Below are 56797 nucleotides of genomic sequence, written 5' to 3' on the forward strand. Positions count from 1 at the left end.
CTAGACGTGGTGCTCGGCCCCGGCCTGGTCACCCTCGACCAAATCCGCGTGTGGGGCGGACACCCGGTCCGGGTGTCCGCCCCACAGGCGTATGACGGGGGATCAGCCGCCGAGCGGGAGACCGTTGGTCGACAGGCCGCTGGTCTTCAGGCCGCCTGCGGGCAGACCGCCGAGCAGGCCCTTGGCCGGGGCGGTGGCCTCACCGACGAGCTTCTGCTGGCCGGTGCCGAGGAGCTTGGTGGCCGTCTCCTGGACCGGCAGGCTCTGGGTCGCCGTCTCCAGGCCCGCACCCGCGACCGGCAGGGCGGTGGTCGCGGCACCGCCCGGCAGCACGGCGGCGGAGGCGGTACCCGCGGCGGCAGCGGCGAAAGCGGCACCGAGAGCGGCGACGCCGAGAGTCCTGACAGCAGACTGCTTCATGTGAAATTCATCCTTGGGGAAGAGAGATGTGGGGGGGTTCGAAAATTAGCCATCCCGCCACCCTTCCCGCAAACATGCCGACACGCGGGGAACGGCCGGGAACTCGACGTCCCGGCCGTTCTCCGCACAGGCGCCGATCAGCCCGCTGAAGCGGAAGAAGCGCTGGTCGCAGCGGTCTGCTCAAAGAGCCACTCGGACTTCAGCTCGGCGTATCCGGGCTTGATCACATCGTTGATCATCGCCAGACGTTCATCAAAAGGAATGAATGCCGACTTCATCGCATTGACGGTGAACCACTGCATGTCATCGAGCGTGTATCCGAAGGTCTCGGTCAGCTTCTCGAATTCGCGGCTCATGCTCGTACCGCTCATCAGCCGGTTGTCCGTGTTCACGGTGGCCCGGAAATGCAGCTTCCGCAGCAGCCCGATGGGGTGCTCGGCGTACGAGGCGGCGGCGCCGGTCTGGAGGTTGGAGGTCGGGCACAGCTCCAGCGGGATGCGCTTGTCCCGTACGTAGGAGGCGAGGCGGCCGAGCTTCACACCGCCGTCGTCGGCGACCTCGATGTCGTCGATGATGCGGACCCCGTGACCGAGCCGGTCCGCACCGCACCACTGGAGCGCCTGCCAGATCGACGGCAGACCGAATGCCTCACCCGCGTGGATGGTGAAGTGGTTGTTCTCGCGCTTGAGGTACTCGAAGGCGTCGAGGTGCCGGGTGGGCGGGAAGCCCGCCTCCGCGCCCGCGATGTCGAAGCCGGCGACGCCCTGGTCGCGGTAGCGGTTGGCGAGTTCGGCGATCTCCAGGGAGCGCGCGGCGTGCCGCATCGCGGTGAGGAGGGCGCCCACGCGGATACGGTTGCCGTCCTGGCGGGCCCGCCGCTCGCCCTCGCGGAAGCCCTCGTTGACCGCCTCGACGACCTCTTCGAGGGTCAGTCCGGCTTCCAGGTGCTGCTCGGGGGCGTACCGAACCTCGGCGTACACGACACCGTCCGCGGCCAGGTCCTCGGCGCACTCGGCGGCCACCCGGACCAGCGCCTCGCGGGTCTGCATGACGGCGCAGGTGTGGGCGAACGTCTCCAGGTAGCGTTCCAGCGATCCGGAGTCGGCCGCTTCGCGGAACCAGATGCCGAGCTTGTCGGGCTCGGTCTCGGGAAGTCCTTCGTATCCGCTCGCGAGAGCGAGGTCGACGATCGTCCCCGGGCGCAGGCCGCCGTCGAGATGGTCGTGGAGAAGCACCTTGGGGGCACGCCGGATCTGATCCTGGCCGGGCACATGGAGGGTCGGGCTCATCATTTGCGCACTCTAGCGCCTACGCGCGTAGATTGTCGCTTGCCGATGCGTAACAGTGACCGCGAATACGGGTGGAGTACACCTGACCTTCTGACACTGTTCTGTCATGGCACAGCGCGCACTCCCCCTGCCTGTCGCAAGGCTGGGACGGGCCGTCAGGACGGCCGGAGCTCCAACCGCGGTCAGCGGCGTGGTTCTGCTGCTCCCGGACGGCAAGGCCGACTCGCACCGCCGTCCTTCCCCTCTCTCGTACGCATCCCAGCTGCCGCTGGCCCGCGCCCTGGCCCGCGCCGGGCAGGAGGACGGGCTCGCCGCGCATGTCGTGCGCTATCGCTGCCGGGGCTGGAACGCGACCGACGCCCAGCTCGCGGCGGACGCCGAGTGGGCGGTGGACGAGGTCGTACGACGTTACGGCGATGTCCCCGTCTGCCTGGCCGGCCACGGCATGGGCGGCCGCGCCGCACTCCGGGCGGGCGGCCACGCCGCGGTCGGCTCCGTTCTGGCGATGGCCCCCTGGCTGCCCGAGGGCGGGACGGATGATCAGGAACCGGTGAAGCACCTGCTGGGCCGCCAGGTGCTGCTCGTCCACGGCACCAACGATGCCCGCACCGACCCCGAACTGTCCTTCCGGCTGGCCGAGCGGGCCAAGAAGACCAACCGCGACACCTGCCGCTTCGAGGTCCACTCGGACGGCCACGGACTGCGCCAGCACCGAGCCGAAGTGACGGCCCTGGCCGCGGACTTCGTATGCGGCTCGCTGTTCGGCCGAGCGTACGCACGCCCGGTCGCCGACGCACTGGCGGCGCCGCCACCACTGGGGCTGCGGATGCCGCTGGCGGCGGGGTTCGGGAAGTCGCTGCGGGGGTGAGGGGTTGACGGGGGCGGTTGGACTCGAAAGCTCGGATGGTGCGGAGGGGCCACCCCGTCGCGCTCCCCCCGAATCCCGGGCGGCACTGCGCCGTCCTGACCTGACACACAGCAACTTTCAGGACCGTACCGGCCATGTCACAAGGCACCGCTCCTGCCGAAAACACCGCCCTGCGCACTTTCCACGGCGCGCAGGGAACCCGCGCCGATGACACTCCCCCCTCCGGTGGCCGCCGGTACGCCGACGCGCTGCTTTCCCGCGTATGACGAAACCCAAGAACCCGTCTTCCGAAGCAAGTTCGACTGCGGGAGGCGCGGGGAGGAAGACGCTTTGGGACAATGGCTTCACGCAGACACCAGCCCACCATTTGGGAGAAATGCCCGCTATACCGGATTCCGTGAAAGTGAAGAAAAACCGCACCCCACCGCAATAAAGCCCCAGGTCACGAACTGTGGTCCCCGCGCACGCGGGGGTGGTCCCCCCGATGCCACCTCTGTCGTCAAGTACCACGGGTGGTCCCCGCGCACGCGGGGGTGGTCCCGTGCGCCGCACCCGGGCCGTGAGCCGCTAGGGGTGGTCCCCGGGCACGCGGGGGTGGTCCCACCGGCACCATGGCGGCCGTCGTCGCCGTCGGGTGGTCCCCGCGCACGCGGGGGTGGCCCCCAGGCGGCCCACGCCAGTGGAGCCGGGCTCGCGTGGTCCCCGCGCACGCGGAGGTGGTCCCCGCGGCCGTCGACTTGGCGAGTTCGGCGCGGAGTGGTCCCCGCGCACGCGGGGGTGGTCCCTATCAGGAATTCTGCGCGAAGAACCTGGGCGAGTGGTCCCCGCGCACGCGGGGTGGTCCCGATCCGGGGGTGAAGGCATGGAATCCTCCTGGGTGGTCCCCGCGCCCGCAGGGATAGCGGCAGCCGGCTCACCGCCCCTGGTGGCCCCCGTGGGCCCCGCTCAGTCCGGCAGCAGGTGGCCGCGGCGTGACAGTAGGAAGCGTTTGAAGGCGGCTACCGGTGGGGTGTCCGGGTGGCCGTCCAGCCAGGCGACGCCGATCTCGCGGGCTGCCCGGGGGGCCGTGACGGTGAGTTCGACGACGCCGGGGCGGGGCACGGCGGGGGGTGGCAGGAGGGCCACGCCCAGGCCGGCCGCGACCAGGCCGCGCAGGGTTTCCGCCTCCTCGCCCTCGAAGGCGACGCGGGGCGTGAAGCCCGCCTCGGCGCACAGGTCGTCGGTGATCCGCCGCAGACCGTAACCCGGCTCCAGGGTGACGAACTTTTCGTCGGCGGCCTCCGCGAGGCGGATGCGGCGGCGGGTGGCGAGGCGGTGGTCCTCGGGGACGACCAGGCGCAGGCGCTGTTCGTCCAGGCGGCGGGCGACCAGGTCGGGGGCGTCCGGGACGGGGGAGGTGAGGCAGAGGTCGAGGCCGCCGGACCTCAGGCGTTCGATCATCGCCTCGCCGTAGTTCTGCACCAGCTGGAAGCGGACCCGGGGGTGGTCGGCGCGGAAGGCGCGGAGCAGGGCGGGGACGGTCTCCGAGCCCATGGTGTGCAGGAAGCCGAAGGCGACCTTGCCGGTGGCCGGGTCGGCGTCGGCCCGTACCGAATCGGCGGCCTTCTCGACCTCGGCGAGGGCCCGCTCGGCGGAGCCCAGGAAGGTGCGGCCCGCCGGGGTGAGGGAGACGGTGCGGCCCTTGCGGGCGAACAGGGCGACTCCCAGGTCCTGTTCGAGCCTGACCATCGCCCGCGACAGCGTCGACTGCGGGACGCCGAGCTCCTGTGCGGCGCGCGTGACGTGCTCGTGGCGGGCCACCGCCTCGAAGTGGGCCAGTCGCGGCGCGAGCACGGCGCGAATGTCTTCTTCGTAACTACTGGGTGACAGCCGGGGCTGTGAGCTGCGTTCATGCACCATGGGATTGATTATCGCCACTTCGTGCATTGGACGCATGAAACCGGACAGCCTACTTTCGAAGCATGCCTCCTGCCAGTACCGGGGCGTCCACCCTCACCGTGGCCGCCTCGCCCCAGCCGTCCCCCGTCGCCGCCCCCGTCGCCACCGCCGGCTCCACCGCGCCGGACCGTCTCGAACCGGGCCGCCCCGGCTACCGCCGGATGAGCTTCGCGCTCTTCGCCGCGGGTGTCGCGACGTTCGCACTCCTCTACTCCACGCAGGCCCTGCTGCCCGCCGTCTCCGCCTCCTTCGGCGCCACGGCCGGACAGGCCAGCTGGACGGTCTCCGCGGCGACGGGCGCGCTGGCGCTGTGCGTGCTGCCGCTGAGCGCGCTCTCCGAGCGGTTCGGACGGCGGCAGATGATGACCGCCTCGCTGACGGTCGCCGTGCTGGTCGGGCTGCTCGTCCCCTTCGCCCCCTCGCTGGGCTGGCTGATCGCGCTGCGCGCCGTCCAGGGCGCGGCACTCGCCGGGCTGCCCGCCTCCGCGATGGCGTACCTGGCCGAGGAGGTACGGCCGAAGGCACTGGTCGCCGCGATCGGGCTGTTCGTGGCCGGCAACAGCATCGGCGGCATGAGCGGCCGTATCCTCACCGGCTGGATCGCCCAGCTGTGGGGCTGGCGCGCGGCGCTCGGCGCGGTCGGTCTGCTGGCCGTGGCCTGCGCGGTCGTCTTCCACTTCATGATCCCCAGGGCGCGGAACTTCACCCCGGGAACGCTGAACCCGAAGGCCCTCGCGAAGACGGTGGGCGGGCACCTCGCCGATCCGCTGCTGCGCCGGCTGTACGCGATCGGCGCGCTGTTCATGACAGTGTTCGGCGCGGTGTACACGGTGATCGGCTACCGCCTGGTGGAGGCGCCGTTCAACCTCCCGCAGGGTGTCGTCGGCTCGATCTTCCTGGTCTACCTCGTCGGTACGGTCTCCTCCGCCGCGGCCGGCAGGCTCGTCGCCAGGCTCGGCCGCCGGGGCGCGCTGTATCTGGCCGTCTCGACCACGGCCGCCGGTCTGCTGCTCTCGCTCGCCGACCAGCTGGCCGCCGTGCTCCTGGGCCTGGTCCTGATCACCGCGGGCTTCTTCGCCGGGCACGCGGTCGCCTCCTCGTCCGTGAGCCGTACCGCGACGAAGGGCCGCGCCCAGGCGTCGGCGCTCTACCAGTCCGCGTACTACCTGGGCTCCAGCGCGGGCGGCACGCTGGGCGCGGTCGCCTTCCACGCCGGAGGCTGGGCCGGGACCGTGTCGCTGGGACTGCTCGCGGTCCTCGGCGTCGTCTCGATCACGCTGTACGGGACGCGGGCCGCCCGCGCCGAGCGGCGCCGGCTGGTTCCGGTGACGTCCGTACAGCACCGAGGCATGGCGTCCGTACAGAACTGAGACATACGACGCACAACCATCCACTCCCCGACGCGCGTCTAGCAGGCGGAATCACCTCACGGCGCGCGAAGGGGAGTTGGCGTACATGGGAGTCGCGGGGAACATACGGGGAGTACGGCTGCGGCGCGGGCTCGCGCTGTCGGTCGCGGGCCTGACCGCGGTACCGGCCCTGGTGCTGGCCACCGGCGGATCGGCGCAGGCGGCGTCCTGCACGACGTCCACCGGGCCGTACCAGAAGCAGGTCGAGAAGTATCTGCACCGGCCGGTCGACGGCAAGCAGTCGGCCGCCGACTGCAAGGCGATCAGGTCGTTCCAGAGCACTTACGGGGTCACCCCCACCATCGGGTACGCGGGTCCGGTCACCTGGCGCACGATGAAGACGCTCACGGCCCAGAAGGCGGCCGGCAAGAACCCGAACAAGGACAAGAAGTGCCCCACCAACAAGGGGCGCATCGCGTGCGTGGACCTGACCCGGCAGCTGAGCTGGATCCAGGACGGCAGCAAGCTGAAGTTCGGACCCGTGCCGGTACGGACCGGGCGGGACAAGTACGAGACCCGCACCGGGCCGAAGAAGATCTACTGGCGGCACATCAACCACGTCTCTTCGATCTACCACGTGTCGATGCCGTACTCCCAGTTCTTCGACGGCGGTCAGGCGTTCCACGCGGTGGGCGTGAAGATGTGGAACCCGCCGGGGTCGCACGGCTGCGTCAACATGCGTACCGCCGACGCCAAGTCGTACTGGAATCTGCTCAGGAACGGCGACGACGTGTACGTGTACGGGCGCAAGCCCGGAACGTGACCGGAATCCGGGCGGCTCGGGCACTTCGCGCCCCCGTTGTCAGTGGCCTGCGGTAGCTTCCGGAGTGCCGAAGTGAGCGGCGTCACAGCACAACAGGGGTGGAGCGATGGGTGATCTGACAGCGACGACGGACATCGACAGCCGTCTGGAGGGACACCGGGTCGAGCTGACCGGTTACTGCTACCGGATGCTCGGCTCGGCCTTCGAGGCGGAGGACGCGGTGCAGGACACGCTGGTGCGTGCCTGGCGCAACTTCGACAAGTTCGAGGGGCGTTCCTCGCTGCGGTCCTGGCTGTACCGCATCGCCACCAACGTCTGCCTGGACATGCTGAACGCCGGGAACAAGCGGGCCCGTCCGGTCGATCTGACGGGCCCGACCCCGCTCGCCCAGGCGGCGCTCAACCCGCTGCCGGAGAACACCTGGCTGGAGCCGATGCCGGACGGGCGCATCCTGCCGACGGTGGCCGACCCGGCGGAGGCCGCGGTGGCGCGGGAGTCGGTGCGCCTCGCGTTCGTCGCCGCGCTCCAGCATCTGCCGCCCAAACAGCGCGCCGTGCTGATCCTGCGCGAGGTGCTGGCCTGGAAGGCGAGCGAGGTCGCCGAGCTGCTCGACACCTCGGTCGCCTCGGTCAACAGCGCCCTCCAGCGGGCGCGGGCCACCCTCACCGAACACGAGGGTGAGCCCGCCGACGCCGCGAATCCGCTCGACGAGGAGCAGCGCAAGCTCCTTGAGCGGTACGTGGCGGCCTTCGAGGGCTACGACATGGTGGCGCTGACCGCGCTGCTCCGTGAGGACGCCGTGATGACCATGCCGCCGTTCGACCTCTGGCTCCAGGGTCACGACGACATCACCGGCTTCATGCTCTCCATCGGTGCGGGCTGTGCGGGCTCCCGTCTGGTGGCGACGTCGGCGAACGGCACCCCGGCGTTCGCGCACTACAAGCCGAATCCGGACGGGCCCGGGTTCGTGCCGTGGGCGGTGCAGGTCATCGACATCTCGGACGGGGCCATCACCGGGATGCACTGCTTCCTGGACACCCCGCGCTGGTTCCCGCTCTTCGGGCTGCCGGACCATCTCGACGCCGACGCTGCGTGAGACGCGGCATGCGACGCGGTGTGCGGAACGGGCTGGTGGCCGGCTGGGTGGTGCTTGCGGCCGGTGGCTGGGGGCTGACCGAGTGGATGGGCGAGCCGTCCGCCACCGGCGGCCCCGCGCCCGGGTCGGCCCGGACCCCCGGGCCCGGCGGTGAGCCGGGCCCGCAGCCCGAGTCCGACTGCGACCACATCAGTGCCCCGTCGCCGCCTCCCACCGCCGTCCCGGCCCCGCTCCTCGCGGCGTCGGCGAACCCGGCGGTCCGCGACGGGACGGCCCGTTTCAGACAGGTGATCTGCGTACGGGCCGAGTTCACGGGCCGGGCGGACGGGGACTGAACGGGACGGCGACTGAGCAGGGTGGCGACTGAGCGGGCCGGGGGCCAGGAGGGGCAGCCGCTGGGAGAGTGGCTCGTCCACTCAGCCTCCGCCCTCCCCTGTCCCCGTCCCGCATCCCACGTCCACCACATCGGCCAGCCCGACCAGGTCCAGCAGGCTCTGCAGCTCGGGCGGCACATTGCGCAGCCGCAGTCTCCTGCCACCCGCCCGGCGCGCGACGAGCCCCAGCCGCGCTATCGCCTCGACCAGGGCCAGATCCACGTGCACGACCCCGCCCACGTCGCAGTCCACCTCCGTCTCCGGGTCGCGGACGGCGCCGTCGGGGTCGTACAGCAGCGTCTCCAGCTCGGCACAGAGTCCCGGCACCGCGGCCCTGGTGACGCGGCCGGTGACGACGAGAACGTTCGGGGTCATGGGTTCCACATCAGGGAGACCGGTCCGGCGGCCGAAACTCATCGCTGCCCGGCCCGCTGTCCTTCCGCACCCGCCCGGCCCGGCGAACGACCCCGAGGACCCCCGTGAACCCCGTACCCGCCCGGCGGCTGCCCCTCACTTGTCCGGCAACTCACCCCGCACCCGCTCCCCGCGCACCACCCCGGACCGATGAAGTTCCGTCAACTCCGGTGACCTGCACGCCTTCTGTGAACCTCCCGGGTCGATTCCCCCTCTAGGTACGTGAACCGGCCGGCACCGGCGTCCCATCGGTGCCGGCTGACCAGTGGCCCCTCGGGGGCCACCTGATTCTCCAGGGGGAGAGTTGCGCAAACACGTGAGAAACGCGTGTGTTTCGACCGTCGCCGCGGCCGCCGCCGTGGCGCTCGCGGCCGGGATGACCAGCCCGGCCGTGGCCCAGCCCGACGCCGCCCGCTCCGGCGCCGCCCACCCGGCCGACGCCGGGTCCGCCGACCGGCACGAGCTGACGCTCATCACCGGCGACCGCGTCACCGTGGACGCCAAGGGCAGGGTCGTGTCCTTCCGGGCCGCCGCGGGGCGCGAGCACATACCCGTGCAACGGCAGATACGCGACGGGCACACCCTGCTCGTCCCGGCCGACGCACACCGGCTGATCAGCTCCGGCAAGCTGGACCGCCGGCTGTTCGACATCACCGAGCTGAACCGGGCGGAGAACCGCAGGGCCCAGAAGTCGGGCCTGAAGCTGATCGTCTCCTACCGGGGCGCCCGGGCCCAGGCCGCGAAGGCCGAGGTCCGGGACGCCGGCTCCACCCGGGTCGGCCGGAACCTGAACTCGCTGAACGCACAGTCGGTGACCACGCCGCAGCGTGACGCCCAGGACATCTGGCAGACGCTCACCGCCAAGTCGTCGCACGGTGCGCAGCGCACCACGGCCGCGGGGATCGACCGGGTCTGGCTGGACGGTGTACGCAGGGCGAGCCTCGACAAGAGCGTCCCGCAGATCGGCACCCCGGCCGCCTGGAAGGCGGGTTACACCGGCAAGGGCGTCAAGATCGCCGTCCTGGACACCGGTGTGGACGACACCCACCCGGATCTCAAGGGCCAGGTCCTGGAGGCGAAGAACTTCTCCGCCTCGTCCGACACCAAGGACCGTTACGGCCACGGCACGCATGTGGCGTCGATCGCCTCCGGCACGGGCGCCAAGTCCGGCGGGAAGTTCAAGGGCGTGGCCCCGGACGCCAAGCTGCTCGCGGGCAAGGTGCTCGACGACAGCGGCTTCGGCGACGACTCCGGCATCCTGGCGGGCATGGAGTGGGCGGTCGCACAGGGCGCCGACGTCATCAACCTGAGCCTCGGCGGCGGCGACACCCCCGAGGTCGACCCGCTCGAAGCGGCCGTCAACAAGCTGTCGGCCGACAAGGGCGTGCTGTTCGCCATCGCGGCGGGCAACGAGGGCGACGGCGCCGGCACGGTCGGCTCCCCGGGCAGCGCGGATGCCGCGCTGACCGTCGGCGCGGTCGACGACAACGACAAGCTGGCCGACTTCTCCAGCCGCGGCCCGCGCGTCGGCGACGGAGCGATCAAGCCCGATGTCACCGCCCCCGGAGTGGACATCACGGCGGCTGCCGCCCCCGGTTCTGTCATCGACCAGGAGGAGGGCCAGAACCCGCCCGGCTATCTGACGATCTCCGGTACGTCGATGGCGACCCCGCACGTGGCGGGCGCCGCGGCGCTCCTCAAGCAGCAGCACCCGAAGTGGAAGTACGCCGAGCTCAAGGGCGCGCTCACGGCCTCGACGAAGCCGGGCACGTACACGCCGTTCGAGCAGGGCTCCGGCCGGATCGCCGTCGACAAGGCGATCGCCCAGACCGTCGTCGCCGACCCGGTGTCGCTGAGCTTCGGCGTGCAGCAGTGGCCGCACACCGACGACACTCCGGTCACCAAGAAGGTGACGTACCGCAACCTCGGCACGAGCGATGTCACCCTCGACCTCGCCGTCACCGGCACCGGGCCGAAGGGCAAGCCCGCCCCGGCCGGCTTCTTCGCCCTCGGCGCCGACAAGGTGACCGTCCCGGCGGGCGGCACCGCCGAAGTGCCGCTGACCGTGAACACCAAGCTCGGCGGCACGGCCGACGGCTCCTACTCCGCGTACGTCGTCGGGACGGGCGGCGGCCAGAGCGTCCGCACCGCGGCCGCGGTCGAGCGCGAGATCGAGTCGTACGACCTCACCCTCAAGGTCATCGGACGCGACGGCAAGCCCGCCACGTTCTACGAGAACGACCTGGTCGGCCTCTCCGGTCCGGCGCTCGGCACCTGGCTCCACCCGACGGGCGAAGACGGCACGGTGAAGCTCCGCGTGCCCCAGGGCGGTTACGTGCTCAACACGGCCATCCACACCGATCCCGAGGACAGCACCAAGGGCACCGACTGGCTGACCCAGCCGAAGCTGGACATCACCAAGAACACCAGCGTGACCCTCGACGCGCGCACGACGAAGCCGGTGGAGATCACCCTGCCCACCACCGGCACGAAGGACCTCCTGGCCTCGCCCGAGATCCAGTTCGAGACCAAGGACACCGGCTTCGGCTACGGCTGGTACCTGAAGTCGTACCGGGGGCTGCGCACCGCGCACCTGGGCCCGAAGGTGACGGACGGCTCGGTCTTCCAGCAGTGGACCGGCACCTGGGCCAAGGGGGCCACGACCCGGTACGACATCGCTGTCGGCGGGCGGGTGACCCAGGCCGCGACCGGGTACAAGCGGAAGTTCACCGCCGGCCAGATGGCCAAGGTGAACGTCGGTCTCGGCGCGTCCGTCAAGGGCAAGACCGGTGAGCTCGGGGGGTTCGGCCTGATTCCCGGCTCGACCGGCTCCTGGGGTGCCGGGTCCACGCACAAGCTGCCGGGCACCGTCACAGCGTACGTGTCCACCGCCGACAAGGTGAAGTGGTCCTTCGACTTCATGCAGGAAGGCGGGGTGGACGCGGACGGCGTCCCGGACATCGACGGGGTGTACACCCTCGGCGACCTGCAGGGCCTCAAGGGCGGCAAGACCTACGCCAAGAAGGCCAACACCGCGGTGTTCGGCCCCGCGCTCGGCTCCGAGCGGGGGATCTTCCGCGAAGGCAACAACCTCGTCGCGGACCTGCCGCTCTCGGCCGACGGCAACGGCAACTTCGGTGCCATGAAGTACAGTTCGATCAAGACCGTGCTGTACCGCAACGGTGCCAAGCTCGTCCAGAACACGAACCCGCTGGAGGGTAGGCCCATCACCGTGCCGTCCGGCGCGGCCGACTACCGGCTGACGACCTCCGTACGGCTCTCCCCCAAGGTGTCGGCCGTCTCCAGCCGGATCGACGCCAGTTGGACCTTCCGGTCGAAGAAGACCGGCGTCCTGGCAACGCTGCCGGCCTCCACGGTCCGCTTCACCCCCAACGTGACGCTGGACGGCAAGGTCACTGCGGGCAGGACCGCGTCCGTGCCGGTGAAGGTGCAGGGCGCCGCCGCCGGCAGGAACCTCAAGTCACTGACGGTGTACGTCAGTTACGACGCCGGCAAGACCTGGAAGAAGTCCGCGGTCAAGGCGGGCAAGATCTCCGTGAAGAACCCGGCCAAGGGGAAGTCCATCTCCTATCGTGCCGATGTCACGGACAAGAAGGGCAACAAGTCGTCGGTGTCGATCTACAACGCGTACTTCGGCAAGTGAGCGCATAGCCGACCCGACCGCATGACAGCGGCCCGCCGGAACGGATTCCTCCGCCCCGGCGGGCCGCTCGCGTTTCCGGACCGCACCGGGAAGACCGGCGCCGCGACGTCGCTCAGCTGACCGGGAACATCCCGGTGTCCAGCACCAGCCCGAACGGCTCGGGCAGCGTCAGCTTCTCCCCGTACTCGACCGTGTCCAGCACCCGGTAGGTGCCGCCATCGGGTTCCCCGTAGAGCGTGGCGGTGGGGCGGCCCGAGTGCCACGGGTCGAGCAGCAGGAACAGCTCGACACCGGCCTTCGCGTATCCGTGCACCTTGCCGATGCGGTCGTGGTTGGCATTGGCCTGCGAGGTGATCTCGACGACGAGCCGGGCCTCTTCCGCCGGTACGCGGTTGCCCGGGCCGGTCGCCACGGCACGCGGCACGACGACCGGATCGGGGCTGTAGAGCCCGGCCCGGCCCGGCACGACGACACCGAGGGTCTGGTAGATCCCCCAGTCCTCCGGAATCACCGAGTAGAGCCTGCGCTGGAGCAGTTCCGCGGTGGTGTTGTGGTCCTTGGACGGCGGTGGCGACACGGTGACGATCCCCTCGATGATCTCCACCTTGCAGCCCTCGGGTGCGTCCGTCTCCTCCCAGATCCGGACGAGGTCGTCCCAGTCCTGGCCGTGGCCGGGGGCGGGATCGACGGTGAGTGCGCTCATGGCGTCTTCTCTTATCGGTGCGTCACCGAGTCCGGCATGCCGAACGGGACCGGCGGCGGTCCACCGGCCCCGTTCACCCGAATGGGAAAACCGCAGGTCAGGCGATACGTTCCCGCACCACCGGGGTGGCGGTGAACGCCGTGCCGGCCGGGGCGATGTCGTACGAGCCGGGCAGGGCCTTCAGCGCGTAGTCGAACTTCTCCGGGGTGTCGGTGTGCAGCGTCAGCAGCGGCTGTCCGGCCGTGACCGTGTCGCCCGGCTTGGCGTGCAGTTCGACGCCCGCCCCCGCCTGCACCGGGTCCTCCTTGCGGGCCCGGCCCGCGCCGAGGCGCCAGGCGGCGACGCCGATGTCGTACGCGTCCAGGCGGGTCAGTACGCCGGTGGACGGGGCCGTGACCACGTGCTGCTCGCGGGCGACCGGGAGCGTGGCGTCCGGGTCGCCGCCCTGGGCGGAGATCATCCGGCGCCAGACGTCCATCGCGGAGCCGTCGGCGAGGGCCTTCTCCGGGTCGGCGTCCTTGAGCCCGGCCGCGTCCAGCATTTCGCGGGCCAGCGCCAGGGTGAGGTCGACGACGTCCTTCGGGCCGCCGCCTGCCAGCACATGGACGGACTCGCGCACCTCCAGGGCGTTGCCCGCGGTCAGGCCGAGCGGGGTGGCCATGTCGGTGAGCAACGCGACCGTGCGCACTCCGCTGTCGGTACCCAGCGCGACCATGGTGGAGGCCAGTTCGCGGGCGTCCTCGATGGTCTTCATGAAGGCGCCGGAGCCGACCTTGACGTCCAGGACGAGCGCGCCGGTACCCTCGGCGATCTTCTTGGACATGATGGAGCTGGCGATGAGCGGGATGGCCTCGACGGTGCCGGTGACATCGCGGAGCGCGTACAGCTTCTTGTCGGCGGGGGCGAGCCCGTCACCGGCGGCGCAGATCACCGCGCCGGTGCTGTCCAGGACGCTGAGCATCTCCTCGTTGGAGAGGTGGGCGCGCCAGCCGGGGATGGACTCCAGCTTGTCCAGCGTGCCGCCGGTGTGGCCGAGGCCCCGCCCGCTGAGCTGGGGCACGGCGGCGCCGCAGGCGGCGACCAGCGGGGCGAGCGGCAGGGTGATCTTGTCGCCGACGCCGCCGGTGGAGTGCTTGTCGGTGGTGGGCCGGGAGAGCGACGCGAAGTCCATCCGCTCGCCGGAGGCGATCATCGCGGCGGTCCAGCGGGCGATCTCGGTGCGGTTCATGCCGTTCAGCAGGATCGCCATGGCCAGCGCGGACATCTGCTCGTCGGCGACCTCACCGCGGGTGTACGCGTCGATGACCCAGTCGATCTGCTCGGGGGTCAGCTCGCCTCGGTCCCGCTTGGTGCGGATGACGGAGATGGCGTCCATGTCCTGGGAGTCCTTCCGGCCGGTACGTACGGTACGCAAGAGTCCCGAATGACTCTACGCGCATAGAGGGTGGAGATGGGGGTGGCCCTCCCGGCGGACGGGAGGGCCACGGTGAACACGCTGCGGTCGCCCGCTACTTCAGATGGTCCGGGCCGAACGCCTGCGGCAGCATCTCGTCGAGCGTGCGCAGCCCGTCCGGCGTCTCCAGGACCAGTTCGGGGCCGCCGAACTCGTACAACAGCTGCCTGCACCTGCCGCACGGCACCAGGATCTCGCCCGCCCCGTCCACGCAGGTGAAGTGGGTCAGCCGGCCGCCGCCGGTGGCGTGCAGCTGGGAGACCAGGCCGCACTCGGCGCACAGCCCGATGCCGTACGAGGCGTTCTCGACGTTGCAGCCGGAGACCGTACGGCCGTCGTCGACGAGCGCCGCGGCGCCGACCGGGTAGTGCGAGTACGGAACGTACGCGCGGGCCATCACGGACCGTGCGGCGCTCCGCAGCGCCGCCCAGTCGACCTCCGCGGCGGCCGTCACTTGCCCTGGCCCTTGCGGTAGACGAGACCGTCCGCCTTCGGCATGCGCAGGCGTTGAGCCGAGAGCGAGAGGACCAACAGCGTCGTGACGTACGGGGCGGCGTCGACGAACTGGCTCGGCACCTGGTCCGTCAGCGCGTACCAGGTGAACAGCAGCGCGGAGACCGCTGCCGAGGCCGCCGCGGCCACGTACTTCTTCCGGTACAGCTGCCAGAACAGTACGACCACCAGCAGAAGCGCGAGCAGCAGAAGCATCGCGTGCACGTTCTCGGCACCGCCGCGCAGCTTGAGGCTGTCGGTGAAGCCGAACAGGCCCGCACCGAGCGCCATCCCGCCCGGCATCCAGTTGCCGAAGATCATCGCGGCGAGACCGATGTAACCGCGGCCACCGGTCTGGCTCTCCTGGTAGATGCCGGTGGAGACGATCGCCAGGAAGGCACCGGCGAGTCCGGCCAGACCGCCGGAGACGACGACGGCGATGTACTTGTACTTGTAGACGTTGACACCGAGCGACTCGGCGGCGACCGGGCTCTCGCCGCAGGAGCGCAGCCGCAGGCCGAACGAGGTGCGCCACAGCACCCACCAGGTACCGGGGACCAGCAGCAGCGCTACGACGGTCAGCCAGGACAGGTTGGTGACCAGGCCACCGACGACCCCGGCGACGTCGGAGACGAAGAACCAGTGCTTCTCCTGCAGATCGAGAAGCCAGTCCGACAGCCCCGGAATGGTGATCCGGTCGATCGCCTCGATCCGCGGGGACTGCTTGGACGAGCCGCCCTCCACGCCGGCGAAGGCGAAGTTGGAGAGGTAGCGGGTCACTCCTACCGCGAGGATGTTGATGGCCACACCGGAGACGATGTGGTTCACCCCGAAGGTGACGGTGATGACCGCGTGCAGCAGGCCACCGAGGGCGCCGCCGATGATGCCGAACAGGACACCCACCCACGGGCCCCACTGGAACCCGGCCCAGGCACCGAACCAGGTGCCCAGGATCATCATGCCTTCGAGACCGATGTTGACGACACCCGCGCGCTCGGCCCACAGACCGCCGAGTCCGGCGAGGCCGATCGGGACCGCCAGTTCGAGGGCGCCCGAGACCTGCCCCACGGAGGTCACGTCGTTGGCACCGCTGATCAGGCGGACGAGCGAGACCAGCGCGAGCCCGCCCGCGATGATCAGCAGGATGACGGGCAGGGTGAGCTTGCGGCGGCCGCCGCCCTTCTTGGGGGCGACGCTCGCGGCGGAAACCTGGGTTGCGCTCACAGTGCGGCCTCCTTCTCGGTCTTGAGGGCATGGCCGGCGGCGAGTTCCTCGCCGACCTTCTGCTGCTGGCGGCGGGTTCCGTAACGGCGCACGAGTTCGTAGCTGACGACGACCGAGATCACGATCAGGCCCTGCATGATCGTGGCGATCTCCTTCTCGTACCCGAACTGGTCGAGCGAGGCGGACGCCTTGTCCAGGAAGGCGATCAGCAGGGCGCTGAAGGCGATGCCGATCGGGTTGTTGCGGCCGAGCAGGGCGATGGTGATGCCGGTGAAGCCGATCCCGGTCGGGAAGTCGAGGCTGTAGGTGTGCGTGTCACCGAGGAGTGTCGGCATGCCGGCCAGGCCGGCGACGGCTCCGGAGATCAGCATCGAGGTGAGGACCATCTTCTTGGCGTCCACACCGGAGGCCTGGGCGGCGCTCTCGCTCTCGCCCGTGGCCCGCAGGTCGAAGCCGAAGCGGGTGCGGTTCAGGACGAACCAGTAGATGACACCGCAGGCCGCCGCGACGAAGGTGAATCCGTAGATCTCCCCCGCCTCCGCTCCCATGGACAGGCCGGGGAACCAGGCGGACTCCGGGATGTCGCCGGTGGTCAGGTTGTTGGAGCCGGCGGGCTGCACACCGAAGTTCTTCGGCAGGATCAGCCAGGCGACCAGCGCGGTCGCGATGGAGTTGAGCATGATCGTCGAGACGACCTCGCTCACTCCCCGAGTGGTCTTGAGGAAGCCGGCGATGCCTGCCCAGAAGGCGCCGACCAGCATCGCGACGATCACGATCAGCGCGATCTGCAGCGGTCCCGGAAGGTCGACGCTCGCGCCGACCAGCGCGGCCATCATCGCGGCGAGCCGGTACTGGCCGTCGACGCCGATGTTGAAGAGGTTCATCCGGAAGCCGATGGCGACCGCGAGGGCGGCGAGGTAGTACGTACCCGCCTGGTTGATGATCAGCACCTGCACGTCGACGTACGCCGCCGAGTCGAACATCAACCGGTACGGCTCGAAGGGGTTCTTGCCCGAGGCGAGCAGCACCACGGTGGTGAGCGCGAAGGCGACGACCAGGGCGAGAACGGGGCCGGCGAAGCCCAGGATCAGCCGGTCCTTGTCGAATTTCTTCATCGGTCCTCGTCCTCCGGTGCTGCCTCGAGATGACCGGTGGCGGCGCCGGTCATGGCCGAGCCCAGTTCCTCCGGGGTGATGGTGCCGGGGTCGGCATCGGCGACCAGCCGACCGCGGTACATGACGCGCAGGGTGTCGGAGAGCCCGATCAGCTCGTCCAGGTCCGCCGAGATGAGCAGAACGGCGAGGCCCTCGCGGCGCGCCTCGCGGATCTGGTCCCAGATCTGCGCCTGCGCGCCGACGTCCACACCGCGGGTGGGGTGCGCGGCGATCAAGAGCTTCGGGTTGTGGCTCATCTCCCGGCCGACGATCAGCTTCTGCTGGTTGCCGCCGGAGAGGGAGGCCGCGGTGACCTCGATGCCGGGGGTGCGGACGTCGTACTCGCGCACGATCCGCTCAGTGTCGGCGCGGGCCGCCTTGATGTCCAGCAGCCCGCCCCGGCTGTTGGGCCGTTCCGTGACATGGCCGAGTATCCGGTTCTCCCAGAGGGACGCCTCCAGCAGTACGCCGTGCCGGTGGCGGTCCTCCGGGATGTAGCCGATGCCGCTCTCGCGTCGCTTGCGCGTGGGAACGTGCGAGATGTCGTCGCCATCGAGGGTGATCACTCCGCCGTCGGGGTCCCTCATGCCGATCAGGGCCTCGATCAGCTCGGTCTGGCCGTTGCCCTCCACACCGGCGATGCCCAGTACCTCGCCCTTGTGGATGGTGAGGTCGATGCCGGCCAGCACGTCACGCACCGCACCGTCCGGATCGGTCACGGTGAGCGCAAGGTTCTCGACGCGCAGCATCGGGGTGTCCGTCACCGTGGACTCACGGGTCTCGGGAGAGGGCAGCTCGCTGCCGACCATCAGCTCGGCGAGCTGCTTGGTGGTGGTGTTGGCCGGGTCCGCGGTGCCGACCGTCGTGCCGCGGCGGATCACCGTGATGTCGTCGGCGACCGACAGGACCTCGCCCAGCTTGTGCGAGATGAAGATGACCGTCAGGCCCTCGGCCTTGAGCTCGCGCAGGTTGTCGAAGAGCGCGTCGACCTCCTGCGGCACGAGCACGGCGGTCGGTTCGTCCAGGATCAGGATGCGCGCGCCCCGGTAGAGGACCTTGAGGATCTCCACACGCTGACGGTCGGCGACACCGAGGTCCTCGACGAGGGCGTCGGGCCGGACCCCCAGACCGTACGCGTCCGAGATCTCCATGATCTTCTTGCATGCGGCGGAGCCGATGCCGTGCAGCTTCTCACCGCCGAGAACCACGTTCTCCAGGACGGTGAAGTTGTCGGCGAGCATGAAGTGCTGGTGCACCATGCCGATGCCGCGGTCGATGGCATCGGCCGGGCTGCCGAACGCCACCTCGGCCCCGTCGATCGTGATGGTGCCCTCGTCCGGCTTCTGCATGCCGTAGAGGATCTTCATCAGTGTGGACTTGCCGGCACCGTTCTCACCGACGAGGGCGTGAACCGTGCCCTTGCGGATGGTGATGTCGATGTCCCGGTTGGCGACGACACCGGGGAAACGCTTGGTGATGCCGTGCAGTTCTACGGCGGGGGGGCTGGACGCGTTGATGACGCACTCTCCTTGGCCGGACAGGAGCGGGGGCGGAGGGGCAGGGGCGGGGTGAAGTTATCGCGCCGGAGGGCTGTCTACACGCGTAGTGCTACCGAATCGTGAGGCGCATATGCACAGCACATGGCGGGAGACCGGGGTCGGCCCCGTGCTGGAGAGACGCTGTGACGGGCGGAACTTCTCGGACGGACACCCCATGAGCCCGGAGCAGCAACAAGGTGCGCTCCGGGCCCTGGGGAACCAGTCGTACGGCAGTTGCGGTGACGCAGGTGCCGTTACGGGGTGGTCTTGACGGTGACCTTGCCGTCGATGATGGCCTGCTTCGCCTTGTCGACAGCGGCGACGACGTCGGTCATCTTGGTGAAGGCCGGGTTGGAGTCGGCCAGGCCGACGCCGTCCTTGTCCAGGCCGTAGCGGACCTCACCGGACTGCGGCTTGCCGTCCTTGACCGACTTGATCAGGTCGAAGACGGAGTCCGCGACGTCCTTGGTGACCGAGGTCAGGATCTGGCCCTTGTAGGCAGCCAGGCCCTTCTGGTTGTACTGGTCGGAGTCCACGCCGATGGCCCACTTGCCCGCCTTCGCGGTGGCCTCGATGGACCCGGAGCCGGCCAGGCCGGCCGCCGCGTAGATGACGTCGGCCTTCTTGTCGAGCTGCCCCTGGGCGGCGGCCTTGCCGAGGTCGGGCTTGGAGAAGCCGTCGTAGTTCGGCGGCTGGGTCAGATACTGCGGCAGGACCTTCACAGACGGGTCGGTGTCCTTCACGCCCTGCTCGAAGCCCGCCTGGAACTTCTTGATCAGCGGGGTCTCCACGCCGCCGATGAAGCCGACCGTCTTGGACTTGGTCACCTTGGCCGCCGCGACACCGGCGAGGTACGAGCCCTGCTCTTCGTTGAAGACCATGTTGGCGATGTTCTTGCCGGTCTTCGAGGCGTCATCGATGATGCCGAAGGTGGTCTTCGGGAACTTCGCCGCGACCTTCTCGATGGCGGGCGCGTACGCAAAGCCGACGCCGATCACCGGGTTGTTGCCGGCGCGGGCCAGCGTGGTGAGACGCTGCACCTTGTCGGCGTCCGCCTCGCCGTCCGACGGCTCGGCCTCGGTGCCCTTGAAGCCGAGTTCCTTCTCGGCCTTGGCCAGGCCGGCGTAGGCGGCATCGTTGAACGACTGGTCGCCGCGTCCACCGACGTCGTACGCGATGGCCGTCTTGGCTTCCTTGGAGTCGGAACCAGCATCCGACGATGTCTTACCGCCACAGGCCGTGGCGCTGAGTGCGAGCGCCGCGGACGCAAGGCCCACGGTGGTGATCCGGGTGATCCGGCGCAAGGGAAGGCTCCTTCAAACCTGACCGAAGCGCCTCTTCCGGCGCTGGTTTCGCGGCGATCGTAACGCGCGTAGATGTCAGATAAAGCCCTGTACGGAAGCCGTTATCGGATCGTCGCGTACGAGGGGCGGCCTGCCCGGCTACAGGTGGTTGCCATCGAGTTACACGGAGGCGATGAACGGCTCGACGACAAGGTACCCCGTTGCGCGGAAGACACCGATCAGCAGACCGGGACAGGGGTACGGCACTCAAGGTCCGCCCGGCCACCACATGTCACCGCGGGGCGCACTCCCGGCCGACCGAGGACATCACGGGCGAACCGCCGAACCCAGAGCGTTTCGAAACCCGAGTGGGCAGGGAAATCGGAATTCTAAATTCCGCAGATGCCACAAGCGTGCGAAGGTAAAATTTCTTGCGATGGACGACAAAGTGTTGATATAAATCGATCACCAGTTGATCAAGTCGGGGTGTCGCAGCGCCAATCATCCTGAATGCGCAGAGCAGAAGAAATCGAATTTCCGAGAATCCTGCCTGCGCGACCGGACCGACCGAACGGGAACTCCGGATGATTCCTGCAGTCGCGCTGCACCCCATTTCACAAAGGGGAACTGTGAAAAGAGCGCTCACCGCATCCTGCCTCGCTCTCACTTTCGCGACCGCGTCATTCGGTTTCGCGCCAGCCGCCTCCGCCGGCGGCAGTGTCGGGAACTGCGACACGTGGATCACGTACAGCTCACCCAACTACGGAAACGCCCGCTGCACCGACATTGCAATGTTCGACAAGTTCCGAGCGAAGATCACGTGTATTGACCCCCACGGGAAGCAGTGGCTCGCCTACGGCCCATGGAAGAAGAACGGTCAGACTTCCAAGGGGAAGTGCTCAACCGACACGAATGTTGGCGTATTGAAGGTCGGCGTCAGCTACAGCGGCTAAGGGCTGTCCCGTAATCCCTGGTGGATCGGCGTGCGGCGTCAGATGCGGTGCATCGCAGGGCGGAGGGACGCCCGAATACTGGATGTATTCGGGCGTTCCGACAATGCGGCGGGGTGCCGTAGCTGTCGTCGCACGCCCGCCAGGGATTACGGGACAGGTTTCTCGCCCTGGATACCGCGACCTCTCCGGCAGGGCGAACCACTCATTGGGGCACCCAATGAAAGAAAGCGGACCGCATTCGACCCCGGTGATCACGGGGGCTGTAGTGCTCAGCGCCCGCAACCATTACCAGCCAGGCCCACCAGGCCTTCGAAAAACATGGAAGGGCAACCTTGAAGAAGGCACTCGTCTCAGCATTTGGCGCTGCGATCGCAGTAGCATCCTTGATTATCGCACCCAGCGCCTCGGCAGCTGAAGTCGGTACTCAGGATATCGATTGCGACACGTGGTACAAAAAAACCTCTCCCAACGTGGGATATGCAAAGTGCACCGGAATGCTCCCCTGGCCCCTTGAAGGTGCCCAGGTGAAGCTCACCTGCATCGACCCTCACGGAAAGCAATGGCTCGTCTATGGCCCGAGGAAGGGCAATGGGAAGACGTCCAGTGCGAAGTGCTCGACCGACACCAACGTCGGCATCTTCAAGGTCGGCGTCAACAGGACTCGTATCTGAGGCCCGTTGAGAGCGGTTGAAGAATGGGAGGCGCCCGCGAACTTGCGGGCGCCTTCCCGCCCATCCCGGCTCAGGCAGAGTTGCCGTCCAGCTGTGCGGCCGCGGTGAACAGCTCGACGGCGACCGTGATGGCCTCCTCGTCGGCGTCGAAATCGCCGCGATGCAGGTCGAGACGGGCACTGTCGCCGGGCGTACGGACCCCGAGCCGGGCCATGGCGCCGGGGACGTGTTCCAGGTACCAGGAGAAGTCCTCACCGCCCAGGCTCTGTTCGGTGTCCTCGATCGCATGCGATCCGCGGCGCGCGGTCATCGCCGTGGCGAGCAGATCGATCACGGCGGCGTCGTTCACGACGGGCGGGACGCCCCGGACGTAGTCGATCACCGTCTTGGCGCCGTGCATCCCGGCCACCTCGTCGATCGCGGCGTGCACCAGGTCGGGGGCCTCCCGCCAGGCGGCCAGCTCCAGGCAGCGGACGGTGCCGGACAGTTCGGCGTGCTGCGGGATCACATTGCAGGCATGCCCGGCCTCCAGCCGTCCCCAGGTGACGGCGAGCCCGGCGCGCGCGTCGACCCGGCGGGCCAGCAGCGCGGGCACCTCGGTGGCGACCTTGGCGGCGGCGGTGACCAGGTCGGTGGTCAGGTGCGGCCGGGCGGTGTGGCCGCCCGGCCCGTCGAGCGACACCTCCAGCCGGTCGCAGGCCGAGGTGATCGCCCCGACCCGCAGCCCGATCCGCCCCACGTCCACCTTCGGGTCGCAGTGCACCCCGATGATCCGCCCGACGCCCTCCAGCGCCCCGGACAGGATCGTGTCGGGCGCCCCGCCGGGCAGCACCTCCTCGGCCGGCTGGAAGATCAGCCGCACCGGGTTCGGGAGCAGCCCCCGCCGGTCCAGTTCGGCGAGCACGAGGCCGGCGCCGAGGACCGAGGTGGTGTGGATGTCGTGTCCGCACGCGTGCGCCCGGTCGGGGACGGTGGAGCGGTACGGGACGCCGGTCTTGGTGTCCGGGATGGGCAGTGCGTCGATGTCCGCGCGCAGGGCGAGCATCGACGCGGTGGAGTCGTCCCGCGTGCCCACGTCGCAGATGAGCCCCGTCCCCGTGTCGAGCACCCGGGGTTCCAGTCCCGCCTTCTCCAGCCGGGCCTTGATGGCCGCGGTGGTACGGAACTCCTGGTTGCCCAGCTCGGGGTGCATGTGGAGGTCGCGCCGGAAGGCGATCAGCTCGGCACGCAGGCCCTCGGGCAGGGTGCCGGGGAGGGCTTCTTCGCCGGGCAGCTGGGCATCGGAATCACGGGACATCAACTGGTTCACCTGGTGAAGGGTAAGGCCGTTCCCCCTTCAACTGGCCATGAAACAAGAAAAGTTCAGCCACATAGACGAATAAATGACTGCGCTGCGGCGTGTGAGGGGACGGCGGGGCGGGTAAACTCGCCCCCTTTTGCGCCATGACCGACCGCTCCGCCCGCCGGGTCGGCCATCGGGCTCCGTCAGCCGGACAGCCCCCGTCGCACCGGCAGCAGGGCCACCCCGAGGCACAGGGCTCCGACCGGCAGCAGATCCAGGCTCACGGCCATCACCACCGTCCCCGCCAGCACCAGCACCGGGGCCCACGCCCGGACCAGGTCACGGCGGAGGAATGCGAGCAGGGTGACGAGGGCCAGCAGCCCGAGCCAGAACAGCATCGGCACCACGGTGTAGACCAACGGCATCACACCGGGCACGCCCTGCACCCGGTCGAACATCTCGCTCATGGCTTCTTTGTCCGCCGAGACGAACGCGACCCCCAGGTCGATCACCGCCTGCACCACCACCGCCACCGCACCGAACAGCCCGGTCCAGGCGGCCACTTCGCCTGCGACCCGCCTGCCCCCGCGCTCCCCGGCGAGCCTCCGCAGCCCCAGGAAGACCGGCACGAAGGCGAGCACCCCGGCCAGGAACAGCAGATGCGCGACCGTCCACCACACCCCGGGCCCGTAATCGCCGACGGCCCGCCCGACCAGCCGCACCGCCCCGTACCCGGCCATCAGGGCCGGACCCGCGAGGAGCGCCGTCTTGAATCCGTGGGCCTGTCGCTCCGTCAACTCGCTTGTCTTCATGCCCCGATGCTCGCGTCGACCCGCCCTCGCCCGCCATCGGGGCTCGCCCCCAACGAACCCTGAGGCCAGGCCGCTTCGGGGTCAGGGACGGGGCGGGTCATTCGGCCCGCGCCTCATCCGGACGCGGGGCCGCCCGCCCCTCGCAGCCGGTCCCCTCGGCTCACCGCCACCCGCAAGGCGTCCCGCAACGCCTCGGTCAGCCGGGCGGCCAGATAGCGGATCTGGGCCGGCTCCGCCCCCGGGTCCGCGAGCAGTTCCTCCGCGTGCCCGATCAGCTCGACGCCCATGCCGAGTTGCACGGTCTCGACCTGGTCGGCGACCCGGGAGACGTGGCCGTGCGTGTCGTGATCGGTGACCAACAGGCAGGTCCGGCCGTCGGCGCCGGTCCAGGGCAGAAGGCGGGTTACGGGGCTCGACATGAGGGGACCTGCTTTCGTCGGTACGTCCTCGTTGACGGTGCCGCCAAAATTAGGCCGGGGTGAGAAGCACCGACAGTGACGCCCGGTGCGACTCTCCCGCCCAGGTGGGACGAGCCGTCCTACCTACCCGTCCAGGCCCAGCCGATCGGCGAGTTCCGTCACTGCGGAAGTGCGACGCCTCCCCCTGCCACGGAGTTCGACGACCAGTCGGCGGCTCGTCGAGTGATATCGCATCCACTCCGGCGCGATGCCTTCCGCGGTGAGCAGTGCGTGCACGGCGCCGTCCTCCTTGTTCAACTCCGCGTAGGCCAGTGCCCGGTCCACGTGGAAGCGGGCGAGCCAGGTCGGCGGGAGCGACCGCAGGTCGGGGACGGTACGAGCGGTACGCAGGGCTTCGGCCCCGTCCCCCATCTCCACCAGGAAGTTGACCTTGGCCACGCCCACGTTCGTCGGACCGAAGGGGGTCGCGTAGTCGAGCCGGTCCGTGCCGATCCGAGCGGCGGCGGCGCTCGTCAAGGTGAGCAGGTCCCGTACGGTGTCGTGCCGTCCCGTGCGCACGGCCGCCGTGGCGGCGCGGAGCAGGAGAATGCCCCACAGCGACAGTTCGACCGGGCGCGAGCGGAAGGTGGGCTCGATGCGTTCGGCGGTGGCGGTGGCGATCCGTTCGGCGTCCGCCAGCCTTCCCTGCCGGGTGAAGACCCAGGCCAGACTGGAGATGCCCACCGTTTCCAGGTGCGGATCGTCCCCCTCCCTGGCCGCCTCCGCCGCCCGCTCCAGGGCGGTGAACGCCGCATCCTCCTTGCCGAGTGCGGTCAGTGTGGTTGCGGCAACCTGGTACGACTCGGCGAGGATCGACTGGGCCGCGGCGGCGTCGGCGCCGCTGTGCGCACGTACAGCCGCTCTCGCGTCCTTGATCAGCTGCGGAAGCAGTGCACCGATGTCACTGATGCGGCCTTCCCGCCGGATGCGCTCGGTGGACCGGAGCGCCGCCCGCAACTGCGCGAGTGTGGGCGGGTCCTCGGGGTCCGGCTCCTCGCCCAGCAGGTCCGCGACGGGTGAGACCGCCTGCCGCAGCGCCAGCACGGACGGCTGGTCCTGTTCGGTGCGCACCTCGAAGGTGGTCGGCTGCCCGACGAGTACGGACGGCTCGACATCCAGGGCACGTGCGAGGGCGTTGAGGGTCGTGAGCCGCGCAGTGCTGCGTACGCCCTGCTCAAGCTTGCGTACGACATCGACCGAGACGCCCGCCCGCTCGGCCAGTCTCTCCTGCGTCAGCTTCCGGCGCAGGCGCAGCCGGGCAATGCGGTCGCCGATGCCGGGTTCCTCTTCGAAATGCATGGCCAGTCACCCCCAGAACAGGTCCGACTGATTACGCTACTCCCAGCCTTGGGAAGCTATGCAACCCTCATCGGTGGCATCCCCGCCGGGAAGGTGACGGTGATCGCTCGGCGGCGAACCCACGGGTAAATCCCGCTCCGCAGGACCTTGCCGAGTCGACGCCGCGCACCGGTCTCCACGAGAGCGCGCGGACCCGCGACACATTGATCGGCCATTGAAAGTTGGCGGGCTGACCAACCGGCCAACGAGAGCTACTGATGGCTGGTTTGTCGTTACCGTGGTTGTTGTAGTCGTCCACTGAACAACAGAGTGGTGGCTCTGGCCCACATTCCGTATGACAGTAATGTTTGTGACGTGCCTTCAGAATAGGTCTGTGTCAGTGGGCAGTTTTAGCATGCTGTGTCATGGAACTGAGCACGAAGCTGCCTCGGCAGCGTGGTGACCGGCTGGCCCTGTATGCCGTCACGGCTGAGGAGCAACAGGCTGGCTCTGAGTCGAATCTCAAGCTCGCGGACTCCGGCTATGCGCGTCGAGGCGTTAGCGGCTGGTGGGATGACCGGCTGCCCTTCGGAGCTGATCTCCCGGACTTGACCGAGCCCGCGTTCGTCAGCGGGCGGCAACTTGTGAAGGCATTGGAGGCACGCTACGCAGGTGTGACGGTGACACTGCGCATGGGGCCGCGTGCGGCCTGGCGCGCGCGACAGGAGCGGCGCCGGACCGCGTGGGAGGAGGCGAAGGCGAAACGGCCTCCACTCCCGCCGGACACGGAGAGGCTGATTCACGCCCTGAGCCCCGAGTGCATGATCTGCCACGAGACCGTACGGAAACTGGAGATTGCCCACCTCTTGGACTGGCCCACCATCCGGCGTGTAGTCGAGACCCATCCTTCCTGGCTCCGGAGTGATCACGACATGCGGCGGGCTGCGCTGATGTTCCATGACCCGTGGAACATGGGGGTCTTGTGCCGTGATCACGTCCACCGTTCCGGCTGTCATGACCGGCAGGAAGCCGGCGAGATCGCGTTGGAACAGCTCCTGCAGGCGAGGGCCTCCTTGGACCAGCAACCTGGTGCCGAACGCCTTTATGGGCGGTTTCTCGATCAGAGCCTGATCGAGGAACGTCGCCGCTTCGGCCTCGACATGGGCGCGATGGGCAGGGTTCTCATGCTTTTTTCGAGGGCAACGAAGGGAGGCGAGCCCTCTCCATATGTCCTCAAGCATGGAACCATTAAGGTCGATCGAGAGCAGGGCGGGCTTTCATGGGGGCAACATGGCTGCGCAGACAAGGCCTGCGGTGACGACCATTAGCCGGACAAAAGATACGTTGACATATCTGGAGGTACTGTGCACAACGAAGAGCGTTTAGGTCTATTCACTACTGTCGCGGAACTGGCAGTACTGCGCGCGATCGAGCTCGCCGGGGAGCGCATCACAAAAAGGGTGGAGCGCTCCCACAGGGGGCCATTGAAATCCTTCATGCCATTCTCCGTTCATGTGCAACATCCCACCGAAGAAGGCGACCTTGACGAGATCCTCCCAGATGAGGCTTGGGTAATCCCAGTTGCGGCGGGACTCCCAAAGGATCTCATTGAGGCGCTCGACAGGCATACGCGAATCCTCCTTGCAGCTGGACTCGAATTCCGTCGAGAAGACCTTGCCCTTACCCTCTCCCGACTTCCGCTCGAAAAGATGGCGCTCCCGTGGGAATCACGCCTTCCTGAGCAGTGAAATACTATCGGGTCTCGTATCCACTGCGGAGAACAGGAGGGTCGACCGTCGCCCTTCGGTCACATCGTTTCCTAGCAATGAAACAACGGAACGAACGATTCGTCCTTGTGAGGCGACCATGGAAGCAGTTCATCAGTGCAACGTCCATGAGGCCAAGACTCATCTCTCGCGCGTCCTGGAGCAGGCGGTCACTGGTGAGGAAGCGTTGATCCCCAAGGCAGAACCGGCGGCAAAGATTGCTCCACTCTCTCCCTCGGTGAAGCGGACCGGGCGCGGTTCACTCCAGGGGCAGATCCACATCAAGGATGGCTTTGACGACCTGCCTGACGACATGACCGATGCCTTCGGGGCGCGCTGATGAAGATGCTGCTCGACGCTCATAAGGACCCGAGGACCTGGCGGAACGGGTGCGGGACAGCCAGTTCGTCCCGCTGCCGATCAGTGCCCTGCACGGGGTGTGGGCGGGCAGGCTGCTCGCCCATCACCGCGATCCCTTCGACCGGATACTGGTCGCGCAGGCCCAGGCCCAGGCCGAGGACATGACCATCCTCACCCGCGACAAGTGGATCCCGTCCTACGACGTCAGGGTCATGCCGGTCTGACCATCCCCGCCACAGTCCTTATCACGCCTCCGTCACCGCCGTCGCCCGCCACGGCGCCAGGCGCTGGACGTCGCGGGCGGTCTCCGTGACGCCGCTCAGGAAGCCCTGGGCTCGTGGGGAGGCCGTGTCTCGGAGCCATTCCGGGGCGATGTCGCAGACCGCGACCTTCACCTCGGTGCCGGCCAGGGCGAGGGGCAGGGTGTGGACGACCGTGGAGGGGAAGCTCAGAACCGTGCGGCCGATGGGGCCGCGGCGGGCGATGAGTTCCAGGGGGAGGTCGGGGCGGACGATCTCCAGGCCGGTGGCGGCCTCCAGGGCGTGGAGTTTCTCGGTGGACTCGCGGCGGTGGGCGAAGTAGCGGGTCGCGCCGTGGGTGCGGGACAGGGCCGCGACGGCCTCCAGGTACTGGTCCCGGTCGACCACGCCCGTCTCGACCAGGGAGGTGCCGACCAGGTCCGCGCCCTTGGTGAGCAGCGGCGGGCCGAAGCGGGCGCGGGTCCAGGCGAAGGCGTTGGGGGTGACTCTCACGCCGGGCGGAGCCTCGACCGGCATGGCCGTGAAGACCTCTACCGTGCGGGTGGCGGACGGGGTGAAGCGGCTGCGGGCGCGGGCCGTGACCGGGGCCAGGACCAGTTCGCGCGGGCCCGAGCTGCCCTTGCGGTGCCAGCGCACCAGCCGTTCGCCGCGGGCGAGTTGGGCGACGAACTCCATGGTGGCCGTGCCGTCGTCGACCACGGTGAGGCGGCGGGCGCGGACCATGGTGAGAAGGAGCTGTACGTACCGGGAGAACGGGTCGCCGATGACGATGTGCTGCGCCCTGCGGACGAGTCCGGACAGGTCGCGCAGGCTCTTCAGGGGCGCGCCCGCGCCGCCGCGCGCCTCCTGCCAGCGGACGTTGACGCCCTCGTCGCGGGCCAGCTCCGCCATCCGGCGCAGCTGACCGCGCGACATCGGGTCGACCGGGGGGAGGACGACGACCGTGATGTCCGTGAGGACCCGGTCGCCGCCTCCCTCTGTGTAGGCCCACTCCAGGACGTTCAGGAGCTGGACCGGGCTCTCGACGAAGGCGAGGTTCACCGGTCGGCCCGTCAGACCGCGACCGGCTCGGCGGCCGGGGCCGCCTCGGTGCTCTCGGCGACGACGCCCGCGACGCGGCGGAGCTTCTTCATCGGGCCGAGCTCGGACTCGTACACCTTCTTGACGCCGTCGCCGAGCGAGGCCTCGATGGTGCGGATGTCGCGGACGAGGCGGGTGAGGCCCTGCGGCTCGACGGAGGCGGCCTGGTCGGAGCCCCACATGGCACGGTCCAGGGTGATGTGGCGCTCGACGAACGCGGCGCCGAGGGCGACGGCGGCCAGCGTCGTCTGGAGGCCGGTCTCGTGGCCGCTGTAGCCGATCGGGACGTTGGGGTACTCCTGCTGGAGGGTGTTGATGACCCGCAGGTTCAGCTCCTCGGCCTTGGCCGGGTACGTCGAAGTGGCGTGGCAGAGAAGGATGTTGTCCGAGCCGAGGACCTCGACCGCGTGGCGGATCTGGCGCGGGGTCGACATGCCGGTGGAGAGGATGACCGTGCGGCCGGTGGAGCGCAGGGCGCGCAGCAGCTCGTCGTCGGTGAGGGAGGCGGAGGCGACCTTGTGGGCGGGGACGTCGAACTTCTCCAGGAAGGCGACGGCCTCGGTGTCCCACGGGGAGGCGAACCAGTCGATGCCGCGCTTGGCGCAGTGCTCGGAGATGGCCCGGTACTCGGCCTCGCCGAACTCGACGCGGTGGCGGTAGTCGATGTACGTCATCCGGCCCCAGGGGGTGTCGCGCTCGATGTCCCACTGGTCGCGCGGGGTGCAGATCTCCGGGGTGCGCTTCTGGAACTTGACGGCGTCGCAGCCGGCTTCGGCGGCCACGTCGATCAGGGCGAGGGCGTTGTCGAGGTCGCCGTTGTGGTTGATGCCGATCTCGCCCGTCACGTAGACGGGGTTGCCGGGGCCGGCGGTGCGGGTGCCGAGGGTGCGCAGACGGGAGGTGCTCATGAGGTGTGTTTCCTTAGCTCGGATGGCTTGGCGGGTTTGGGGGACCCGGAGTTACTTGGGGGACTGAGTGGGATTCGTGGTCGTGAGGGTGGGGCCGAGCAGCCAGGCCGCGATCTCGCGGATGGCGCCGAAGCCGCCGGGGGTGGTCGTGACGGCGCGGGCGGCCGCCCGTACCGAGTCGTGGGCGCTCGCGACCGCTACGGGCCAGCCGGCGAGTGCGAAGCACGGCAGGTCGTTGACGTCGTTGCCGACGTAGAGGACACGTTCGGGAGCGATGGACTGTTCGTCGCACCACTGCTTGAGCGCCAGGTCCTTGCGGTCGATGCCGTGCAGGACCGGGATGCGGAGCTTGTGGGCACGGGCGGCGACGACCGGGTTCTGCTCGCTGGAGAGGATCAGCAGCGGCAGTCCGGTCCTGCGCAGGGCGGCGATGCCCAGGCCGTCGCCTCGGTGGACGGCGACGATCTCGCGTCCGTCGGCGTCGATGAGGACCCGGTCGTCGGTCTGCGTGCCGTCGAAGTCGAGGACGACCGCGTCGATGTCGTCGAGGGTGGGCAGCGGCGAGGGGTCGAGCAGCGGCGCGAGGGCTCGGGCGCGGGCCAGGTCGTGCGGGTCGTCGATCTCCAGGACCCGCGCGGGGTCGGTGCGCACCAGGGCGGTGTGGCCGAAGAAGCGGTGGCGGTGGGTGCGGAAGCCCTCGGCGTTCATGGCGTACGCGGTGCCGGTCTCCAACAGGTCCTCGGGGCGGTCCTGGCGCATCTGCCGGACGGACTTGTCGTGGTTGACGCCGTAGTTGCCCTCCTCGATCGCGCTGCCGTCGCGCCAGAGGAAGCCGTGGAAGGGGGCGACCGTGACCGCCGTGTCGGCGCCGTCGTGGGCGACCGCGGCGGCGACGCCGTCGATGTCCTCCCGTACGACGAAGGGGCTGGTGCACTGGACCAGCAGCACCACGTCGGCGGTCCGCTCGCGCATCGCCTCGTACGCGTCCAGGGCGTGCAGCACCGCGTCCTCGCTGCTGGACTTGTCCCCGGCGATGGCCGCGGGGCGCTGGACGATGTGCAGCCGCTCGGGGGCGCCCAGCGTGTCGCCGGCGGCGCGGGCCGCGTCGGCGATGGCCGCGTCGTCGGTCGTCACGACGACGTCCGTGACCTCGCGGGAGGCCAGGCAGGCACGTACCGCGCGGGCGATCAGCGGTACGCCGCCGACCTGGGCGAGGTTCTTGGCCGGGACGCCCTTGGATCCGCCGCGGGCGGGGATCACGGCGAGCACGGTGGGGGTCGGGGTCATCTCTGCTCCTGAAGTGGTGTTCACAGCTCGCCCATCCGTCGGATCACCGGGGCGACCCGCTGTACGCCCTGCCGGTACGCGCCGCGCGCCGCTTCCCGGACCGCTTCGCGTACCGCGCCGCGCACCCCGCCGGTCTCGCGCGGCCGTTCGGCGCCCGGCAGCGGGTGGCCGTCGGGGGCGAGGTGGTGGCGGGCGAGGATGCCGGGGAGGTAGCCGGGGGCGGTGGCGGGTGTGTAGTACGGGGCGAGGTCGGGCAGCCGGGCCGCGGCAAGCAGGGCGTCGACGCGGGTGCGGGCGTGGTCGTAGGCGGAGGCGTACGTACCGTCGGCGGCGACGCCCTGGCCGGCCAGCCATTCCGGGTCGGGTTCCGGGCGGAAGCCGCCGTCCAGGTGGTCCCAGGAGGTGAGCAGGCCGGATCCGATGAAGTGGTGGTTGCCCAGTGCCTCGCGGACGCCGAGGTCGGTGAGGACGGCGGTCGGGATGCGCCGGTGCAGGGACTCCAGCGCGGCGGTCGAGGAGACCGTGACCAGCAGGTCGGTGCGGTCCAGGACCTCGCCCATGTGCCCGTACACCAGGCGGAAGTTGGGCGGGAGTCCGCCGGGCAGCTTCTCGGCGAGGCGCTGGTACGGGAGTTCCTCGATGTGCGTGGTGTGCTCGCCGGGCCTGGAGCGCAATTTCAGCAGCACCTCGCGGTCCGGGTGCAGCCTGGCGTGCTCGACGAGCCTGCGCAGCAGGTACATCCGGTCGTCGCGGGAGGCCGGTACGGAGGGCTGGGCGGCGAAGACGACGGTGTCGCGGCCCTCCTGCGGGCGGTGCGGTTCACCGCCGAGGAAGGGCAGGGCGGCCTCGGTGACGGCCGAGGCGTCGGCGCCCACTCCCTCGTACACCGCGCGGAAACGCTCCGCGTCGTGGCGGGAGTTGGCGAGGACGATGTCCGCGCCGTGCCGCAGCAGCAGCCCGTCGGCGAGCTTCTCGTAGACGACGCCGACATAGCCGGTGACGACAACGGGCCGGGCGGGCAGCCGCAGTGCGGCGAGGCCGTGCAGCATCGCCTGGACGGCTCCGCCGACGAGGGCGAGGACGACGACGTCGTACCCCTCGTCCCGCACGGTGTGCAGGAATTCGACGGCTGTCACCTCGCGCACCCGGCCGGCCTCGATACCGACGTCGCCGACCTCGGCGAGCTGGCGCGGGGTCGGGGTGGCCCGGCCGCGCAGCAGCAGTCCGCTGATCTCGACGCGCTGCGCCGACGTCCCGGACGCACCGGCGGTGAGGCGGCGCGCGGTGAGCGCGCCCCATTTCCACCGGGTGTCGGAGTCGGCGAGTACGGCTACCCGGAGGGCGGTCGTCTTTTCGGTACGTGGGGGCACGTCCCAGAACTTAGGAAGGCATTTCGATTCGCGGCCCAACGTGACGGCAACAGCTGGTTAACAGCCCGCCGACGCTTGGCGAATCGCCTTCACAAAGGGGACGCAATCACCCATGAATCGACCCGGTTCATCATTCCGACATTCGCCGTTCACCTGCCGTCCCTCCCGGGGCCAAGGCAAATGACGGGCTCGCGCCTAGCGTGAGTCGGGTGGTTAAGCTCTCGGTCATCGTGCCGTTCTACAACGTGCAGACATACGCCCCCGACACCTTGAGAAGCCTGCGGGCCAACGCCCGCGAGGACTTCGAATTCATCCTCGTCGACGACTGTTCGACCGACGGGACCGCGGACATACTGCGCCGCGCCGAGGACGAGATTCCGGGGGTGGTCGTACGCAGACACGAGCAGAACGGCGGACTGGCCACCGCCCGTAACACCGGCCTGGACGCCGCGCGCGGCGAGTACCTCGCGTTCCTGGACGGCGACGACTGGCTCGCCCCCGGGTTCTACGCCGAACTCCTGGCCAGGACAGAGGTGTTGGGCTGCGACTTCGTCCGTACCGACCATGTCCAGGTCGAGGGCCGGAACCGCAGCGTGCACCGCGTGCCGCACGGCAGGCGCGGCGAGGTGCTGGACCCGCGGGACGCGATCCTGCCCGCCGAGCGGTCCACCTCGGTCGACTATCCGTACGCCTGGGCCGGGCTCTACCACCGGCGGCTGCTGGACCGCGGGCTGCTGCATTTCACGGACGGTCTGCGCACCGCGGAGGACCGTCCGTGGATCTGGCGGCTGCATCGCGAGGCCGATTCTTTCGCGGTGCTGGGACTTCTCGGGATTTTCTACCGGCGCGGGGTCGCTTCTTCGCTCACGCAGATCGGCGACGTACGCCAGCTCGATTTCATTCGCTCGTTCGACCAGGTCATTCGGGAAACCGCCCAGGACCGCGACGCACAGGTGCTGCTGCCGAAAGCGGTCCGTACCTATTGCGCGATCATTTTCCACCACATGAGCTCGATCGAAAGGTTCGAACCGGCCGTGGCCCGCACACTGAAGTCCATGAGTGCCGCCGCGCTCAGACGAATGCCGCAGCAGGTGCTCGACGACGCACTCGACTCGATGGACGTGCAGCGCGCCACCCTGCTGCGCCGGCTGCGCCGCCGCCCGGCCGCCGCGGGTGCCAAGGAGGTGTCGGCCGCGTGAACAACGCCCGGTCCCGCACCACGCAGATCTTCCTCGCCTCCACGCTCTACGGCACCGCCACCCTCGCCGCCGCGCTCGACGCGGGCTGCTTCCCGGACGCGGACCGCCGCATCCTGCTCGTGTCGAACAACGCGGCCGTCCCGGAGACGACGACCGCCCTCGACGCGATGCCCGGGTTCGACGCGCTGCGCGGCCGGTTCGACGACGTGGTGTCGTGGAACACCACGATCGCCCCCTTCCACCCGGGCGGCTGGGCGCCGCGCCCCGATGACGTACCCCTGTGGGAGCGGCATCTGCGCCTGGCCTGGGGGCTCGGCGACGACGACATCGAGCTCGCGGTCGAGTCGATCCAGGTCAACCCCGCGCTGGCGGTCGCACAGATCTTCACCGGCGCGCCGGTCGATGTGTACGCGGACGGGCTGATGAGCTACGGCCCCACCCGCAACAAGATCGACCCGCTGGTCGGGACCCGGGTGCGCCGGCTGCTCCACCTCGACCTGGTGCCGGGGCTGAAGCCGCTGCTGCTCACGGAGTTCGGGGTGGCGCCGCAGCTCGTGCCGACCGAGGTGTTCCTCAAGGTGCTCGGTGAGCTGGCGGACGCGCCCGGCGCCCAGGACGGCGTTCCGGCCGTGGAGGCGCCCGCGCTGCTGCTCGGCCAGTACCTCTCGGCGCTCGGGCTGATCAGCGCGGCCGAGGAGGAGAACCTGCATCTGCGGATGATGCGCGGCGCGGTCGCGCTCGGCCACACCCGCCTCGTCTTCAAACCGCATCCCACGGCCCCGGCGCAGTGGTCGAAGGCGATGGGCGAGGAGGCCGGGAAGCTCGGCGCCGAGCTGACGGTGCTGGACGAGGGGGTGCTCACCGCCCCGGTCCTCGCCGAGGTGCTCTACCAGCGGATGCGGCCCGCGCTGGTCGTCGGCTGCTTCTCCACAGCGCTGCTCACCGCCTCGGCGTTCTACGGGCTGCCGGTGGCCCGGGTCGGCACCGAGGTGCTGCTGGACCGGCTCGCCCCGTACGAGAACAGCAACCGCATCCCGGTCACGCTGGTGGACGCGCTGGTGCCGGAGGTGACGGACCGGGCGGCCGTCGAGCGGGCCGGGACGGCACAGGATGCGGAGCCGGTGGATCTGACCGGGCTGGTCACCGCGGTCGGATTCGCGATGCAGCCGAAGATCTATCCGGGGCTGCGGCCGGCCGCCGAGCGGTATCTGGCCGCGCACCTGGACGCCACCACCTGGCGTTACTTCAAGCGCAAGCGGCTGACCTCGTTGGCGCTGCCGGGGGCGGTGCCGGCGCAGCTCGCGTTCCTGCCGCGCAACGCGGTGGTGCGCAGGGTGGCGCGGTCGGTGCGGCGGCGGGTGGTGCGGCAGTAGGTGCCGGGGCGGGGCCGGGCCCGATTCGGCACCCGCCCCGCCCCCAGTGCGGTCAGCCGCGTACGCCGCCCTGGATCACCCTCAGGTCCGCCGCGTTGGCCTCGGTGACCTTCCAGAGTTCCTGCTGCCGGCCGTGCACATCGGCGACCGTCGCCGCGTGGTCGTCGAGCAGTCCGGCCGCCCGCTCGGCGAGCCGGGCCCCGAGGTGCCGGTCGTGGACCGAGATGCCCCACTCCGGACGGTCGATGTCGGAGAGGAAGTACGCCATCTTCGGGTGCGAGATCAGGCTGATGATCGGCGTACCGCAGCCGAACGGGATCATCCCCGCGTGCCCGCGCATCCCGATGACCAGCTTGGTGCGGGCGTAGGTGTCCCGGATCTCGTCGTTGCCGAAGTCGTACATCGGGATCACCGGCAGCGCGATGCCGTGCTCGCGCCGCAGGTCGAAGGCGATCCGCTCGTCGTCCAGCGAGTGGGCGACGCAGTGCACCTCGGCCCGCTTGCCGAGCTCCCGCACCGCGGTGGCCATCTCGCCCAGGAAGTGCCCGTAGTCGTGCCCGAAGCGGAGCCCGGAACGGTCGTAGGCGGCGTTGATCAGCACGGTGTCCTCGCGGCGCACCGGGTCCGTCCAGCCGTCCACCAGCTGCCGGGTGACCGTCGTCGGACAGGGCTGGAAGCGCACCCTGTCGTGGAGCGAGGCGGGCAGCAGTTCCCGGACCTTCTCGATGGAGCCGTGGTTGCGCAGCCCGAAGAACGAGGCCCGTTCGACGAGCCCCCGCAGGCTGGAGAGGAACCGGTCCCGCCCGTGCCCGTACGCCTGGCCGTCGAAGGCGTTGAAGCCGACCGCGTAGACCATGACGGGGACGTCGATCCGGTCGAGGAGTTCGTCCGGGACGTTCCACTGCCAGCCGCTGTTGCCGTTGGGCGCGGTGTCCGGGATGAAGAGGCCGCCGCCGCCGATGACCAGGCCCCGGCGCTCGTTGACCCGTTCCAGCGCGGCCTCGTCGAAGAGCCGGTGGGCGTGGATCGAGTGCCAGCGCTGCGGGCCGGTGTCCCGGCCGAAGGCCAGCCGTACGCTCTCGGGCAGCAGCTTGTCCCCGGCGTTGCCCTGGCGCTCCATGTAGAAGGCGACATGGGCGAGCTGGCCGGAGGCGGGGCCCTCCACGGGCGCGGTCAGGTCCGTGGTGCGCTTGTACATCAGCCGGTTGGCCCGGTGGGTGGGGTCGACCGCGAGGCCCTTCAGGGCGTACTCGGCCGCCGTGTCGTCGTCGCCGTGGATCCAGGCGATCTGGGCGAGGCGGGCGAATGCGGTCGCGGCCCGGTTGGGCGCCGCGGTGGCGAGCAGGAGCCGGGCGCGGGCCTCCTCGTAGCGGGAGACGCTCATCAGGGCGTGGCCGAGCACCTCGTGCGGCCAGGACTCGTCGACGGGTATCCGGACCCGGCCCAGCAGATCGGCCGCCTCCTGGTACTCGCCCGCCGCGATATGGGCGGCGGCGACCTTGCGGGCGGCCTCGGGGGAACCGGTGCGCTGCACGTGCGGGGTGCCGTAGTGGACCAGCAGGTCGTGGTGCTTGGCGCCGGGCAGCGCCAGGTACGCGGCGTGGAACTCGGCGTCGGACAGATCGAATTCGTGCCAGCGGTCCTCGGCCTCGCGGTAACCGGCCTCGCCGCCCTGCCAGGGCTTGTGCCGCCCGGTGAAGTGCAGGATCGCGGTCGACTCGGGGACCGGGAGGTCGCCGGAGAGCCGCCGCTTGACGAAGTTGTAGCGGGCGTCGAGCTGGACGAAGTCGCCGTCGAGCACGGCGTTGAGGATGCCCTGGTCGTGCTTGTCGAGCTCGTACGTGCCGGCCCGGCCGACCTCGTCGAGCCGGGCGCAGAACGCGTCGCTCAGATACTCGCGCTGGATGACCAGCAGTCCGCTGTTGAGCTTGTGCTGCCCGTAGAAGAACTGCGGCACGGCGGCCAGTCCGTCGCGCAGCGCGAGCAGTTCACCGAGGTCGCCGAGGACGACCATGTCGGTGTCCAGGGTGATCACGGTGTCGTAGTCGCGGACCCGGAAGATGTCGAGGATGAAGTAGGCCTTGCGCACCAGGTAGTTGTCCTGGTCGCCCTTGGCGTACGAGTCGTAGTGCCCGGCGTCGACCCGGCGGAAGCCGACGCGCGGGTGCAGGGCCCGGATCTGCGCGACGGAGGCGGGGCGCAGCCCGTCGTGCAGGACGAGGAAGTCCTCGCAGACGTCCGGGTTGGAGAGGGCCAGGCTGCGCAGCAGGGCGAGGAAGCCGGGCAGGTAGTTCTCGTCGACGAAGCTCGCGAAGGCGACCCGGCGCTTGCCGGTGAGCGGGTTCGCGGGCGCGGGCGACACGGGGAGAGCCGTGGCGGACGGGGGCGTGGCGGGCTTCGTCATCGCAGTCGGATCCTCATGTCGGTGGCGCTCCGGGCGCGATCCATGACCCACGCCTTTTCGCTGGTGTACTCGTGCACGGAGGTGATGGGCATCCGCATCGCACCGGGCAGGCGGTAGGCGCCGCTCTCGTAGAAGTCGAAGCCGATCAGGTCGAGCCGGCTGCTGACGTCCAGGTGGTCGAGGAGCCACAGCATGTTGAACCCGGTGGTGGGGATGGCCGGCCAGACGTCGGCGCCGACCCGCCCGATGTCGCGCAGCGGCCAGCGCAGCGACTCGTCTCCCAGGTACTGCTGGGCGCCGGGGACGAGGCGGTTGCGCAGGGAGTGCTTCCAGTCGCCGGAGACCCCGCCGAAGACCAGCCGGGTGTGCACCTTCTGGTCCCAGTTGAACCCGTGCTTGTGGATGGTGGCGTGGATGTCGGTGCGCCGTCCGGTCGCCGCCGGGTCGATCCGGTACGAGTTGAAGCGGACGACCAGGTCGTAGCCGTCGATCTCGGCGCCCATCGAACTGCTGCCGACGCGTTGGGAGTTGGCTATCAGGCAGATCGACCGGCCCGCTATCCGGTTGCGGAACTCGCCGACCGTGGTCCACTCGACACCGCCGAAGGTGGGGTCCTCGACCGGGCCGCGCATCCGGCTTCTGCGTTGTTCGGCGTAGAGCGCGACCAGCCGGGTGAGTCCGGCCACCGCTCCCGGGTCCGATCCGGCTTCCTCCATGGCCAGTTCGAGGTACTGGGACGTGGTGTCCTGGATCTCGGTGACCGGGGCCCCGGAGCGTTCCTGGGCGAGCAGGGCGCCGACCAGCCGGGGTTCCGCCCGCTCCCAGTCGCCGCGCGCCCGGAGGTCCAGGCCCTCGGCCCAGGACTCGGTGACGGGCCGGGCGGCGAACTCGGCGGCGCCGGGGTGGGCCCGCTCCAGTTCGCGCAGCAGCTCGTCCTGCCGCTCCCCGCCCAGCCGCAGGCCGACGACCTTGGCCGCGACGCCGAAGCCGTCGTCCTCGGTGAACGAGAGGTAGCGCTCGTACGCCTCGATGGCCGCGGTCTCCGCGCCCATCGCCTCCAGCGTCCTGGCCCGCAGCCGCCAGCCGGCCCGCGAGCCCTTGCGCTGGGTCAGCACGGTGTCACCGATGAGCACCGCGAGCTTCAGCTCGTCCTCGTACCCGCAGTCCAGCGCCTTGTTGCCGACCGCGAGCAGCGGGTCGAGCAGCTCGTCGGCGAGGGCCGCGGCGGAGGCCGCCCCCGCCTTGCCCCCGCGCCGCATCAGCGGGATCGAGGACGCGGCCGCGGATGCCGCGGGCTGCGCCGCGGCGTGCACGGCCAGCAGGTGCCGCAGCGCCTCCGCGAGTGCCGTACGCCGCCGGTCGAGCCCCGCCACCAGCTTGGTGCTGTGCGCGGCACAGGCGCGCAGGCACACGTCCACGTCGGTCGGGGTCACGGAGGCGAGCTGCGACGCGGCACTCCCGGGCGGGGCCGCGTCACGTTGCCGTGGCCAACGGGTACGGGCTTCTCTCATGGCGCTCCAAATCCGGGTGTGCGGTCACCGGTGCGCGCACGGAGCCCCGCGCCGTCGGGGCGGATGCTCGGCGCGCGTGTTCGGTTCCGCGACACGCTAAGAAACCTGAGCGGCCGCCGGATGAACTCGCCCTGTCGGTACCGGAAACTGCGCACCGACCCCGCAGGTACGGGCACCTGTCAGCGCACCCCGAACCGGGGCCCGGTGCGGTGCCTGACCCGGTTCGGACTCACCCCGGTCGGACGCTGCTGAGCCAGAGCGTCACACGCTGCTGAGCCAGAGCGTCACACGCTGCTGAGCGAGAGCTTCGCCGCGAAGCCGAGGAAGAGCAGACCGGCCGCCGAAGTGGCCCCCGCCGACAGCCGCTTGCGGCGGCGGAACACCGCGGCCAGCCGGGTGCCGCCGAATATGAGCATCGACAGATACAGGAAGCTGGCGATCTGCAGCAGGGTGCCCAGCAGCAGGAAGGAAAGCGCCGGATAGGCGTAGCCGGGATCGACGAACTGCACGAAGAACGAGATCAGGAACAGGATCGCCTTCGGGTTGAAGAGGCTGACCACCAGCGCCCGCCGGTACGGCCGCTCCATCGCCACCGCGACCGCGGGCCCGGCGCTCTCCTCGGTCAGCTCGGCCATCCGCCGGTGCCGCTCGCGCCACATGGTCACCGCGGCCCGCAGCATGCCGATCGCCAGCCAGGTCAGATAGCCCGCACCGGCGAACTTGACGACGGCGAAGAGCATTGGTGTCGTCTGCAGCAACGACGAGGCCCCGAGCGCGGACAGCGTCATCAGCACGGTGTCCCCGGTCCACACCCCGGCCGCCGCCACATACCCGGTCCGCACCCCGCGCCGGGCGGCGACGGAGAGCACGTACAGCGAATTCGGTCCCGGCAACAGGACGATCAGCACCAGGCCGGCGAGATAGGTCGGAAGATCGGTGACACCCAGCATGAAACGGAGTGTCGCACGCGGGTACGACACTCCGTCCAGGGGGTTTCGGGAAGACGCGGGTCAGTCCTCGTCGCCGTCGAGGAGGCGGTCCACGGAGAGCTTCATCTCGACGCCGACCACGTCCGGCACGGTGAACGAGGTCCCGCGCTTGTGGTGCGCCTTGTTCCTGTACTCGCCGCCCCGGGGGTCGGTGCAGAGCAGCACCTGGTCGTGCTTGCGATCGGCCACCACGTAGACCGGGATGCCCGCCTGGGCGTAGTCCTCGACCTTGGGGCCGAGGTCGTCCGCCCGGTTGGTCGAGGTCACCTCCACGACCATACGGAAGACGTGGGCGGCGTAGCAGTTCTTCATGACATGGGCATCCTTGATGTCGGCCTCGACGACCGGCAGGTCAGGAATCGCGTAGTCCTCCGGCCCGGAGGGCAACCACGATCCGACCCCCTGGACGAGTCCGAGTCCCACGGCGCGCGCCCGCGCACCGAACTCCTCACTCAGCCAGGACAGGGCCAGAGCGTGCGATACGTCCGCCGGCGGTGTCGCAGTGAGCCTCCCCTGGAGAATCTCCACGCGATGTCCAGGCAACGAGCGTGCGAGCTGGTCGGCTGCCTCGCCGAGCGTCAGCTCCGGCTGTTCCTGCACGTGCACCTGCTCCTCGTGCTGTATCACGGCCACGGCATCCTCCTTTCGGGGACCACCGTTCATGAGCTTATCCAGGGGCGCGGACATTCAGCGAGAAATCACCTGTGCGGGTAGCCGCCCCTTCAGGACGCGTCCGACGGCACGTACCTCCCCCACACCTCGCGCAGCGCGTCGCAGACCTCCCCCACCGTCGCCCGTGCCCTGAGCGCCTCCTTCATCGGGTACAGGACGTTGTCCGTGCCCTCGGCGGCCTTCCGCAGCCGGGCCAGTGCGGTGTCCACCGCGCCCTGGTCGCGTCCGGCGCGCAGCTCCGCCAGCCGGGCCGCCTGCTCGGCCTCGATCGCGGGGTCGACGCGGAGCGGCTCGTACGGCTCCTCCTCGTCGAGCTGGAAGCGGTTCACGCCGACCACGACGCGCTCCGCGCTGTCGGTCTCCAGGGCGATGCGGTACGCGGAGCGCTCGATCTCGCTCTTCTGGAAGCCACGCTCGATCGCGCTGACCGCGCCGCCCATGTCCTCGACCTTGGCCATCAGTTCCAGCGCGGCGGCCTCGACATCATCAGTCATCCTCTCGACGACGTACGACCCCGCGAACGGGTCGACGGTCGCGGTGACGTCCGTCTCGTACGCCAGGACCTGCTGGGTGCGCAGGGCCAGCCGGGCGGACTTGTCGGTGGGGAGGGCGATCGCCTCGTCGAAGGAGTTGGTGTGCAGCGACTGCGTACCGCCGAGGACCGCGGCCAGGCCCTGCACGGCGACGCGCACCAGGTTGACCTCGGGCTGCTGGGCGGTGAGCTGGACGCCCGCGGTCTGGGTGTGGAAGCGCAGCATCAGCGACTTGGGGTTCTCCGCGCCGAACTCCTCCTTCATCACCCGGGCCCAGATCCGGCGGGCCGCGCGGAACTTGGCGACCTCTTCGAGGATCGTCGTGCGGGCGACGAAGAAGAAGGAGAGACGGGGCGCGAAGTCGTCGACGTCCATCCCGGCCGCGACGGCGGTACGCACGTACTCGATGCCGTCGGCGAGGGTGAAGGCGATCTCCTGCGCGGGCGAGGCCCCGGCCTCGGCCATGTGGTAGCCGGAGATCGAGATGGTGTTCCACTTCGGGATCTCGGCCCGGCAGTACTTGAAGATGTCGGCGATCAGCCGCAGCGAGGGCCCCGGCGGGAAGATGTACGTGCCGCGCGCGATGTACTCCTTGAGCACATCGTTCTGGATGGTGCCGGTGAGCTGGTCGGCCGGCACGCCCTGCTCCTCGCCGACCAGCTGGTACAGCAGCAGGAGCAGTGCCGCCGGGGCGTTGATCGTCATGGACGTGGAGACCTTGTCCAGCGGGATCCCGTCGAACAGGACCCGCATGTCGTCGATCGAGTCGATCGCGACCCCGACCTTGCCGACCTCGCCGGACGCGATCGGTGCGTCCGAGTCATGGCCCATCTGGGTGGGCAGGTCGAAGGCGACGGACAGGCCCGTCGTCCCGTTGGCGATCAGCTGCTGGTAGCGGGCGTTGGATTCCGTGGCCGTACCAAAACCCGCGTACTGGCGCATCGTCCACGGCCGGCCGGTATACATCGTGGGGTAGACACCGCGCGTGAAGGGGTAGGCACCCGGCTCCCCCAGCTTTTCGCCGGGGCTCCAGCCGTCGAGCGCGTCCGGCCCGTAGACCGGTTCGATGGGCAGTCCCGACTCCGACTCGCGCGTCATCTGCTGTGCCTCCCGCTGAAGCTGCTCAGTAAAGCTACTTGCTGGTAACCACGGATTCCCGCGACGGACTGTAGCGGTGGGCGCGAGGCCGTTGGAGGGGGACGGGCTGGGACCTTGCTCACAGCCCCTGCCCGCGGGCTCGTCACCGCTCCCCCCATCATGCGCGGGCTTTGGCAACCGGGCAGAGCGGGAATCCGTCCAATGGGACACCGGACACGCAGGGGGCCGAGATGATGGACAGCACCAGCAGGAGCACGTCGCGGACCGGGATACGGGCCACGGCCCGGACCGCGAAACGGGGGCGGGCGGGGGCCGCGGCGGTGCTCGCCGTCCTCAGCGTCGCCGCCGCGACGGCCGGCTGCAAGGCGCAGGCCACCGGCAGCGCACCGGCGACCCCGTCGGCACCACCGCGGGCCACGGCCACCGACGACGACAAGCCCGCCTCCCGGCCGCCGTCGCCCGCCGCGTCGTCGCCGAAGGCCACCGCATCGCCCACGCCGAAGCCCGACCCGCAGGGCACGACGCTGATGGCGAGCGGTTCCGAGGGCAAGCGGGTGCGGGAACTCCAGGCCCGGCTGCGGCAGATCGGCCACTTCGACCGCAGCCCCACCGGCTACTACGGCACCGTCACGGTCGCCGCCGTCCAGTCCTTCCAGGGCAAGCGCGGCCTCTCCCGTACGGGCAGGGCGGACACCCTCACCTGGCAGAAGCTGCTCGGCATGACGCACGAGCCGACGGCTGCCGAGCTGAATCCGCCGACCACCCGGCCGGTCGCCAAGCCGGACAAGCGCTGCATGACCGGCCGGGTCCTCTGCATCAGCAAGAACAGCCGGACGCTGTCCTGGATGATCGACGGCCGCGTCGTGTCGTCGATGGACGTCCGCTTCGGCTCCCAGTACACGCCGACGCGTGAGGGCACCTTCTCGGTCTACTGGAAGTCCCGCCACCACGTGTCGACGATCTATCACACGGCCATGCCGTACGCGATGTTCTTCAGCGGCGGCCAGGCGGTGCACTACTCGGCGGACTTCGCGGCCCGCGGCTACAACGGCGCCTCGCACGGCTGCGTCAATGTCCGGGACGAGGGAAAGATCGCCTCGCTCTTCGCCCAGGTGAAGAACGGCGACAAGGTCGTGGTCTACGGATAGGGCCGAGAGGGCGGTCGGGGCCGACGGGCCGAGCGGCCGGAGGAGAAGGGGCGCGGACGGGACCGGGGGAACGTGTCCCGCCCGCGCCATGTGCGCTGAGCCGTAGGTACGGGGGGAACCCCGGCTCTGTGCGCTGCCGATGACCAGTCGGCTCACTCAGTACTGCGTCACGGGCTCGAAAAACGTCACACCTGTCGGTGAAGGGCCGAAAAAAGCCTGCCGCACTCGGCTGCGCTCAGCTCGGTGAACCGGCGCCGACGCCGGGGGGCCGGGCCGAGGGGGTCAAGGAGACCGGGACCGAGGGAAGCCGCACACCGTTGGTGAACCGGGCCGACGAAGGCGCGCCGGAGCCGCTGCTCGGGTTCGAGTTGTCGTCGCCCTGCTCCTCGTCGTCGCCGTCGTCGCCCTGGTTGTTCTGGCCCTGCTCGGATCTCTCGATCAGGCGGTCGCAGTACCGGTCCAGGTTGCGGGCCCCCTTCGCCAACGCTTCGAGCATGCGTCTGCGGTTCTCGTCCAGGGTGCCGTCGCGGTAGTCGCGGCAGGCCTTGAGCGCCTTGGCGTACCACTCGCCGGAGCTGTCGTTCCCGGAGTTCTCGGGCCGCTTGCCGTTCTCGGCGCTGCCCGCGGAGCCGGTCGCGGCGCCACCGGGCTTCCGGTTGCCGCCGCCCCGCTCCTTCGCCTCGCCCGATCTGCCGGGGTCCGGGTGACCGGTCGGGGCGGAGGGATCCGCGGGGGGCTTGGTGCTGCCCGTCCCCGGGGAGGCGGACGACGGTGGCTGCGGGGTCTCGTCCGAGGTGAGCCCGGAACCCAGCTCCTCGGGCGTCGCCGCGGCCGAGACGGAGGACGCGGGCAGGGGGGTGTTCCCGCCGAACGGTCCGGGCAGCATCCCGGTCCCCGCCGCCACGGCCACCCCGCCGAGCGCACAGCCCGCGAGGGAGGCGACCAGGCCGAAGCGGACGGGTCTGCTCCAGCGCGCGGAGCGGGTACGGCCGGAGACTGCGGACGGGGCGGCGGCAGCCCCGATCCGTACCGGGTCGAGCGCCTCGGCACCGGCCGCCCGGCCCTCCGCGGCGGCCCTCGGCTGCGCGTTCGCCCGTGTCCTCGTACGCGCGGAGTGGCCGGCGGTGCGGAAGGCGGCGAGCGCCGCGGCCTCGCCGGGCAGTTCGCCGGTGGCCGGGCGGGCGGACCGTGCGGCGGCGTCCAGCGCGGCCACGAGCCTCTCGGCGTCCGTGCACGATTGACCGGCGACGGGGTCGACCGGCTCGCCGCGGAGCAATCTCTCCGCGGCGTCCTTGTCAAGCCATTCGTACTGCTCGTCGGCCATCACATGTCCTTCTGCGTCCACGGACGCGAATGCGTCACACCGGCCGGCGCCGTCAGGCCGTTGCGGGCGGGGCGCTGGGCGGGCACCGCGTCGAGTTCCGCCGTCCGGCCCGCGCTCGGGTGCGGGGCGGCCGGATCCGCCGGATCCGCTGCGGGGTCACCGTCGCCGCCATCCGGGTCGGGACCGTCCGTACGCAGCAGCTCGGCCAGCCGTTTCAGGCCCCGGTGCGCCGCGGTGCGTACCGCCCCCGGACGCTTGCCCAGCGTCTGCGCGGCGCTCTTCGCGTCCAGGCCCACGACCACCCGCAGCACCACGGCCTCGGCCTGGTCCTGCGGCAGCTGGGCGATGAGCGACATCGTGCGGCCGGTGGCCAGGGCCTCCATCGCCTCGTCGGCGGTGTCGGACTCGGCCGGCCGCTCGGACAGTTCCGACTCGTCGCCGCCGATCGCGGGGCGCCTGCCGCGCATCCGCAGATGGTCCAGCGCACGGTTGCGGGCTATGCGCGCCGCCCAGCCGCGGAAGCGGTCGGCGTCGCCGCTGAACCGGTCGAGGTCACGGGCTATCTGCAGCCAGGACTCGGACGCCACGTCCTCGGCGTCCGGCTCCCCCACCAATGTCCTTATGTAGCCCAGCAGTCGCGGCTGTACAGCGCGGTACACAGTACGGAAGGCGTCCTCGTCCCCGTCCTGCGCCGCGAGTACCGCGGCAGTGAGCTCCGCGTCGTCCCCCAGCACTCCCTCAACCTGCCCTGCTGTCCCGAATCGCAGCTGGTCATCACTGCCGCGCCACCCTGCGCGACTCAGCACGCTACGTCCTCGTCGGTGGTCACGTCCATGTCTTGTACAACTCGCAACATTCCTTGGACACGGGTCGGTGTGACAGAAACCGCAGTGACGGCGCTGAGAGGAGTACGGGGTCGTCCTACGGCCCCGCGGAAGACGACCGGGGCCTCTCCTGTGGGGGGTGGCGGCCCCGGTCGTCCTCGTTACCCGGCGCGGTCCGCGTCACCCGGCGTGATCCGCCGCCGGAGCCGGCCCCCGGTCACCGGCCGGTTCCGGACCCTGCCCCCGCCCGCGCGCCCGGCGCGAGACCGCCGCGCGCAGCACCCGCTGCCCCTCCGCCGAGACGTCCAGCACCTGGCGCAGCCCGGCGCCCGCCGCCGAGGAGCCGGCGGTCTCCGCCAGCAGCTCCAGGATCCGGATCTGTCTGCGCAGCTCCCCGGCCGGCAACGGACCGGCCCCGTCCAAATCGTCCTCCCGGCAGCGCCGCACCGTCTCCGCACCGGCGGCCGACGCGGTGGCCGGACCGAGGTGGACCTCCAGGGCCAGCAGCGAGCACGCGTCGGCCCACTCCCGCAGCCCCGGCGCCGCCCGGTCCACGGGCGCCTCGTCCAGCAGCTTCCGGATCCGCGGGGCCGCGCCCTGCTCGTCGGCCGCGGCGTCCAGCGCCGCCCGGACCTCCGCGAGGCGGTCCGGCCAGACCGACGCGTCCGCGCACCCCGCCCAGAGCGGACGGAGCGGATCCGGATCCGCTCCGTCCAGGGGCTGCGGCAGGCAGCGGTCGAGGCAGGCGACCGCGCTCGCGGCGAGCCCCCGCTCGTCGGCGGCGGCGATCAGTTCCAGCAGGCTCATCGGCGTCTCCCGTCGGCACGCCCCCGTCCGCGCACACATGGGGACGAGGCGCTTCCTGTACCGCGTTCAGCGCCGATTGGCTCAAAACCGTCACTACGGAGGGCCGAATTGCATCGCTCAGTGGGCGCGGCCCGCCGCACCCTGGGTGCCCAGCGGATACCCCCCGAGGGCCGCCCGCTCCCCCTGCATCCGGGTCAGCCTGCGCACGAAGAGGATGGCGAACACCGCGGCCACGATGTCGAAGGCGTCGGTCGCGGCCACCAGGCCCGCCGTGTCCACGAGCTCCTGCGGCTGCTCGGCCTTCCAGGACCGCCGTGCCGCGTACTGGGAGGTGACCAGCGAGCAGACCCAGGTACCCCACCACAGGTTCATCACGGTGCCCGGTACCGAGCGCCAACTGCCGTCGGTGTTGGTCTGGGCGCTCGCGGTCCAGATGCCGCCCGCGATCCGGCGCGGCAGCACCAGGTTGGCGACCGGGACGAACCAGGCGCCGACGGCCCAGCCGGGCCGCATCGGCTGCATGCTCGGGTCGAACACCTCGGCGTTGAGCCGTACCCGCCGGAACCAGATGATGAAGACGACCGCGGTGGCCAGGCTCGCGAGGGTCTGCAGCACGCCCGCCGCCCCGGACAGATTGTCCGCGAGGGTCGCCTCCGCCTCGTCGTACGTCGCGAAGTCGTCCGTCATTCCGGCCACCAGCACCCGGCGGACGTTCATACCCGCCGCCACGGCGAGCAGATCCGCCACGGCGACGACCGTCAGCAGCACGACGACGGCCTTCGCGAGCCCTTCGGGCGAACGCAGGTACTGCTGCGGAGCGAAGAAGGCCGGGGCCGGCGGCATCGGGGCCGCCGCCCCGGCCGGACCGGCACAGAGCAGGCAGCGTCCGTCGTCGGTGACCGGAGGTCTGAGACGGCAGGTGGAGCACAGCATGAAGTGGAACCCCCAGGATTCTGAGCGCGCACGCGAGAACGCGCGCCCCTCCCCGGAACGCGCGGCATGCGGAACCTAACCCCACGCCACCCGGCTGTCCACGGGAATGCGGCTCAGCCCGCCCCGTCGATCCGTGCGGCCAGTGCCCGGAACCGGTCCCAGCTCAGCGCCGGCTTGCCCGGAACCCACAGCTTCTGGGCGGTCGCGCGCAACGGCATCCGGATGCCCTGCGCCACCTGCGCCGGGGTCTGTGCCCGCGGGAGGTCGCCCCAGACCGCGAACCGGCCTCCGAGGATCTGGCCGGAGTAGCGCGCCGGGACCGGCCGGGTGCCGCGCAGGACGAGCGGGGTCCACTGTTCGTAGATCCGCCGGCCCGTCGGGTAGACGAACTGATTGGGCTGGCCGAGCACGTAATAGAGGAACTCGTCGTTGAGGTTCACCACGCGCCGTCCCTCGCGCAGATACTCCTCCGGCTGCCGGGCGCCGTACTCCTTGCCCGTCCAGTACTCGACCTCGATGTCCTTGTCGGCGTGGACGGTGCCGTCCCGGAAGAAGCCGTCGTTCCACGCCTTGGGCCGTTTGCCGTGCGGCCGCACCACCGCCGCGCGGTCGTTCAGCCAGCCGGTCGCCAGGTCCTTGATGCCGGCCCCTGCTCCGTACTTCTGCTGGGCGGCACGCTGGAGCTGCGGATACGAGGCGGCCGGGTCGCGCGCCATCAGCGCGAGGTACTCGTCGGCGCCCAGATGCCAGTACGCACCGCCGAACAGCTCGGTGTACTCGCGCAGGAGTTCGTCGATGAGTTTGGCCGAGCCCGGGTTGGAGATGTCGAGCGACCCGGGCGAGGGGGTGCCCGACACATTGCGCAGCTGGAGGTCGGGGTGAGCCCGCAGCACCGCGCCGAGATGCCCCGGGGAGTCGATCTCCGGCACGACCTCGATGTGCAGCCGGCCCGCGAGGCCGAGGATCGACCGCACCTCCGCCTTGGTGAGGTGCTCCGGCGACACCACCTCGGGGTGGGTGTCGGACTGGATGCGGAAGGCCTGGTCGTCGGAGAAGTGCAGGCCGAGCTGGTTGAGCTTGAGGTCGGCCATCTCGCGCAGCCGGTCCTCGATCCAGGCGGCGGTGTAGTGCTTGCGCGCGATGTCGAGGTTGAGGCCGCGCTGCGGCCGGTCGGGGCGGTCGCGCACCTCGCCCTCCGGCATCCCGCCGTCGGCGCGCACCGACTGCTTCAGCGTGCGGGTCCCGTAGAAGACACCGGCCTGGTCGGGTCCGGTGATCGTGACCCGCCCGTCGTGGACGTCGAGGGTGTACGACTCGGGGGCGCCCTTGCCCGGGGCGAGGGCCAGCTCCACATCGCCGGCGCGGGCGGGGACGTCGCCCCGGTAGTGGATCTTCAGCTCCTTGGCCAGCAGCTGCCCTTCGTCCGCGAGCGTCCCGCTGGCGCCGGCGACGACGACCCCGCCGTCCGGGCCGGGGCGCCAGCCGGGCCCGCGGGCCGCGATGTGCTCCCGTACGGCGGGGATGGTGCGCGGGGCGGTGGAGAGCGGATAGCTCCGGGTCGGCGAGGGGGCGGCCGAGGAGGGCGCGGGGGTGCGGGCGTTCGACGACTGACCGGCGAGTCCGCTGTCGGAGCCTTCCGGCCAGACGACGACGGCGATCGTCGCGGCGGCCGCCGCGGTGAGGACCGCACCGGCCACGAGAGCGCCATGTGAGGGCGACATCGGTCAGAAACCTCCGTTATTTACGGAAAAAGAGGCAGAAGCAGGGAGACGGCCGGGCATTCTCCTTGGATTACGGTTCATCGGGCGATCCGAAACTCTCCCGTCCGGGTGAAGTTCGCGCATCCGTCGGACGTCTGTTGCCCCGCCTCGCTAGCTTTGAGGCACATTCGTCTCTCCCTTCACCCTGCATCTGCCCTGGTCCCATCCGTCCCTTCCCGCTCCAGGGTCACAGATGCCGTTGATTCGAGGAGCCCCACGCTGTCCAGGTCCAGCGAGTCCCACGCCGGCCTCCCGGAGCCTCTGCGACGACCGGCCACCCGGACGGCCGTACCCGTCCAGAGTTCCGCCGCCGCGCAGGTCCCGGCCCACGCCCAGGGCCTCGACCGCTTCAACTCCGCGCCGCCCGCCGAGGCCGAGGCCGCCCTGCTGGACTGCTGCGGCAGCCGCCGCTGGGCGCAGCGGCTGACCGCCCACCGCCCCTATCCCGACCTGGACGCGCTGCTGGCCGCGGCCGACGAGGCGGGCTACGACCTGGCCCCGGCGGACCTCGCCGAGGCGCTCGCCACCGAGCTCTCCCCCGGTCTGCACCACGCCGCGCCGCACTCCGCCCATCTGGCGCTGCGGGCCGCGCACGCCGCGTACGAGAGCCGCTTCGGCCATGTCTTCGTGATCTGCCTGGACGGCTTCGGACCGGCCGAACAGCCGGACCAGGTGCTCGCCGGGATCCGGGCCCGGCTGGGCCACGATCCCGACCAGGAGCGGGTGGTCACCGCGGACGAGATGCGCCGACTCGCCCGGGGCCGCATCATCGAGCTGGTATCGGGTTCATAACGGAACGGGTTCGGCCGAGACGGCCAGCAGCCTTTTCTAGCCCGTCCGTGCCTGTTTGATTGCCACTTTGATCACACCGTGGGCCCCCGCGCGAACGAACCGACAAACCGTCGCTACGATGGCCGGGGCCGGTGGACCGTACCCGGCCGGGTCAGACCGACAGTCAAGCCGGCCGACCCCAATCCCCGCTCCCGGAGGGTTCTTCCGTGCCGGCTGGAACGCTGTACCGCGGCCGGGAAGGCATGTGGTCCTGGGTGGCTCATCGAGTCACCGGTGTCCTCATTTTCTTCTTCCTGTTCGTACACGTCCTGGACACCGCTCTCGTCCGCGTCTCCCCCGAGGCCTACGACGAGGTCGTGGCCACGTACAAGACGCCGATCGTCGCGCTCCTCGAATACGGCCTCGTGGCCGCGATTCTCTTCCACGCGCTGAACGGTCTCCGGATCGTCGCCGTGGACTTCTGGGCCAAGGGCCCGCGCTACCAGAAGCAGATGCTCTGGTCGGTCGTGGGTATCTGGGTCGTGCTGATGGTCGGGGCCCTGTACCCGGTCCTCGGCCACGCCGTACGCGAAGTATTCGGGAGCTGAGGCCAATGTCCACCGAGTCCTCCGCCGCGATCGGCTCCGTCGAGGGCGTCGGCCTGTACGACGTCGACAACCCGGCCCCGGTCATCGAGCCGCCGCGCAAGCGGACCGGCAAGACCCCCAAGGGTTCGCGCACCAACTTCGAGATGTACGCCTGGCTCTTCATGCGCCTGTCGGGCATCGTCCTGGTCGTCCTGGTCCTGGGCCACCTGCTGATCCAGCTGGTGCTGGACGGCGGCGTCTCCAAGATCGGCTTCGCCTTCGTGGCGGGCCGCTGGGCCTCGCCGTTCTGGCAGGTCTGGGACCTGGCGATGCTGTGGCTGGCCATGCTGCACGGCGCCAATGGTCTCCGTACGGTCATCAACGACTACGCCGAACGGGAGAACACCCGTTTCTGGCTGAAGATGCTGCTGTACACCGCCACGGTGTTCACCGTCCTGCTGGGCACGCTGGTGATCTTCACCTTCGACCCGAACATCCGCTAGGCGCCGGGCCAGAGGGACCAGAGGAAATCATGCAGATCCACAAGTACGACACCGTCATCGTCGGCGCCGGCGGCGCCGGCATGCGCGCGGCCATCGAGTCCACGAAGCGCAGCCGTACCGCCGTGCTCACGAAGCTCTACCCCACCCGCTCCCACACGGGCGCCGCGCAGGGCGGCATGGCCGCCGCGCTGGCCAACGTGGAGGAGGACAACTGGGAGTGGCACACCTTCGACACCGTCAAGGGCGGTGACTACCTGGTCGACCAGGACGCCGCCGAGATTCTGGCGAAGGAGGCCATCGACGCCGTCCTCGACCTGGAGAAGATGGGCCTGCCGTTCAACCGGACGCCCGAGGGCCGGATCGACCAGCGCCGCTTCGGCGGTCACACCCGCAGCCACGGCGAGGCCCCGGTCCGCCGGTCCTGCTACGCCGCGGACCGCACCGGCCACATGATCCTCCAGACGCTGTACCAGAACTGCGTCAAGGAGGGCGTGGAGTTCTTCAACGAGTTCTACGTCCTGGACCAGCTGCTCCAGGAGGACCCCGAGACCGGGCTGAAGAAGTCAGCAGGAGTCGTCGCGTACGAGCTGGCGACCGGCGAGATCCACGTCTTCCAGGCGAAGTCGGTCATCTACGCCTCCGGCGGCACCGGCAAGTTCTTCAAGGTGACGTCCAACGCGCACACCCTGACCGGTGACGGCCAGGCTGCCTGCTACCGGCGCGGGCTGCCGCTGGAGGACATGGAGTTCTTCCAGTTCCACCCGACGGGCATCTGGCGCATGGGCATCCTGCTGACGGAGGGCGCCCGCGGTGAGGGCGGCATCCTCCGCAACAAGGACGGCGAGCGCTTCATGGAGAAGTACGCGCCGGTCATGAAGGACCTCGCGTCCCGTGACGTCGTGTCCCGCTCCATCTACACGGAGATCCGTGAGGGCCGCGGCTGCGGTCCCGAGGGCGACCACGTCTACCTCGACCTCACGCACCTGCCGCCGGAGCAGCTGGACGCCAAGCTCCCGGACATCACCGAGTTCGCGCGTACGTACCTCGGTATCGAGCCCTACACGGACCCGATCCCGATCCAGCCGACCGCGCACTACGCCATGGGTGGCATCCCGACCAACGTCGAGGGCGAGGTGCTGGCCGACAACACCACCGTCGTCCCGGGCCTGTACGCCGCCGGCGAGGTCGCGTGCGTCTCGGTGCACGGCGCCAACCGCCTCGGCACCAACTCGCTGCTCGACATCAACGTCTTCGGACGCCGCTCGGGCATCGGTGCCGCCGAGTACGCCGTGAAGAACGACTTCGTCGAGCTTCCCGAGAACCCGGCGCAGATGGTCGAGGAGCAGATCGAGCGGCTGCGCAACTCGACGGGCACCGAGCGGGTCGCGACGATCCGTCAGGAGCTGCAGGAGTGCATGGACGCCAATGTGATGGTGTTCCGCACCGAGCAGACCATCAAGACCGCCGTCGACAAGATCGCCGAGCTACGCAAGCGCTACCTCGATGTGTCCATCCAGGACAAGGGCAAGCGGTTCAACACGGACCTCCTGGAGGCCGTCGAGCTGGGCAACCTGCTCGACCTGGCCGAGGTCATGGCGACCTCCGCGCTGGCCCGCAAGGAGTCCCGCGGCGGTCACTACCGCGAGGACTACCCGAACCGCGACGACGTCAACTTCATGCGCCACACCATGGCGTACCGCGAGGTCTCGGCCGACGGCACCGAGTCGATCCGGCTCGACTACAAGCCGGTCGTCCAGACCCGCTACCAGCCGATGGAGCGTAAGTACTGATGGCAACCCCGATTCTGGACAAGGTCGAGGCCGAGTCCACCGCCTCCCCGTACATCACGGTCACCCTCCGGATCCGCCGCTTCAACCCCGAGGTCTCCGACGAGGTCCAGTGGCAGGACTTCCAGATCTCGATCGACCCGAAGGAGCGTGTGCTCGACGCCCTTCACAAGATCAAGTGGGAGACGGACGGCACCCTGACCTTCCGTCGCTCCTGCGCGCACGGCATCTGCGGCTCCGACGCGATGCGGATCAACGGCAAGAACAGGCTCGCCTGCAAGACGCTGATCAAGGACATCAACCCGGAGAAGCCGATCACGGTCGAGGCCATCAAGGGCCTCACGGTCCTCAAGGACCTCGTGGTCGACATGGACCCGTTCTTCCAGGCGTACCGCGATGTCATGCCCTTCCTCATCACCAAGGGGAACGAGCCGACCCGTGAGCGGCTGCAGTCCGCCGAGGACCGCGAGCGCTTCGACGACACCACCAAGTGCATCCTCTGCGCCGCGTGCACGTCCTCGTGCCCGGTGTTCTGGAACGACGGCCAGTACTTCGGCCCGGCGGCGATCGTCAACGCGCACCGCTTCATCTTCGACTCGCGCGACGAGGGCGGCGAGCAGCGCCTGGAGATCCTCAACGACCGTGACGGTGTGTGGCGTTGCCGCACCACCTTCAACTGCACGGACGCCTGCCCCCGTGGCATCGAGGTCACCAAGGCGATCCAGGAGGTCAAGCGGGCGCTGATCACGCGCCGCTTCTGACCGCCACCGGCGCTTCGGACGCATCCGGGCCCCGTTCTCCGCAGGAACTCTGCGGAGAACGGGGCCTCTTGCTGCGCCGTCCGGGTCCGGACGGTACGGTCATGCGGAACCGGGCACCGGTTCGCCGCCACCGGCGCAGCAGGGCCCGGTGCGCGCAGGCTTGATCGAGAGCGGGGAACGTTGAGCGATCCGAATCCGTACGCGGACGACTCATACAAGTGGGGGCCGGCGCCCCAGCAGCCGGGCAGTCCGCCCACCGTCGCGGGCGGCGCGGGACACCCCGGGCCGGGCGGCGCCCCGGCGTACGGCTACCCTCAGCCGCTGCCCGAGTCCGCGGTCCAGCCCGGTCCCGGCTACGGCTACCCCCAGGGCGTCGCGGCCCAGCCGACCATGCCCGGTCACGGCTTCCCGCAGCAGCCGGGCGGCCAGCCCGGGGCCGGTATGCCGGTCCTGGTGTTCGGTGACATCGCCGTCATGCAGGACCAGATCGTGACTCCGGCCGGTCCGATGCCGCTCAAGGGCGCGGTGTGGACGGCCACGGATCTGACCCGCACCGAGGAGAAGATCCCGACGGTGGCGATCGTGCTCGCGATCGTCTTCGCGCTGTTCTGTCTGGTCGGTCTGCTGTTCCTCCTGATGAAGGAGAAGCAGACGACCGGCTTCGTCCAGGTCTCGGTGACCAGCGGCGGGCGGCACCACTCGACGATGATCCCGGCGGTCGGCCCGGACACCTTCCCCATGGTGACGGCGCAGCTCAACACGGCTCGTGCGATGAGCATCTGACGGTCATTCACGACCCCGACGAGCTGCGGGCGGAGCCGGCCGACCACGCCGTCACCGGCTCCGACGGCGCGGCAGGCGGCGCCGACAGCACCCGAGCAGCCGCTGAGCGCCCGGGGCTCAGTCCCAGTCGGCGTTGCCCCGGTCCTCGGCGACCACCATGACGCGCCGCAACATGTCGTTGAGCAGCCTGCGTTCGTCCTGGTCGAGGACGCCGAGCAGTCGGTACTCCTCGTGGCCGAGGACGTCCATCGCACCCAGCCAGGTCGAGCGGCCCTCGTCGGTGAGTTCCACGTCGACCCGTCGGCGGTCGGTGGTGGAGGGCGTGCGGCGGACGAAGCCGCGCCGTTCGAGTGCGTCCAGCCGACCGGTGACGGAGGCGGGCGCGAGGTCCAGGTCGGCGGCGAGTTCGGAGGGGGCCGCCTTCCCGCCGCGTCCGGCCAGTTTGTGGAGCGTGTCGAACTCCTGGCGGTCCAGGTCGAAGTCGACCAGCGACTGTTCGCGTACCCGGCGCAGATGGACGGAGAGTTTCTTCATGCGGGTCACCGCGCCCTCGATATCGGGGTCGAGGCCGGGAAGGACGGGCTTCCAGCGCTCCACATGTCCGTCGGTCCAGTCACGTCGCTCCATGGGGAAAGCGTACGCCGGGCCTCCAGCCACACTTCGGAACCTGATATTTCGTTGACGAATAGTTCGGTACCGAAATAGATTCTCGTGCATGCCGCACCCCTTGCGCACGCGCGCCTTCCGCCTGCTCTTCATCGGCCGCACCCTCTCGCTCCTCGGTGACGCCGTCATCCCCACCGCCCTCTCCCTGGCCGTCTACCTGGCCACCGGCTCGACCGGGGCGCTCGCCCTCGTCCTGGGCTGCGCGATGGTCCCCAAGCTGCTCCTGCTGCCGCTGGGCGGCGTTGTGGGCGACCGTTTCAACGCCCGCACGGTCGCGCTCACCACGGATCTCGTACGGTGCGCGACCCAGCTCTTCGTCGGCGCGGAGCTGCTCGGCGGCTCCCCCGCGCTCTGGCAGATCGCGCTCGCCGAGGCGATCGGCGGCGCCGCCGGGGCGTTCGCGATGCCGACCGTGTCGCCGCTGATCCGCGGCACCGTGGCGGAGTCCGGGCTGCTGCGCGCCAACTCCCTGATGGCGGTCGTCGCCAGCGCCACCCGGCTCGGCGGGCCGGCCCTCGCCGGTGCGCTGATCCTCACCGCGGGTGCGGGCTGGGCCTTCGTGCTGGACGGCGCCAGTTTCGCGGTGAGCGCCGCACTGCTGTCCGCCGTCGAGGTCCGGCACGTCCCCATCCCCCGGCGTTCGCTGCTCACCGACCTCAAGGAGGGCTGGAGCGAGGTCCGCAGCCGTGACTGGTACTGGACGAGCCTGATCGCGCACGCCGTCTGGAACGGCGCGGCAGCCGTCCTGATGACGGTCGGCCCGGCACTCTTCGTCCGGGAGCTGGGCGGCAAGGGCGTCTGGGTCGCCCTGCTCCAGACCGGCGCGGTGGGCCTGCTCCTCGGCTCCCTGCTGGCCGGCCGGGCCCGCCCCCGCCGCCCGATCCTGGTGGCCAACCTGGGCCTCGCCAGTTACGCCCTGCCACTCGGCCTGCTGGCCGCCCACGCGCCCGTCGGGCTCACCATCGCCGCGTACGGCGTCGCCCAGGCGGGGCTCGGCTTCCTCGGCCCGGTCTGGGAGACCTCGGTCCAGTCCGCCGTACCGGCACACGCGCTGGCCCGGGTGACCTCGTACGACTGGCTGCTCTCCCTCGGCGCGATGCCGCTCGGCTACGCCCTGGCCCCGCTCGCCGCCTCGGCCTGGGGCGCCGAAGTACCCCTGGCCATCGCCGCGGTGGCGGTCGGCGCGGCCTGCCTGGGGACGGCGGCGGTGCCGGGCGTACGGCGCTTCGGGGCACCCGGCAAGCAGCCGGAACAAGCCGCCGGAGCCCCGGCTTGAACATGTTCAAATACGGGTCTACAGTCCATGACAACAGCTTTTGAACGCGTTCAAGGGAGGGTGGGGCATGGACCTCACTGTTGTCGCGTATGTCATCTACCTGCTGATCAGCGTGGCGCTGACCGTCTGGGTCGCGCGCACGCTCAGCCGCAACGGCAAGGTGTTCCTCGCCGATGTGCTGCACGGGAACGAGAAGCTCGCCGATGCCGTCAACCATCTGCTGGTGGTCGGCTTCTACCTGGTCAACCTGGGCTTCGTCACCCTCTACCTGAGGAACTCCGACGGCGTCGCCGACGCCCGCGGGCTCTTCGAGGCGCTGTCGGTGAAGCTCGGCGTCGTCCTGCTCGTCCTCGGCGTGCTGCACCTCGGCAATGTCTATGTGCTCAACAAGATCCGCCGCCGCGGTCTGATGGAGCGTGAGCAGATCCCGCCGGTGGCCCCGCAGGGCTGGACGGGACCGGGCCACGGCCCGTGGGCGGCGCCCGCCCCGAGGGCCTGAGCGCCGTGCCGGACGGACCCGG

Annotated in this window: 53 protein-coding genes (1 of these 53 running past the window's edge); 23 read left to right on the forward strand and 30 right to left on the reverse strand. The window is 70.1% G+C overall.

The features are described 5' to 3' along the window. Positions 1-102: 102 nt before the first annotated feature. Complete coding sequence (locus ABZY11_RS01980) at positions 103-420, reverse strand: hypothetical protein (RefSeq protein ID WP_356477239.1); 318 nt, start codon at positions 418-420, stop codon at positions 103-105. Positions 421-557: 137 nt separating this feature from the next. Beyond that, entirely contained in the window at positions 558-1712 is a 1155-nt protein-coding gene (locus tag ABZY11_RS01985; protein WP_356477240.1) for an adenosine deaminase, read from the reverse strand. Between the two features lie 187 nt (positions 1713-1899). Here ABZY11_RS01985 and ABZY11_RS01990 point away from each other — a divergent pair, with 187 nt between their 5' ends. Continuing rightward, a complete protein-coding gene (locus ABZY11_RS01990) occupies positions 1900-2577 on the forward strand; it encodes an alpha/beta hydrolase (RefSeq protein ID WP_356477241.1) in 678 nt (225 codons plus the stop codon). 945 nt (positions 2578-3522) lie between these two features. On the opposite strand, the gene ABZY11_RS01995 is transcribed toward ABZY11_RS01990, so the two are convergent. After that, positions 3523-4476: a LysR family transcriptional regulator gene (locus tag ABZY11_RS01995; protein WP_356477242.1), complete on the reverse strand. Its 954-nt coding sequence runs from the start codon at positions 4474-4476 to the stop codon at positions 3523-3525. Between the two features lie 62 nt (positions 4477-4538). Here ABZY11_RS01995 and ABZY11_RS02000 point away from each other — a divergent pair, with 62 nt between their 5' ends. The 4 genes from ABZY11_RS02000 to ABZY11_RS02015 all read left to right on the forward strand — a co-directional run bounded on the left by ABZY11_RS02000 (position 4539) and on the right by ABZY11_RS02015 (position 8118). Next, positions 4539-5885 (forward strand): MFS transporter, encoded by a 1347-nt coding sequence (locus ABZY11_RS02000; protein WP_356477243.1) that lies wholly within the window; start codon positions 4539-4541, stop codon positions 5883-5885. 85 nt (positions 5886-5970) lie between these two features. Continuing rightward, entirely contained in the window at positions 5971-6687 is a 717-nt protein-coding gene (locus tag ABZY11_RS02005; RefSeq protein WP_356477244.1) for a L,D-transpeptidase family protein, read from the forward strand. 106 nt (positions 6688-6793) lie between these two features. After that, positions 6794-7783 (forward strand): sigma-70 family RNA polymerase sigma factor, encoded by a 990-nt coding sequence (locus ABZY11_RS02010; RefSeq protein ID WP_356477245.1) that lies wholly within the window; start codon positions 6794-6796, stop codon positions 7781-7783. 8 nt (positions 7784-7791) lie between these two features. Beyond that, on the forward strand, positions 7792-8118 hold the full coding sequence (locus ABZY11_RS02015) for a hypothetical protein (protein WP_356477246.1): 327 nt from the start codon (positions 7792-7794) through the stop codon (positions 8116-8118). A gap of 81 nt (positions 8119-8199) precedes the next feature. On the opposite strand, the gene ABZY11_RS02020 is transcribed toward ABZY11_RS02015, so the two are convergent. Next, entirely contained in the window at positions 8200-8574 is a 375-nt protein-coding gene (locus ABZY11_RS02020) for an STAS domain-containing protein (protein ID WP_356477247.1), read from the reverse strand. A 373-nt stretch (positions 8575-8947) separates the two neighbouring features. On the opposite strand from ABZY11_RS02020, the gene ABZY11_RS02025 reads away from it, so the two are divergent. Continuing rightward, positions 8948-12235: a S8 family serine peptidase gene (locus tag ABZY11_RS02025; RefSeq protein ID WP_356477322.1), complete on the forward strand. Its 3288-nt coding sequence runs from the start codon at positions 8948-8950 to the stop codon at positions 12233-12235. A 112-nt stretch (positions 12236-12347) separates the two neighbouring features. Here the strand turns inward: ABZY11_RS02025 and ABZY11_RS02030 are convergent, their stop codons facing one another. The 7 genes from ABZY11_RS02030 to ABZY11_RS02060 all read right to left on the reverse strand — a co-directional run bounded on the left by ABZY11_RS02030 (position 12348) and on the right by ABZY11_RS02060 (position 20103). Beyond that, positions 12348-12938 carry a Uma2 family endonuclease gene (locus ABZY11_RS02030; RefSeq protein WP_356477248.1) on the reverse strand — a complete coding sequence of 197 codons (591 nt, stop codon included), beginning with the start codon at positions 12936-12938 and terminating at the stop codon, positions 12348-12350. 97 nt (positions 12939-13035) lie between these two features. Next, positions 13036-14313, reverse strand: coding sequence for a thymidine phosphorylase (locus tag ABZY11_RS02035; RefSeq protein ID WP_356477249.1), 1278 nt, complete (start codon positions 14311-14313; stop codon positions 13036-13038). Positions 14314-14446: 133 nt separating this feature from the next. Continuing rightward, the gene (locus ABZY11_RS02040) at positions 14447-14845 is read right to left on the reverse strand and encodes a cytidine deaminase (RefSeq protein WP_356477250.1); all 399 of its coding nucleotides are present in this window, start codon (positions 14843-14845) and stop codon (positions 14447-14449) included. Further along, on the reverse strand, positions 14842-16107 hold the full coding sequence (locus ABZY11_RS02045) for an ABC transporter permease (RefSeq protein WP_356477251.1): 1266 nt from the start codon (positions 16105-16107) through the stop codon (positions 14842-14844). Before ABZY11_RS02045 ends, ABZY11_RS02040 begins: the two co-directional genes overlap by 4 nt. Beyond that, complete coding sequence (locus ABZY11_RS02050) at positions 16104-17222, reverse strand: ABC transporter permease (protein WP_356477252.1); 1119 nt, start codon at positions 17220-17222, stop codon at positions 16104-16106. The genes ABZY11_RS02045 and ABZY11_RS02050 overlap by 4 nt, the downstream gene beginning before the upstream one ends. Beyond that, entirely contained in the window at positions 17219-18802 is a 1584-nt protein-coding gene (locus ABZY11_RS02055; RefSeq protein ID WP_356477323.1) for an ABC transporter ATP-binding protein, read from the reverse strand. Before ABZY11_RS02055 ends, ABZY11_RS02050 begins: the two co-directional genes overlap by 4 nt. A 251-nt stretch (positions 18803-19053) precedes the next feature. Then, entirely contained in the window at positions 19054-20103 is a 1050-nt protein-coding gene (locus ABZY11_RS02060) for a BMP family ABC transporter substrate-binding protein (RefSeq protein ID WP_356477253.1), read from the reverse strand. A 1264-nt stretch (positions 20104-21367) separates the two neighbouring features. Between ABZY11_RS02060 and ABZY11_RS02065 the strand changes: the two genes are divergently transcribed. Beyond that, positions 21368-21706, forward strand: coding sequence for a hypothetical protein (locus ABZY11_RS02065; RefSeq protein ID WP_356477254.1), 339 nt, complete (start codon positions 21368-21370; stop codon positions 21704-21706). 70 nt (positions 21707-21776) lie between these two features. Here the strand turns inward: ABZY11_RS02065 and ABZY11_RS02070 are convergent, their stop codons facing one another. The 4 genes from ABZY11_RS02070 to ABZY11_RS02085 form a co-directional block, all read right to left on the reverse strand. Continuing rightward, complete coding sequence (locus tag ABZY11_RS02070; protein ID WP_356477324.1) at positions 21777-23003, reverse strand: amidohydrolase; 1227 nt, start codon at positions 23001-23003, stop codon at positions 21777-21779. A 188-nt stretch (positions 23004-23191) separates the two neighbouring features. After that, positions 23192-23800, reverse strand: coding sequence for a hypothetical protein (locus ABZY11_RS02075; protein WP_356477255.1), 609 nt, complete (start codon positions 23798-23800; stop codon positions 23192-23194). A 113-nt stretch (positions 23801-23913) separates the two neighbouring features. After that, positions 23914-24219, reverse strand: a complete 306-nt coding sequence (locus ABZY11_RS02080) for a hypothetical protein (protein WP_356477256.1) — start codon at positions 24217-24219, stop codon at positions 23914-23916. A gap of 123 nt (positions 24220-24342) precedes the next feature. After that, a complete protein-coding gene (locus ABZY11_RS02085) occupies positions 24343-25557 on the reverse strand; it encodes a helix-turn-helix transcriptional regulator (protein WP_356477257.1) in 1215 nt (404 codons plus the stop codon). A gap of 404 nt (positions 25558-25961) precedes the next feature. On the opposite strand from ABZY11_RS02085, the gene ABZY11_RS02090 reads away from it, so the two are divergent. The 4 genes from ABZY11_RS02090 (at position 25962) to ABZY11_RS02105 (ending at position 27886) form a co-directional block, all read left to right on the forward strand. Next, positions 25962-26864 carry a hypothetical protein gene (locus ABZY11_RS02090; protein WP_356477258.1) on the forward strand — a complete coding sequence of 301 codons (903 nt, stop codon included), beginning with the start codon at positions 25962-25964 and terminating at the stop codon, positions 26862-26864. A 36-nt stretch (positions 26865-26900) separates the two neighbouring features. After that, a complete protein-coding gene (locus ABZY11_RS02095; protein ID WP_356477259.1) occupies positions 26901-27284 on the forward strand; it encodes a hypothetical protein in 384 nt (127 codons plus the stop codon). Between the two features lie 118 nt (positions 27285-27402). Next, entirely contained in the window at positions 27403-27642 is a 240-nt protein-coding gene (locus ABZY11_RS02100; RefSeq protein ID WP_356477260.1) for a prevent-host-death protein, read from the forward strand. 49 nt (positions 27643-27691) lie between these two features. After that, positions 27692-27886, forward strand: a complete 195-nt coding sequence (locus tag ABZY11_RS02105) for a hypothetical protein (protein ID WP_356477261.1) — start codon at positions 27692-27694, stop codon at positions 27884-27886. Between the two features lie 21 nt (positions 27887-27907). On the opposite strand, the gene ABZY11_RS02110 is transcribed toward ABZY11_RS02105, so the two are convergent. From ABZY11_RS02110 to ABZY11_RS02125, 4 genes are read right to left on the reverse strand one after another with little or no spacing between them, the layout of a single operon-like run. Next, complete coding sequence (locus tag ABZY11_RS02110; RefSeq protein ID WP_356477262.1) at positions 27908-28963, reverse strand: hypothetical protein; 1056 nt, start codon at positions 28961-28963, stop codon at positions 27908-27910. A gap of 11 nt (positions 28964-28974) precedes the next feature. Further along, on the reverse strand, positions 28975-29910 hold the full coding sequence (locus ABZY11_RS02115) for an N-acetylneuraminate synthase family protein (protein WP_356477263.1): 936 nt from the start codon (positions 29908-29910) through the stop codon (positions 28975-28977). A gap of 51 nt (positions 29911-29961) precedes the next feature. Next, complete coding sequence (locus ABZY11_RS02120; RefSeq protein ID WP_356477264.1) at positions 29962-31197, reverse strand: acylneuraminate cytidylyltransferase; 1236 nt, start codon at positions 31195-31197, stop codon at positions 29962-29964. 20 nt (positions 31198-31217) lie between these two features. Then, the gene (locus ABZY11_RS02125) at positions 31218-32567 is read right to left on the reverse strand and encodes a DUF6716 putative glycosyltransferase (protein WP_356477265.1); all 1350 of its coding nucleotides are present in this window, start codon (positions 32565-32567) and stop codon (positions 31218-31220) included. 209 nt (positions 32568-32776) lie between these two features. Here ABZY11_RS02125 and ABZY11_RS02130 point away from each other — a divergent pair, with 209 nt between their 5' ends. Together ABZY11_RS02130 and ABZY11_RS02135 are read left to right on the forward strand one after the other, a co-directional pair. Further along, positions 32777-33766: a glycosyltransferase family 2 protein gene (locus ABZY11_RS02130; protein WP_356477266.1), complete on the forward strand. Its 990-nt coding sequence runs from the start codon at positions 32777-32779 to the stop codon at positions 33764-33766. Next, complete coding sequence (locus ABZY11_RS02135; RefSeq protein ID WP_356477267.1) at positions 33763-35139, forward strand: polysialyltransferase family glycosyltransferase; 1377 nt, start codon at positions 33763-33765, stop codon at positions 35137-35139. Before ABZY11_RS02130 ends, ABZY11_RS02135 begins: the two co-directional genes overlap by 4 nt. Positions 35140-35191: 52 nt before the next feature. Here the strand turns inward: ABZY11_RS02135 and ABZY11_RS02140 are convergent, their stop codons facing one another. From ABZY11_RS02140 to ABZY11_RS02160, 5 genes are all read right to left on the reverse strand, one after another. Next, positions 35192-37543, reverse strand: coding sequence for a glycosyltransferase (locus tag ABZY11_RS02140; RefSeq protein WP_356477268.1), 2352 nt, complete (start codon positions 37541-37543; stop codon positions 35192-35194). Continuing rightward, positions 37540-38976 carry a hypothetical protein gene (locus tag ABZY11_RS02145; protein WP_356477269.1) on the reverse strand — a complete coding sequence of 479 codons (1437 nt, stop codon included), beginning with the start codon at positions 38974-38976 and terminating at the stop codon, positions 37540-37542. The genes ABZY11_RS02140 and ABZY11_RS02145 overlap by 4 nt, the downstream gene beginning before the upstream one ends. A gap of 362 nt (positions 38977-39338) precedes the next feature. Continuing rightward, entirely contained in the window at positions 39339-40004 is a 666-nt protein-coding gene (gene leuE / locus ABZY11_RS02150; protein ID WP_356477270.1) for a leucine efflux protein LeuE, read from the reverse strand. Between the two features lie 60 nt (positions 40005-40064). Continuing rightward, entirely contained in the window at positions 40065-40676 is a 612-nt protein-coding gene (locus ABZY11_RS02155) for a Uma2 family endonuclease (protein ID WP_356477271.1), read from the reverse strand. A gap of 89 nt (positions 40677-40765) precedes the next feature. Further along, positions 40766-42346 (reverse strand): methylmalonyl-CoA mutase family protein, encoded by a 1581-nt coding sequence (locus tag ABZY11_RS02160; RefSeq protein WP_356477272.1) that lies wholly within the window; start codon positions 42344-42346, stop codon positions 40766-40768. Between the two features lie 230 nt (positions 42347-42576). Here ABZY11_RS02160 and ABZY11_RS02165 point away from each other — a divergent pair, with 230 nt between their 5' ends. Then, complete coding sequence (locus tag ABZY11_RS02165; RefSeq protein ID WP_356477273.1) at positions 42577-43494, forward strand: L,D-transpeptidase family protein; 918 nt, start codon at positions 42577-42579, stop codon at positions 43492-43494. 235 nt (positions 43495-43729) lie between these two features. Here the strand turns inward: ABZY11_RS02165 and ABZY11_RS02170 are convergent, their stop codons facing one another. From ABZY11_RS02170 to ABZY11_RS02190, 5 genes are all read right to left on the reverse strand, one after another. After that, positions 43730-44818, reverse strand: a complete 1089-nt coding sequence (locus ABZY11_RS02170; protein WP_356477274.1) for a hypothetical protein — start codon at positions 44816-44818, stop codon at positions 43730-43732. After that, complete coding sequence (locus ABZY11_RS02175) at positions 44818-45552, reverse strand: RNA polymerase sigma factor (RefSeq protein ID WP_356477275.1); 735 nt, start codon at positions 45550-45552, stop codon at positions 44818-44820. Before ABZY11_RS02175 ends, ABZY11_RS02170 begins: the two co-directional genes overlap by 1 nt. Before the next feature lie 270 nt (positions 45553-45822). Continuing rightward, entirely contained in the window at positions 45823-46449 is a 627-nt protein-coding gene (locus ABZY11_RS02180) for a hypothetical protein (RefSeq protein ID WP_356477276.1), read from the reverse strand. Positions 46450-46566: 117 nt separating this feature from the next. Then, entirely contained in the window at positions 46567-47382 is an 816-nt protein-coding gene (locus ABZY11_RS02185) for a DUF4328 domain-containing protein (RefSeq protein ID WP_356477277.1), read from the reverse strand. Between the two features lie 113 nt (positions 47383-47495). Next, positions 47496-49103: a glycoside hydrolase family 20 protein gene (locus tag ABZY11_RS02190; protein ID WP_356477278.1), complete on the reverse strand. Its 1608-nt coding sequence runs from the start codon at positions 49101-49103 to the stop codon at positions 47496-47498. A 300-nt stretch (positions 49104-49403) separates the two neighbouring features. Here ABZY11_RS02190 and ABZY11_RS02195 point away from each other — a divergent pair, with 300 nt between their 5' ends. From ABZY11_RS02195 to ABZY11_RS02220, 6 genes are all read left to right on the forward strand, one after another. After that, positions 49404-49934, forward strand: a complete 531-nt coding sequence (locus ABZY11_RS02195; RefSeq protein ID WP_356477325.1) for a 2-oxo-4-hydroxy-4-carboxy-5-ureidoimidazoline decarboxylase — start codon at positions 49404-49406, stop codon at positions 49932-49934. A 206-nt stretch (positions 49935-50140) separates the two neighbouring features. After that, positions 50141-50521 (forward strand): succinate dehydrogenase, cytochrome b556 subunit, encoded by a 381-nt coding sequence (gene sdhC, locus ABZY11_RS02200; protein WP_266689036.1) that lies wholly within the window; start codon positions 50141-50143, stop codon positions 50519-50521. Positions 50522-50526: 5 nt separating this feature from the next. After that, positions 50527-51003 (forward strand): succinate dehydrogenase hydrophobic membrane anchor subunit, encoded by a 477-nt coding sequence (locus ABZY11_RS02205; RefSeq protein WP_356477279.1) that lies wholly within the window; start codon positions 50527-50529, stop codon positions 51001-51003. A gap of 29 nt (positions 51004-51032) precedes the next feature. Further along, a complete protein-coding gene (gene sdhA / locus ABZY11_RS02210) occupies positions 51033-52793 on the forward strand; it encodes a succinate dehydrogenase flavoprotein subunit (RefSeq protein ID WP_356477280.1) in 1761 nt (586 codons plus the stop codon). Beyond that, on the forward strand, positions 52793-53551 hold the full coding sequence (locus ABZY11_RS02215; protein ID WP_356477281.1) for a succinate dehydrogenase iron-sulfur subunit: 759 nt from the start codon (positions 52793-52795) through the stop codon (positions 53549-53551). The genes sdhA and ABZY11_RS02215 overlap by 1 nt, the downstream gene beginning before the upstream one ends. Before the next feature lie 180 nt (positions 53552-53731). Beyond that, positions 53732-54334, forward strand: coding sequence for a hypothetical protein (locus ABZY11_RS02220; protein ID WP_356477282.1), 603 nt, complete (start codon positions 53732-53734; stop codon positions 54332-54334). 117 nt (positions 54335-54451) lie between these two features. On the opposite strand, the gene ABZY11_RS02225 is transcribed toward ABZY11_RS02220, so the two are convergent. Beyond that, positions 54452-54961, reverse strand: a complete 510-nt coding sequence (locus ABZY11_RS02225; RefSeq protein WP_356477283.1) for a MarR family transcriptional regulator — start codon at positions 54959-54961, stop codon at positions 54452-54454. A gap of 88 nt (positions 54962-55049) precedes the next feature. On the opposite strand from ABZY11_RS02225, the gene ABZY11_RS02230 reads away from it, so the two are divergent. From ABZY11_RS02230 to ABZY11_RS02240, 3 genes are all read left to right on the forward strand, one after another. After that, positions 55050-56276 (forward strand): MFS transporter, encoded by a 1227-nt coding sequence (locus ABZY11_RS02230; protein WP_356477284.1) that lies wholly within the window; start codon positions 55050-55052, stop codon positions 56274-56276. Between the two features lie 67 nt (positions 56277-56343). Continuing rightward, on the forward strand, positions 56344-56775 hold the full coding sequence (locus ABZY11_RS02235) for a hypothetical protein (RefSeq protein WP_356477285.1): 432 nt from the start codon (positions 56344-56346) through the stop codon (positions 56773-56775). A gap of 5 nt (positions 56776-56780) precedes the next feature. Then, positions 56781-56797: the 5' end (the start) of a DCC1-like thiol-disulfide oxidoreductase family protein gene (locus tag ABZY11_RS02240; RefSeq protein ID WP_356477286.1), read on the forward strand. Its footprint extends 418 nt past the window's final position; 17 of the gene's 435 nt are visible here — the first part of the coding sequence; its start codon is at positions 56781-56783; its stop codon lies beyond the right edge, outside the window.

Source organism: Streptomyces sp. NPDC006510, assembly GCF_040611955.1.
Classification (GTDB): domain Bacteria; phylum Actinomycetota; class Actinomycetes; order Streptomycetales; family Streptomycetaceae; genus Streptomyces.

Bases quoted from the DNA above. Each gene is read 5' to 3' on its own strand.
- sdhA (WP_356477280.1), top strand. From the start codon at position 51,033: ATGCAGATCCACAAGTACGACACCGTCATCGTCGGCGCCGGCGGCGCC.
- ABZY11_RS02225 (WP_356477283.1), bottom strand. From the start codon at position 54,961: ATGGAGCGACGTGACTGGACCGACGGACATGTGGAGCGCTGGAAGCCC.
- ABZY11_RS02015 (WP_356477246.1), top strand. From the start codon at position 7,792: ATGCGACGCGGTGTGCGGAACGGGCTGGTGGCCGGCTGGGTGGTGCTT.
- ABZY11_RS02085 (WP_356477257.1), bottom strand. From the start codon at position 25,557: ATGCATTTCGAAGAGGAACCCGGCATCGGCGACCGCATTGCCCGGCTG.
- ABZY11_RS02215 (WP_356477281.1), top strand. From the start codon at position 52,793: ATGGCAACCCCGATTCTGGACAAGGTCGAGGCCGAGTCCACCGCCTCC.
- ABZY11_RS01995 (WP_356477242.1), bottom strand. From the start codon at position 4,476: ATGGTGCATGAACGCAGCTCACAGCCCCGGCTGTCACCCAGTAGTTAC.
- ABZY11_RS02160 (WP_356477272.1), bottom strand. From the start codon at position 42,346: ATGACGCGCGAGTCGGAGTCGGGACTGCCCATCGAACCGGTCTACGGG.
- ABZY11_RS02100 (WP_356477260.1), top strand. From the start codon at position 27,403: ATGGAAGCAGTTCATCAGTGCAACGTCCATGAGGCCAAGACTCATCTC.
- ABZY11_RS02165 (WP_356477273.1), top strand. From the start codon at position 42,577: ATGATGGACAGCACCAGCAGGAGCACGTCGCGGACCGGGATACGGGCC.
- ABZY11_RS02020 (WP_356477247.1), bottom strand. From the start codon at position 8,574: ATGAGTTTCGGCCGCCGGACCGGTCTCCCTGATGTGGAACCCATGACC.
- ABZY11_RS02075 (WP_356477255.1), bottom strand. From the start codon at position 23,800: ATGAAGACAAGCGAGTTGACGGAGCGACAGGCCCACGGATTCAAGACG.
- ABZY11_RS02115 (WP_356477263.1), bottom strand. From the start codon at position 29,910: ATGAGCACCTCCCGTCTGCGCACCCTCGGCACCCGCACCGCCGGCCCC.
- ABZY11_RS02000 (WP_356477243.1), top strand. From the start codon at position 4,539: ATGCCTCCTGCCAGTACCGGGGCGTCCACCCTCACCGTGGCCGCCTCG.
- ABZY11_RS02080 (WP_356477256.1), bottom strand. From the start codon at position 24,219: ATGTCGAGCCCCGTAACCCGCCTTCTGCCCTGGACCGGCGCCGACGGC.
- ABZY11_RS02235 (WP_356477285.1), top strand. From the start codon at position 56,344: ATGGACCTCACTGTTGTCGCGTATGTCATCTACCTGCTGATCAGCGTG.
- ABZY11_RS02120 (WP_356477264.1), bottom strand. From the start codon at position 31,197: ATGACCCCGACCCCCACCGTGCTCGCCGTGATCCCCGCCCGCGGCGGA.
- ABZY11_RS01985 (WP_356477240.1), bottom strand. From the start codon at position 1,712: ATGATGAGCCCGACCCTCCATGTGCCCGGCCAGGATCAGATCCGGCGT.
- ABZY11_RS02050 (WP_356477252.1), bottom strand. From the start codon at position 17,222: ATGAAGAAATTCGACAAGGACCGGCTGATCCTGGGCTTCGCCGGCCCC.
- ABZY11_RS02185 (WP_356477277.1), bottom strand. From the start codon at position 47,382: ATGCTGTGCTCCACCTGCCGTCTCAGACCTCCGGTCACCGACGACGGA.
- ABZY11_RS02025 (WP_356477322.1), top strand. From the start codon at position 8,948: ATGACCAGCCCGGCCGTGGCCCAGCCCGACGCCGCCCGCTCCGGCGCC.
- ABZY11_RS02035 (WP_356477249.1), bottom strand. From the start codon at position 14,313: ATGGACGCCATCTCCGTCATCCGCACCAAGCGGGACCGAGGCGAGCTG.
- ABZY11_RS02005 (WP_356477244.1), top strand. From the start codon at position 5,971: ATGGGAGTCGCGGGGAACATACGGGGAGTACGGCTGCGGCGCGGGCTC.
- ABZY11_RS02090 (WP_356477258.1), top strand. From the start codon at position 25,962: ATGGAACTGAGCACGAAGCTGCCTCGGCAGCGTGGTGACCGGCTGGCC.
- ABZY11_RS02030 (WP_356477248.1), bottom strand. From the start codon at position 12,938: ATGAGCGCACTCACCGTCGATCCCGCCCCCGGCCACGGCCAGGACTGG.
- ABZY11_RS02140 (WP_356477268.1), bottom strand. From the start codon at position 37,543: ATGACGAAGCCCGCCACGCCCCCGTCCGCCACGGCTCTCCCCGTGTCG.
- ABZY11_RS01980 (WP_356477239.1), bottom strand. From the start codon at position 420: ATGAAGCAGTCTGCTGTCAGGACTCTCGGCGTCGCCGCTCTCGGTGCC.
- leuE (WP_356477270.1), bottom strand. From the start codon at position 40,004: ATGCTGGGTGTCACCGATCTTCCGACCTATCTCGCCGGCCTGGTGCTG.
- ABZY11_RS02180 (WP_356477276.1), bottom strand. From the start codon at position 46,449: ATGAGCCTGCTGGAACTGATCGCCGCCGCCGACGAGCGGGGGCTCGCC.
- ABZY11_RS02170 (WP_356477274.1), bottom strand. From the start codon at position 44,818: ATGGCCGACGAGCAGTACGAATGGCTTGACAAGGACGCCGCGGAGAGA.
- ABZY11_RS02010 (WP_356477245.1), top strand. From the start codon at position 6,794: ATGGGTGATCTGACAGCGACGACGGACATCGACAGCCGTCTGGAGGGA.
- ABZY11_RS02190 (WP_356477278.1), bottom strand. From the start codon at position 49,103: ATGTCGCCCTCACATGGCGCTCTCGTGGCCGGTGCGGTCCTCACCGCG.
- ABZY11_RS02230 (WP_356477284.1), top strand. From the start codon at position 55,050: ATGCCGCACCCCTTGCGCACGCGCGCCTTCCGCCTGCTCTTCATCGGC.
- ABZY11_RS02205 (WP_356477279.1), top strand. From the start codon at position 50,527: ATGTCCACCGAGTCCTCCGCCGCGATCGGCTCCGTCGAGGGCGTCGGC.
- ABZY11_RS02070 (WP_356477324.1), bottom strand. From the start codon at position 23,003: ATGTCCCGTGATTCCGATGCCCAGCTGCCCGGCGAAGAAGCCCTCCCC.